Genomic DNA, 51742 nt, shown 5'->3' on the forward strand with positions numbered 1-51742 from the left:
GAGGAGAAATTCGAGGGCCCGCTGGTCGGTGGCGACGGGGACGCGGGTGAGGGCCGGGTGCTCGGGCGTGACCTCCAGGCTGTTGTGCAGCGCCGAAAGGGACGAAAAATCAAGATCGCGATTGCGCCACTGAAGCTGTTTGACGGGCGCGAAATCATGGGCTTCGAGGGCGGCAATGGTTTCCTCGTCAAAGGAATCGGTGCCGCCGGTCACACCAAACGTTCCGTCGCGCATGTGGCGTCCGGCGCGCCCGGCGATCTGGCCGATTTCGGCAGGAGTCAGGGGGCGGAACTGCCGGCCGTCATATTTGGAATCGGAGGCAAAGGCGACATGGGTGACGTCGAGATTGAGCCCCATGCCGATGGCGTCAGTAGCGACGAGAAATTCGACATCGCCGTTCTGGAACAAATCGACCTGGGCGTTGCGGGTGCGCGGGGAGAGCGAGCCCATGACAACGGCCGCTCCGCCACGCTCGCGGCGCAACAGTTCGGCAATCGCGTAAACTTCCGAGGCGGAAAAGGCGACGATGGCCGAGCGGCGCGGCAGGCGCGAGATCTTTCGCGAACCGGCCCAGCTCAGCTGGGAAAAGCGTGGGCGGAAGGTGATGTCGGCGTGGGGCAAAAGGCGTCGGATGACCGGCTCCATGGTCTGGGCGCCCAAGAGCAGGGTTTCGGCGCGACCGCGTGCATGCAGCAGGCGGTCGGTAAAGACGTGACCGCGATCGAAATCGGTGGCGGTCTGAATTTCGTCTATGGCCACAAAATCGGCCATCATGTCGGTGGGCATGGCCTCGACCGTGGCGACCCAGTAACGGGCGGCCTTGGGCACGATGCGCTCTTCACCAGTGACCAGCGCGACCGATGATTCCCCGGCCCGTTCGACGACCCGGTTATAGACCTCGCGCGCCAAAAGGCGCAGCGGCAGGCCGATAACGCCCGAGCGATAGGCCAGCATGCGCTCGATGGCATAGTGGGTTTTGCCCGTATTGGTTGGGCCGAGCACGGCCTTTACGGCCTGGGATACAATTGCGTTCATCGGCTCTGGGAAAGGGCAAGGGTAAAGTCTTTTGCCCCGCAAGGTGGTGTATCAAAGCGGGAAAGGCAATGGCCGGACGGCGGGCAAATTTAACAATTTGAACGAAAACGGAACAAACGCGAACCGAATCGGGGAGCGGGACTGAATCCCGATTTGTTCCCTACAGCATATGGTGGTGGGGTTGGGCCATGGGCACTAAAGCGGTGCCAATCGCGATCGTGGTCGCGAAAAAGGCGTCAAAACCGTTCATTCCGGTTACCAGTCGGTTAACAGAGCTGGAATCGAGGCAAGTGCTGACGAGGCGTTAAGCCAATTTTTTTATCCGGAAGGGGAGCGTAAAGACGCGATGACCCGGTTGCCGGGGCAAAAATTCTTTCATTTTGACGAAAAAGACTTTGACCGTCCCGAAATGGGACGCGGAGGGTGTTGCGGTGGGGAGGATATGAGCGAGAAATTTGTGGTGATTTCGGGCTGTTCGGGTGGGGGCAAGTCTACCCTGCTGACCGAACTAGGCGCGCGCGGCTTTGCGACGGTCGAGGAGCCCGGACGCCGGATTGTTGCCCAAGAGATGGCCGGTGCCGGGCTTGCTTTACCGTGGATCGACATGGCTGCGTTTGCGCGAAAGGCCATGGCGCTGGCGCTGGAGGATCGGGCGCGGGTCGAGGACCAGCAGAGTTGGGTGTTTTTCGACAGGGGGCTGGTCGATGCCGCCGCGGCGCTTGATGCGGCGGGCCCGGACGGCTTGGATCGCGCTCTAATAGAAGCGAATCGCTATCATCGGACGGTTTTTCTGACCCCGCCCTGGCGCGAGATTTATGTGACCGATTCCGAACGCCAGCATGGGTTTGCGGAGGCGGTTGCCGAGTATGAGCGGTTGGAGGGGGCTTATCCGGCGCTTGGTTATGATGTTGTCGTTCTTCCCAAGACCGGTGTTTCCGCGCGGGCCGACTTCATTCTGGACGCGCTTTGCGACTGATTGCAAATAAATGTTTGCAAAATAATCTTTGCGATTGTAGCCTGATGGCAAATGACGCCATCGAGGCTTTGCAATGCGTGAAATTTCCAGAATCGTACCCGATCCAAAAGCGCTCAAGGCGCTGACCCATCCCGACCGGCTCAAGATGCTCGGCATATTGCGCATGGAGGGTCCCCAGACCGCTACGACGCTGGCTGAACGGCTGGGGCTCAATTCGGGGGCGACGAGCTATCATCTGCGGCAGCTGGCCGAGCACGGGTTCATCGAAGCCGATGAGGCGCGTGGCAACAGGCGCGACCGGTGGTGGAAGGCGCGGCACGAAGCCACGATGATCGAACCCGCCGAGGCCGAGCCCGGCGAAGCCTACGACGCCAGCATGGCGATGATGCAATCGGTGGTCAGCCACCACGCGGCGGCGATGCAGCGGGCCCATGAAGGGTTTGCCGATCTGCCCCAGGACTGGAAGAAGGCGCAGACCTTTTCCGATTACACCATCGCGATGTCTGCCGAGGCGGCGCAGGCGTTGGTGAGCGAGATCCACGCGCTTTTGATGCAGCACAAGGCCGAGGCGCCCGCGCCGGGTGAGGAATTGCCCGAGGGCTGGCGGCCCTTCACGGTGCATCTGCATGGCTTCCCCTATCGGCCCTTCGGCAAGGGAGAGGACAAATGAGCGGACGGGGTGATTTTTTCGCGCTGGTCGTCGCGCAGACCTTTTCGATTTCGGGCACCCGGCTATCGGTGATCGCCATTCCCTGGCTGGTCCTGAGCATAACCGGCGATCCGGTTCTGACCGGGCTCGTGGTGTTCGCCGAAATGGCGCCCTATGTGCTGGCCAAGGCACTGGGCGGGCCATTGATCGACCGGGTCGGGCCGCGGCGGGTCTCGGTCCTGGGAGATTTTTTCGGACTGTTTGCGGTGGGGGCGATACCGCTTCTGGCTGCTTTCGATCTGCTTAGCGTACCGTTGCTGTTTCCGCTCGTGGCGCTGGTCGGGCTGTTGCAGGGGCCGGCCGACGCGGCAAAGCACGCGCTGGTGCCGCTGGTGGCGCGGCGCGGCAAGCTGCCACTCGAGCGGGTGACCGGCGTTGTGGGCACCATCGAGCGGCTGGCCTCGACAGTTGGAGCGGGCGCTGCGGGGGCCCTGGTGGCACTGGTCGGGCCGGCCATGGCGCTCAGTTTCAACGCCGTGACCCTTGGCTTTGCGGCGGCGATTCTGTTGCTCGGGGTCCGGCCGGGAACGCGGGAGATTCCCGAAGCGACAGAGCCCAAACCTGAGACCAGCTATGGCAGCGAACTTAAGGAAGGATTTGCCTTCTTGCGCGGCGATGTGGTGCTGGTGGGGATCGCTGTGATGGTGGCGGTCACCAATCTGCTCGATCAGGCATATGCTGCTGTTCTGGTGCCGGTCTGGGCGCAGAACAGCGGGCGCGGGGCCGAAACGCTGGGGCTCGTCTTTGCGGTCATGTCGGGGTTTTCCGTGCTGGGCGCCATGGTGGCCACAGCGCTGGGCGAAAAGATGCCGAGGCTGCCGGTTTATGTGGGAGCCTTCATGATCATTTCTTTGCCGCGCTTTGCGGTCTTCGCATTCGATGCGCCGCTCATGGGCATTCTTGCAACGCTTGCGTTGGCCGGTTTCGCCTCGGGGTTTTTGAACCCCATTATTTCGGCGGTGATCCTGGAACGGATACCGGAAAAGCTGATCGGGCGCGTCTCATCGCTGGTCACGGCCTCGGCCTGGGCGTTCATGCCGTTCGGGGGAATTTTCGGAGGAGCGCTGATCGCCGGGCTGGGGCTTTCGGCGGCGTTCTTTGTGGCGGGGGTTTGTTATCTGGCGATGACGTTGATGCCGCTGGTGTTCAAAGGGTTTCGTGGGTTTTCGGAGCGACCGCTGGAGGCTGGCCGAGCGCGCGCAATTTAAATGCGCGGTGGGCGGTTGCTGGCCAGCTCCAGGCGGCGTGCCATGCCTCTCGGCGTGAAACAGAAGACCGCGATTGTCGCCAGCCACGCCATGCTGAGGGGCGGAAACGGAAGGGGCGTGAAAAGCAGGAAGAGCGGCCCAGTCAGTAACAGTATTCCCTGCAAGGGCGTATACAGGGCGAATGGCAACAGCACGGGAAGAAGGCCGATCAACGGGTGCCAACCGGCATCCCGTGCGCGGCGGATCGAGATGCCGACAATGGAGAGAAGGAAGGTTGCCGAGGCAGTCAGTGTGGCCAAAAACACGAGGGCAAGTCCTGCTCCACATTGGCCGGCGTTTGCAGAGCAATCGCCCATGGACAACCCGAACAGCGTGAAGGCCACTGCGAAGACAGCAAGGATCACACCGGCCCTGATCAACAGGGCAACAGCGTAAGATTTTCCGCTCAGCGGTTTGGTGAACATCCCCATATGCCCCCGGGTTCAATTGCGCAGGCATTTGGTGCGGCCCGTCGCAATCAGGCAAGTTCAACCGGTGGGCTTGGTAAACACGCTACTTTAGCTGAGACCGACCAGAACCATCGAAATATCGCCAAAGCTTGAGCCCATCAGGACACGGTAGGGGATGAAAAAGCCCGAATCGCGCAAGGGCATGTACCAGACCAGCATGCGGTTGGAATCGCGCAGATAGGCGGTGATTTCGGAGGTTTCGAAATGGCCGGAAACGGGCACGTAGCGCATGGCGCAAAGGACCACAGGGCCCTGATAGGCGGTGCGGGTCGAGGTGGCGGTGGTGGTTTCGACAAAGCTTAAAGGCATATCGAAGCGCTCGATGCCGGTATAGATGCGCAGGGTGCGGTTGCAGAGCGTTCCGTCGAGGGCCTGGCCGCGCAGGATGAAGGCGGCGAGCGGGTCGTTGACACCGGAGCGGTGGGAGGCGTCGACCGGGACGCGGTCCGGGTTCTCGCTCAGGGGCGGGGTGACGTCGCCGACCGAGGCGTTGCCGCCCGAATAGGTGGTCTGGAGCGCGAAGCGCTCGTTGGCGGTGCGGGTTTCGAGATAGAAGCGGCTCGACTGCAGGCCGGTGGCGGTGATCGCACCGCCCGAATTGACGGCGCCTGAGCCTTGCGCCACAACCTGGGCAAGCCCGGTGACGTCGGCGACGACGTCAAGCTGATAGCTTGAGCCTTCGAGGCCGAACCTTATATCGACCGTGGAAACGTTGATGCCGCCGATCGAGACGATATAGGAGGCAATCGATCCCTGCTGCTGCGCGGCGGCGGGCGCTGCAAGGCCGAAAACGAGGAGGGCACCGAGGGCGAGAGAAGAAAGGGAAAGGCGTTTCACGCGTGTCTCGTTCATGTTCATACGGCCACAACTCGGATTCGCGCCCCACGAATCAAATGAAGGGTTACGTTGCCCGTTGGGATTCGGCCTGTCCAGCACTGCGGCGAGATAAAAGCCGGCTCAATGCGCGCTAGCGCTTGACGGATGGGGGGGCTTTCTCTATATCCCCGGCCAAAGTTTCTTCCACTTTGGAGCACTGCCAAGAAAAAGTGTTTGGCGCTTTTTCGGTTCGGCAGGGCGAACAGTTAAACAAACAAAACCCAATCGGTTGACTGGGAATTTCCCGGTCCCGATACGATTGACAGGAATTAAAACAATGGCACGGCGCTGTGAACTCACCGGCAAGGGCGTGTTGACCGGCAACAATGTGAGCCATGCGCTCAACCGGACCCGCCGCCGCTTTCTGCCCAATCTTTGCGATGTGACGCTGATCTCGGAATCGCTGGACCGTTCGGTCAAGCTGCGCATTTCCGCTTCCGCGCTGCGCACCGTCGAGCATCGCGGTGGTCTCGATGCTTTCCTTTTGAAGGCCAAGGACGAAGACCTTTCGGTTCGCGCCCTGGGCATCAAGAAGGAAGTTCGCGCCGCGATCGCCAGCTAAGGCGAACGACGCGCAAAAGTTTTCGCGCCGCGTGAGGGTAACCTGACGCGGCGTTCTTGTTTTCTTTCCGGTGGCGTTCTCTAAGAACGCTCCAAAGATGCACCGGCCACCTGCCGGGTCGCGTCGATGAAAAAGGGGCCGGAGACATTCCGGCTTCAAACATCAATCCGGCGGTCATCTTGCCGCTTATGGAAAAAGGACAACGACGCTATGGGCGTGCGTTTTTTCTGGGCCGTTCTGGCCATGGCGGTGGTGGTCACCGCATCGAACTATCTCGTTCAGTTTCCCGTTGAAGCCTCGCTCGGCGCGGTCAATCTCGCCGATATTTTGACCTGGGGCGCGTTCACCTATCCGGTGGCCTTTATGGTCAACGATCTGACCAACCGTCATTTCGGGCCCTCGGCGGCGCGGGTGGTGGTGCTTGTGGGCTTTGCCATCGCGGTTGTCTGGAGCATCTTTCTGGCTTCGCCGCGCATTGCGATCGCTTCGGGTTCAGCGTTCCTTATCGCCCAGTTTCTCGACGTTTCGATTTTCGACCGGCTGCGGGCCGGCAAATGGTGGCACGCGCCGCTGATCTCATCTGTCCTGGGTGCGGTGATCGACACGATCCTGTTCTTCGGCATCGCCTTTGCGGCAGCGTTCGCGTTTCTCGATACCGGACTGGGGCTGGACGATGGCTCGCTGCCCTTCCCGACGCCGTTCCTTTCGGTGGGGCCGGACGTGCCGCTCTGGGTGTCGCTGGCGGCCGGTGACTTCCTCGTCAAGATCCTCGTCACCCTTGTGCTGCTGGTACCCTACAAGGCGCTGCGACGGGCCATTCCCGACCGGGTCGTGTCAGTAGCGTAATGAAAAAAGGGGCCGTTTTGGCCCCTTTTTATTTGGCCTTGAGGTAGGCGACGATGATGTCGAGAGCGGCCTTGAGGTCGGATTTCTCGATCATTTCGGCAACCGTGTGGATGTAGCGGGTGCCCACGACGATGCCCACGGCGCGAGCCCCGGCTGCGGCTTGTTGGGCGGCGGCAGCATCCTGACCGCCTGAGGCGAGGATGGAGCGCTGGACGGGTATATCTTCCTTTTGCGCCAGTGCCTCGATTTCTTCTACCAGATCGAAATCGGCGATGAACGAACCGTCTTTTATGGTGAGGCCAACGCCCTTGCCCTGGGCGGTGACCATCTCGTTTTCGGGCACGCCGGGTGTGTCGCAGGCAAGCGTTGTATCGATGCCCAGTCCGATATCGGGCAGGACCGCAAAGGCGGCTGTGCGTGCGCCGCGCAGGCCGACTTCCTCCTGGGTGGTGAAGGCGACGTGGATTTCGCAATCGTGCTCGGCCCCGCTATCGGCCAACGCGCGGATGGCTTCGATGCCCAGCCAGCAGGCGACGCGGTTGTCGAGCGCCTTGGAGACGATCTTGTCGCCCATTTCGACGAGCGGCTCGTCCATGACGACAAAATCACCCACCCGGACTTTTGAGCGCGTCTCGGCGCCAAAACCGATATCGACGAAAAACTCCTTGATGGCGGGGATCTTTTTGCGGTCTTCGGGCGAGGAGATGTGCAGTGGACGCCCGCCTGCATTCATGACACCGGGATAGTCGCCTTCGGGGGTTACGACCTTGACGCGGCGCGCGAAGAGGGTGCGCGGATCGAAGCCGCCGACATTGTCGATGTGGATCCAGCCCTTTTCTGACACATGGGTGACGAGGAACCCGATCTCGTCCATGTGGCAGAGCAGCATGATCTTGAGCGGGTTTTTGGCCTCGGTGCGCGAGCGGCGAACGGCAATCAGCGATCCCATGGAATCGGTGCGGACCTCGTCGAACAATCCAACGATTTCGGTTTCGATGAGTTTGCGTACGCGGTGTTCGCGCCCCGGAACGCCGGGGGTTTCGCAAAGCGCGCGAAGCAGATCGATGTTCATGGGGAACTCCTAGTCGGGAAAGGAAAATTCGAGCAGCAGGGTGCGCTGAAAGGAATTGAAATTGTTGTCAGAGACGATGGTGACGCGGGTTTGGCCGTCGGGCAAGGTTCGCACGCCCAATCCCTCGAAATTGTCCACCGCGCTGCCCGAACCCGAAAGGATCACCTCGCCGACCATTGTGGCGCCGGGGCGGATCTCAGCGGCGGGGATGAGGCGGATTTGTATGGAAAAGGCGAGGAACGCCAGGCCGCGCTCGAGGACCAGCAGATCGCCATCGGGCAGGAAGGCGCAATCGGTGGGATTGACGCCGGGTGCTACTGCCAGGCCGAGATTGCCACGGTCACGATTGCCCAGCAATGTCGCGGCCCATTGGCCGGACACATGCTGGTGGCCCTCGGCTATGATCAGGGTCGAGCCGGCTATTGGAGAAGCGGGCGGGGCGATGCAGACCGATTCGATGGACTCGTTGGTGCGCAGATCGGTCAGCCATTGGGGAATGGCGATTTCGCGCGCCGGGCCCGAAGGGCGGCCATCTGAGAGGTTGAAATCGGCAATCCGCGACAGGTTCTCAAATCCGACGCGCACGGCTGCGGGCTGATTGTTGCGGATGACCACTTCGATGGCTTCGGAATCGGAAGAAAACTTGTTCGGAAGCGGATTGCCCGAGGAATTGCGGACAATATCGATCTCGACGTTGGACAGGCCGGCGGGGGCGCCATCGGCCAGCTCGAGCGCGCCCGAGAGGAAGCGCCCCTGATCGGTGACCATCACGAAGCGGGTGGCATCGATAAAGGCAAGGCCGGAAATGCCGCCGAAATCGGGGTGGGCGCTGGTCACCTCCAGCCCGCCCTCGAAAATCAGGCTGCCGACCGGCTCACCGATCGCAGCATTGCGAAAGCTGGCGATGGGTCGGGAGGAAACCTCGATCGCTTCGACGCTCGGGGACTGCGCGGACGCCGATGCTGCCGCCAGACCGAGCGTTATCGTGAGCAAGGAGGCGCTGGCGAAAAGTCTCAGCGCCGCCTCCGGGCTTCGCCGGGCAGTTCTTCATCGAACAGGGCGGCAAGATTGTCGGTCATGGCGCCGGCCAGTTCGTCCGCGTCGAGAATGGTGACGGCGCGACGGTAATAGCGCGTGACGTCATGGCCGATGCCGATGGCGACCAGTTGGACGGGCGAGCGGGTTTCGATCTCCTCGATCACGGCGCGCAGATGGGCCTCTAGATAATTGCCCGGATTGACCGACTGGGTGGAATCATCGACCGGTGCGCCATCGGAAATCACCATGAGGATACGGCGGTTTTCCGGGCGGTTGACGATGCGCTTGTGGGCCCATTGCAGGGCTTCGCCGTCGATGTTTTCCTTCAAGAGCCCTTCACGCATCATCAGGCCGAGATTGCGCTTGGCATGGCGCCAGGGTTCGTCCGCGCCCTTGTAGATGATGTGGCGGATGTCGTTGACGCGACCAGGATTGGGTGGGCGTCCCGCATCGAGCCAGGCTTCGCGCGATTTGCCGCCCTTCCAGGCGCGGGTGGTAAAACCGAGAATTTCCACTTTCACGCCGCAACGCTCCAGCGTGCGCGCGAGGATGTCGCCGCAGATGGCCGCAATGGTGATCGGTCGGCCGCGCATGGAGCCGGAATTGTCGATCAGGAGCGTCACGCAGGTGTCGCGGAACTCGGTGTCGCGTTCGGCCTTGAACGAAAGGGCCTGCAGGGGATCGGTCACGACACGGGTCAGGCGCGCGGTATCGAGCACGCCTTCCTCAAGGTCGAAATCCCATCCACGGTTCTGCTGAGCCATCAGGCGGCGTTGCAGCTTGTTGGCCAGTCGGGCGACGGCGCCGGCCAGATGCTCGAGCTGCTTGTCGAGCAATTGGCGGAGCTGATCGAGCTCTTCGGGCGGGCACAGATCGGCGGCCGAGATGATCTCGTCGAACTTGTCGGTGAAGATCTTGTAGGTTGGCTGGTTGGAGAGGCGCTGGCCGTCTTCACCCTGCGGAGGCGGGGCGGGGGCATCCTCGCCGGCTTCGGCCTGGGCGTCCTCGTCGGTGTCAGCACTGTCGGCTTCCATGCCTTCGACGTCGCCGGTTTCCTCGTGTTCGCCCGGCGCCTCGTCGGTGCCGTCCATATCCTGGTTGTCGGCGTCGCCGTCCTGCTCTTCGTCCTCGCCATTCATGGCCTGGTTGTTCTGGGCGTCCTGGTCGGAGCCCTCGGAATCATTCTGGTCGAACTGATCGGGATCGGCCTCGGCCAAAAGGTCGAGATCGCGCAGGATGGAGCGGGTCTTGCGTGAAAATTCGGTCTGGTTGTCGAGGAGGCTGGCCAATTCGTCCAGCGAAGCGCCGATGCGGCCCTCGAGCTTTTCGCGCCAGAGATCAACAATGGGGGCGCCTGAGGGTGGAATGGGGATGCCGGCGACCTTTTCGCGCATCATCAGCCCCAGCGCTTCGGCCAGCGGAGCATCAGCAATGTCTTTGACGTTGGCGTAATTTGCGCGGAACAGCCGGTCCTCGATCATTTCGGCGATGTTGCCGCTCATGCCCGCCATGCGCGAACAACCCAGCGATTCAACGCGCGCCTGTTCAAGCGCGTCGAAGGCGGCCTTGGCGTCGGGATCCTTTGGGGCGAGCCGGCGATGGGTGTCTGTGTCGTGGCTGGCCATGCGCATGGCCATGGCATCTCCCTGGCCGCGGGCGATGGCGATGTCGCGGGACGTCGGCAGGCGGGGCAGGGCAGCAAGGCGGGCCTTGTCGGCGGTCAGGATGGGCCGGTCTGCGGTAAAGCTCACTTCGAGGTCGTGCTTGCCTGCAATGGTGCGCACAGCCGCGCCGACAGCCGCCTTGAACGGGCCGGTGGGATCGGGCTTGTTGGCTTTGATGCGCGGAGGCTGGGCCATCTGTCTCTTCGTTCCGTGTCGCGCCGGGGAGGAAGGCCCCCTCACCCGGCTCTTCGAGCCGACCTCTCCCCAAGGGAGAGGTAGTGCACTTGGCGGCCCCCGGGATTACCTCTCCCTTTGGGGAGAGGCCACCGCGTCAGCGGCGGGTGAGGGGGCCTTTGCGGCGTTACGCCGAGATCGCCAGATTGGCGGCCGATTCGGGCAGATCGACCCCGAACACGCGCTGGTAGAATTCGGCGACCACGGGGCGCTCGAGTTCGTCGCACTTGTTCAAAAAGGTCAGCCGGAAGGCAAAGCCGATATCGCCGAAGATCTCGGCGTTTTCCGCCCAGGTGATCACGGCGCGCGGGCTCATCACTGTCGACAGATCGCCATTGATGAACGCCGAGCGCGTCAGATCGGCGACGCGGACCATGTTGGAGACCAGTTTGCGGCCCTCATCGTCCTTGTCGTAGCTCTTGGCCTTGGCCAGAACGATCCCGACTTCCTTTTCATGCGGCAGATAGTTGAGCGTCACAACGATCGACCAGCGGTCCATCTGGCCCTGGTTGATCTGCTGGGTGCCGTGATAGAGGCCCGAGGTGTCACCGAGACCGATGGTGTTGGTTGTGGCGAACAGCCGGAAGGCGGGGTGCGGGCGGATGACCCGGTTCTGGTCGAGGAGCGTCAGGCGGCCCGCCACTTCGAGCACGCGCTGGATCACAAACATCACGTCGGGACGTCCGGCATCGTATTCGTCGAACACCAGGGCAATATTGTTCTGGACGGCCCATGGCAGGATGCCGTCGCGGAACTCGGTGACCTGCTTGCCGTCGCGCAGGACGATGGCGTCTTTGCCCACAAGGTCGATACGGGAAACGTGGCTGTCGAGGTTGACGCGGACCAGCGGCCAGTTGAGCCGCGCTGCGACCTGTTCGATATGGGTCGATTTGCCCGTGCCATGATAGCCCTGCACCATGACGCGGCGGTTGAAGGCGAAACCGGCGAGAATGGCAAGGGTGGTGTTGCGATCGAACAGATAGTCCGGATCGATCTCGGGCACGTGGTCGGTGCGGTCTTTATAGCCCTTGACCACCATGTCGCTGTCGATCCCGAACAGATCGCGCACGGAATATTCGGTGTCGGGCAGGTTGGAAAACTCAGTCATAATTTGCCTCGTCTCGGGCGCACCGGATCGATGTTTTCCGATGCTAAGGCGCGTTCGGTCGCGTCTTTTAAGGAAAAATTCGGAGCGCTTATAGCAACACAACTGCCATAAACCTAGAGCGCGGGATGCCGCAAGCGTTCCGACCCTGTTTCATTCCGCTTTTCGCATTGCAGAAAAGGCGGGCGGGGTGGTCAGACAAAGCCGCGCTGCTTGAGATGGTTATAGGCCGAAATGATGTTGCGCAGCCGGTCTTCGGAGCCCTTGTCGCCACCATTGGCGTCGGGGTGGTGGAGTTTGACCAGGGCCTTGTAGGCTGACTTGATATCGTTCGAGGGTTTGCGGCCTTCAAGGCCCAGCACTTCAAAGGCGGCGCGGTCCTGGCCGGTAAGTGTGATGGTGCGCTCGGCGGCCTCGCCCTTGGCACCGGCATCCTGGCGGGCACGCGAGCGCAGGCGGGCGAAGACGCCATTGACGTCGCGGAACTGGCTGCCCGTATAATCGCGGGGCTTGTATTTTTTGGGTTGCGGGTCGGACTTGCCGAAGCGGTTGGAGCCATAGGCCCAGGTTTCGCGGCTGCCGGGCGCGTTCATCTTGGTTGCGTGGTCGGCGATTTCCTCGTCGTCCATGCCGGAGAAATAATTGTAGGCCTTGTTATAGTGGCGCACATGCTCGAGGCAGAAATTGTGGAACTGACCCTCCGAGCGCGCGCCCTTGGGCGCCTTGTGCATGCCGGGTTTTTCGCACCCTTCCCAATCGCACGCCGGATGCGCCGCGACCTGCTCCTCGACCTGGGTGCGCCGGGGCTTGATGCGAACGGAATCGAAGATCTTGGATTTGGAATTGATCGACATAAGAGCGGATAGGGACCTTGGTTTGGGGGCCGGCGTTTTTTCGTGAGATCGAACCGGAAAAGTCTGCAACTTTTCCTGATCTCGCTCTAGCGAAACGAAAGCCCGTAATCATATACCGTTTGGAACCGGCTTGCCCGGTTCAATTTGTCTTTTTTCAATCATAGGTGTGTTGACACATGAGCGTTCGCGATGAAATCGAAGCCAAACTCACCGAAACCTTCGCGCCGACCGCTCTTGAAGTGATCGACGATTCCGAGCGTCACCATGGCCACGCAGGATGGCGGGAAGGGGGCAATACCCATTTCCGCATCGCAATTGCCAGCGAAAAACTCGACGGGCTGAGCCGGGTCGAGCAGCACAGAGCCATAAACGCGGCGCTTGCCGATCAGTTCGATGCCGGGTTGCATGCCCTGGCCATCAAGGTCAAGCCTTCGCGCTGAGCGCTGCGTCCACTGGCGAGACGCGGAGCTGGGTGACCCTGTTGTGCTGGCGGCGCAACACCTTGAAGCGCAGATTGTGGAAGGTAAATTGCTGGCCCGGATCGGGGATCAGCTTGGCTTCGTGGATGACCAGACCAGCAACGGTGGTGGCCTCCTCATCGGGCAGATTCCAGTCCAGCGCGCGGTTGAGGTCGCGGATGGGCAATTGCCCGTCGATGATATAGGAGCCGTCGGCCTGCTTGCGCACGCCATCGATAACCGCGTCGTGCTCGTCGGCGATTTCGCCCACGATTTCCTCAAGAATATCTTCAAGGGTGACGAGCCCCTGAACCTCACCATATTCATCGACCACCAACGCGAAATGCAGCTTGCGCTTCAAAAACGCGTTGAGCTGGGCCTGGGCCGACGTTGTATCGGGCACAAACCAGGGCTTGAAGGCGATCTTAGCCGGGTTGACTCTTGTAAAGTCGCCGTCGGCTTTCTGGATGGCGCGCAGCAAATCCTTGGCGTGGACGACGCCGACGATATTGTCCTGCTTGTCCTTATAGAGCGGCACGCGGGTAAAGGGGCTGTCGAGAATGGCGCCGATCAATTCGTCGGTCGGCATGTCGGCATCGAGCGCCAGCATGCGGGTTCTGTGCACCATGACGTCGGATACTTCGAGTTCCCGCAGGTCCAGAATGCCGCCCAGCATATCGCGGTCGCCCTTGACCACTTCGCCTTCGTGATGAAGGAAATCAACCGTGCCGCGCAACTCTTCATGGCCGGAGATCTCGCTGGCCTTGTCCGGGTCCAGGCCGAACAGGCGCAGGATAAGATTGACCAGCGCCTGGACGGCCAGTGTGACCGGCGAAAAGACCAGAACAATGACCCTGATGATCGGGGCGACAACGAGCGCAAAGCTGTCGGGACGGATGAGGGCAAGGGTTTTGGGCAACACCTCGGAAAACACCACAACCGCTGCTGTCATGGCCAGAGTCGCATAAGCGATGCCGGCCTCACCGAAAACCTGGATCAGCACCGAAGCGGCAAGGGTCGAGGCGAGAATGTTGACGACGTTGTTGCCCAATAGGATGGCGCCGATCAGGCGTTCCTTTTCGGCCGTCAGCTTTTCGACAACCGAGGCGCGCTTGTTGCCCGACTTGGCCAATTGGTACATGCGGGCCCGCGATGCGGCGGTCAGCGCGGTTTCCGAGCCGGAAAAGAAAAAGCTCATGGCCAGCAGCGCGACAATGGCGAAAAATGATAGCCACAACGACATCAGCGTATGTCCTCAAGGAAGGTTGCGACCGCTTCGGGGTCGATTTTTTTCTCGATGAAGGCCTTGCCGATGCCGCGCGTCAGAATGAACGTCAGCTGCCCGCGCGAGACTTTCTTGTCCTGTGCGATGGCATCCATAAGCATTTGCGTTGGCGGCAGGTCTCCGGGAATATCGGCCAATGTAGTGGGCAGGCCGGCATTTTTCAAATGCGCTTCGACGCGTCCCGCATCCTGAGAGGGGGCAAGACCCAGCTTCGCGGAGAACCTGTAGGCCAGCACCATGCCGATGGCCACACCTTCGCCATGCAGCAGGCGGTCGGAATAGCCGGTGGCTTTTTCCAAGGCGTGGCCGAAGGTGTGACCGAGATTGAGCAGGGCGCGGTTACCGGCCTCTTTTTCGTCGGCAACCACGACACGAGCCTTGGCAGCGCAGGCGCGGGCAATGGCCTCGCCGCGGGCCGGGCCGCCGGCTTCGATTTGCGGATAATTGGCTTCGAGCCAGAAGAACAGCTCCTCGTCGTCGATAAGCCCGTATTTGGCCAGTTCGGCATAGCCGGCGGCGAAGTGACGGGGGGAGAGCGTTTCGAGCGCTGTCAGATCGGCCAGGACCAGCCGGGGCTGGTGGAAAGCGCCGACCAGGTTCTTGCCGTGGACCGAATTGATACCGGTCTTGCCGCCAACCGAGGAATCCACCTGGGCCAGCAGCGAAGTGGGGATCTGGACGAAATCCATGCCGCGCCGGGCGATCGAGGCGGCAAAGCCGGCCAGGTCGCCGATTACGCCGCCGCCCAGCGCAATGAGAATGTCGTTGCGCTCGAGCCGGGCGCCAAGAATCTGATCGACCACGCTTTGCAGTTGGGGCCACGACTTGGTGGCTTCGCCGGCCGGCAGGACGATTTCCGTGTGACCCAGCCCGGCAGCATCGAGGGAGGCGGCGAGGCGAGGGAGCTGGGCTTTCGCCACATTTTCATCGGTCACGATCCCATAGCGCGCGCCAGGGAAAAGGGCGGCGAGCCTGTCGCCGGCGCTCTCGATGGCGTCGGGAGCGATAACGATGTCATAGGCCCGCGCGCCCAGCGGCACGTGGACGGTGTGAAGGGGGGTGTGGTTGGCGCTCATTGGGCTTTCGGAATGTCGAAATGGCTTGAAATGGCGGCGAGGATGTCGTTGACGACAACGTCATGGGGTACATCGCGCGAAGCGACGGTGATGTCGGCTAGCGCATAGACGGGATAGCGCGCGTCGATCAGTCCCTTGAGCGTACCGCGCGGATCGGGGGTCTGGAGCAGGGGCCGGCCGGGGCGTTTGGAGACGCGGGCGAACAACAGGTCGAAATCGGCCTTGATCCAGATCGAAACCGCGTGCGTCTTGATGGCCTCGCGCGTTTCTGGATTGATGAAGGCGCCGCCGCCCGTGGCGATAACGCCCTGATGCTCACGCAGGAGCCGCGAGATGACACGGGCCTCGCCGGCGCGAAATTCGGGTTCGCCATGAGCGGCAAAAATGTCGGGGATCGACATGCCTGCGGCGGTTTCGATTTCGGCGTCGGAATCGGTAAAGGGCAGGCCGAGCCGGTTGGCAAGGCGGCGGCCGACGGTGGTCTTGCCGGCGCCCATCATGCCCACGAGCACGATCGGGCGACCGGCCAGGGCGTCGAGCACCTGGCTTTCGGTCTTCTGCCCGGCAATGCCTGTCGCGTTCTGCCCCATCATGGCGCCCTTATTGGTTGGTGTGGTTCAATCCTCTGACGGTCGGACTGTCAAGGTCGCTCGCTTGCCGGGCGGGCGCAAATCTGGAAAAATCACTTTCCGACACAGAGGATGCCATGCCCACATTGTTTCGCCTGCTTGTTGCCGTCGCCTTTATCGTGGGGCTTGCCTATGCGGGCATGTTCGCGCTGGCGGTGCTGGTCGAGCCCCATGAGCGCGAGGTGAGTGTGCGCGTGCCGACCCGCGACCTTCTGGCGGACGCGCCATAATGGGCGATAGCCATCTGATCGAGGCATTTCTGGAAATGATGAGCGCCGAACGGGGCGCGGCAGCCAACACCATCGAGGCCTACCGGCGCGATCTGCTCGATTATGCGGGGTTTCTTGGCGGCGCGGGCAAGGCGATTTCCGAAGCGGAGCGGGAAGACGTCGCCGATTATCTGAGCCATCTTTCGGGACAGGGTCTGGCGGCAAGTTCGAGCGCCCGGCGGTTGAGCGCGGTGCGGCAATTGCACAGGTTCCTGGTTTCGGAAGGCATCAAGGGGGACGATCCCACACGCATCGTTTCCGCGCCAAAGGCGGGGCGCGGGCTTCCCAAAGTGCTTTCGGTCGAGGAGGTCGATCGGCTTTTGAAGTGCGCCGAAGACGAGGCAGCAGGGGGCGAGGAAAACGAGGTGCGGCTCTATGTGCTGCTCGAATTGCTCTATGCCACGGGTTTGCGGGTTTCCGAGCTGGTGGCACTGGAGCGCAAGGCGGTGCGGCGCGAGGCCGATCATCTGACCATTGTCGGCAAGGGCGGCAAGGAGCGGCTGGTGCCGCTCAACGACAGGGCCAAGGACGCTTTGATTGGGTGGCTCGACAGTACGGAGAAGGAAAAATTCGTCTTTCCCGCCAAGGGTGCCGAGGGGCATCTGGCGCGGCAGGTGTTTGCGCGCGACCTCAAGGGGCTGGCGAGCCGGGCCGGGCTGCCAGTTGCGAAGGTTTCCCCGCACGTGCTGCGCCACGCCTTTGCGTCCCACCTGCTGCAAAACGGGGCGGATCTGCGGGTCGTCCAGATGCTTTTGGGCCATGCCGACATTTCAACGACCCAGATTTATACCCATGTTCTTGACGCTCATTTGCGCAAACTGCTCGAAGATCACCATCCGCTGTCGGGGGATGCTTGACATCGAAGGGTCTAATCGACACTTTCCCGCCACTTTGGAACCCTAGAGCCGGTGAGGTTTTGATGGTATCGCAACGACGGCTCTAAGATGTTGTTTTGTCGCGCGTCCGAACCGATAAAGTGGTGCCCACTTTATCTGGACGCGCTCCAGATGATCGCGCTCGCCGGCCCATCTGGCGCTGGCCGCTCAAAAATGAGAAGGTTGCCCGAAACGGGCGGATTGCATGCAGTCATATCTCGATTTCGAAAAACCCGTCGCTGAACTCGAAGGCAAGATCGCCGAGCTCAAGAACCTCGCCCAGACCGATGAAGCGGTCTCTATCGGGGACGAGGTCTCGCGCCTGCAACAACGTGCCGATGATGCGTTGCGCGACGTCTACAAAAAGCTCACCCCCTGGCAGAAGACGCAGGTGGCGCGTCATCCGCAGCGTCCGCACTTTTCCAATTACCTCAAGGCGCTGGTGACCGAGTGGACGCCTTTGGCCGGTGATCGCAAATATGCCGAAGATCCCGCCGTTCAGGCCGGGTTTGGGCGCATCGACGGGGTGCCGGTGGCCATTCTGGGCCAGGAAAAGGGCAACGACACCGAAAGCCGTTTGAAACACAATTTCGGCATGGCGCGGCCCGAGGGCTATCGCAAGGCTGTGCGCATCATGGAAATGGCCGACCGGTTCGGCCTGCCGGTGATTTCGTTCGTCGATACGGCAGGCGCCTATCCGGGCATCGGGGCAGAAGAGCGCGGGCAGGCCGAGGCCATCGCGCGCTCGACGGAAAAATGCCTCGAAATCGGAGTTCCCAACCTTTCCATCGTGATTGGCGAAGGCGGATCGGGCGGGGCGATCGCCATTGCGGCGACCAACAAGGTGCTCATGCTCGAGCACTCGGTCTATTCGGTGATTTCACCGGAAGCGGGCGCTTCGATCCTGTTCCGCGACGCGGGCAAGGCCCAGGACATGGCTGCGGCGCAAAAGATCACGGCGCAGGATCTGTTGGCGCTCAAAGTGATCGACGGCATCATCGAAGAGCCCATGGGCGGAGCACACCGCAACCCGGAAAAAATCTTCGCGGACGTCAAGGCCGAGATCGTCAAGTTTCTCGGCGAGTATGACGACGACCTCGGGCCGCTCGAAATCCGCGAGCTGCGGCGCGAGAAATTCCTGGCGATCGGAACCACGCTCACCTGAATTTGACCGCGTCATCTTGCAATTTGCATAAAATTTAGGTCGATTACCCAAGAACCTTACCGAGCGTTAACCCTGTAATGTCATAGAGGGGACCGGGGGCAAGGCGTACAGGAATTCGGGTCAGGGCATAGATGCTCCGTAAAATCGTCCTTTTGGCCGTATCGCTCGTTGTTGCGGGCGTTCTGGCATCGTGCTCGGCGCTTGAGGGCGACGGGCGTCATCTCACGCCGCTATCGGGCGCCGCCAAATCGCGGCTGGCTGCCATGGGCTCGAGCCCGCAGGCGGCGATGATGGTGCGCATCTTCAAGGAAGAATCAACGCTCGAGGTCTGGAAGCAGACCGCTGGCGGCTCCTTCAAGCTGTTCCAATCCTATGAAATCTGCACCTGGTCGGGCGATCTGGGCCCCAAATTCTATGAAGGCGACCGCCAGGCGCCCGAAGGGTTCTATACCATCACCCCGGGGCTGATGAATCCGAACTCGAATTATTACCTCGCCTTCAATCTGGGCTTTCCCAACAGGTATGACCGCACGCATGGGCGGACGGGCAGCCATCTGATGGTGCATGGCGCGTGTTCGTCCGCCGGGTGCTATGCCATGGAGGATGAGCAGATCGCCGAAATCTACGCGCTGGCCCGCGAGAGCTTTACCGGTGGCAACCGCTCCTTCGAAGTGCAGATTTTCCCCTTCCGCATGACGCCGGAAAACATGGCCAAGCATCAGTCCAGCGAGCACATCGATTTCTGGAACAATATCAAGCAGGGCTACGATTATTTCGAAGTCGCCAACACGCCACCCGCGTGGGACGTGTGCGAGGGGCGCTATGTGTTCCGTCAGCCTTCGGCTGTCAATGCAACGGCGGCCATGGCGGGCAGCTGTCAGGCGGTGGTGGCCGATGCGTCCATCGTTTCTGCCTTTCAGGCGCGCCAATCGGCCGATGCCGCCGCGATACAGAGCGCAATAATGCGGCTTGCCGATTCAGAAGCGGCCGCAGCAGAAGCCGAGCAGCGGCGCCTCAATGCCGAAGCTGAAATGGCGGCGCGGAGCGAGGCGATCAACAGCGCGGTTGGCGGGTTCTTCGATACCATATTCAGCCCGCTCAATGCTCTGGCGCCCAACCAGCCCGAGACAGTGGCCGAAAGCACGCCCCAGAGCTGAGCGGTGGCTTGAGCGCGTGTCGTGGCCGGAGAGGATACGATGAGCGCAAGTGAGGATATCGAACGCAAGCTGGCGCACGGGGCGGATCGGTATTTCGGCAAGGCGCCCGAAGATCTCTCCAGCGTTGAAGAGACCGTGCTCAAAAAGGCAGCTTCCCGGCGCACGCTGGCGCGCGATACCGAGGCGGCCTATCTCGAAAAGACCGGGTTCGGGGACCGGATGTCCGATCGGATCGCCAGTTTCGGCGGCTCGTGGGCGTTCATCCTGTCGTTTCTTGCCTTTCTGGCTATCTGGGTTTCCGCCAATGTCGCACTGGCCATGGGGGCATTCGACCCCTACCCCTTCATCTTTCTCAATCTGATGTTGTCGATGATCGCGGCCCTGCAAGCGCCGATCATCATGATGAGCCAGAACCGCCAGGCCGAAAAGGACCGGCTGGCCGCCGCCCATGATTACGAGGTCAATCTCAAGGCCGAGGTGGAAATCATGGCGTTGCACGACAAGCTCGACCAGATGCGCGAGCATGAGTTGCGCGCGCTCGTCGAGAAACAGCAGGAACAGCTCGATCTGCTCACAAAGGCGGTGTTGGGACGAAGCTCAGAGTAGATCGCAGAGCGGGGCGATCAGTGGAATGTCGGCGGGAGGCATGGGGTAGTCATGCAGCTTTTGCGGGCGCACCCATTTGAGCGCGGAATGCTCTTTGGCGACGGGCGTGCCCTGCCATTTCCGGCACACATAAAGCGGCATCATCAGGTGCCAGTCGTCATAGGTGTGGCTTGCGAATGTCAAAGGGGCGAGGCACGCTTCCTTCGTCTCGATTTCCAGCTCTTCAGACAGTTCGCGGATCAGCGCCGCTTCAGGGGTTTCGCCGGCTTCGAGCTTGCCGCCGGGAAATTCCCACAGGCCGGCCAGTTGCTTGCCTTGAGGCCGCTGGGCGATCAGCACGCGCCGGTCGGCATCGACAAGGGCGCAGGCAACGACGAGGGTGATTTTCATTGCGCATTGGCCTCGGGCTTGCGGCGGTAGTGGTAGGGGTAGCGGAAGGTGAACCCCATGGCGAGATAGAGCGCGATGGCCGGGGCGTTATCGCCCTGAACCTGGAGCGCGGCATGGCTGGCGCCGTTTTCGGCGCCCCAGCTCAGCGCGCTGGCCATCATGCGGCGGCCGAAGCCCTGACCGCGCAGCTTGCCGGAAGTGATGACGTCATAGACCATCACGATGCCATCGCTTTCCACGCACAGGAGCGACGCTCCGGGCGCCCCATCGTTATCGGCGATGACGATGCCGCAGGCGGGGCGTTTGAGCGCACCGAGGATGGCCGCGAAGGTTTGCTGCTGTTTGGTATCGAAGCCCTGAAGGGCCGTCTGCGCCGCGAGAAAGCGGGGGTCGGTCGCATCGTAAAGGCTGGCGGCGCCATCGAAGCCATCGGTCTGGGCGAGCGGCAGAGAAAGAACCAGGCTCGACTTGAAATGCTCCCAGCCTGCTTGATCGAGGGTATCGAGAATGCCCTCGCCGGTCAGCGGGGTCACCCTGAAAATCGTGGGCAGATCGTTTTCGGAATAGCGGGCCGAAAGGGCATCGATACGCCGGGCCGCATTGGTGTCGTCGGCAGGATCCAGCGACCATATGGCGTTGGAGCGGCCCGAAAACCCCGCGGCAAAGCGGGCCCGCCATTTCCCGTCCTCAACGGTTTCGAGTGCGGGCCAGGTAGCGAGCGAAACAGCTTCTATTTCTTCGACAGAGAGCAAAGAATCACACTTCTCTTTTGTTGCGTTGTCGAACCGCAAAACCGGTTCCCATTTTTGCTGACAACGCTCCTAACTCCGATAGCTGCCGTTGATATCGATATAGCCGTGGGTCAGATCGCATGTATAGACAGTGGCACTGCCCTCGCCGAGCCCGATATCGACGCTGATCGAAAGCTCTTCGCCTTTCATATAACCGGTTGCGGCCTCCTCGGAGTAATCGGGCGCGCGTTCTCCGTTGCGGGCAAGGACGTGCTCGCCGAAGGCAATCGTGAGCTTGTCGCGGTCGGCCGGTTGGCCGGCCTTGCCCACTGCCATGACAATGCGTCCCCAATTGGCGTCCTCGCCGGCAATCGCGGTTTTGACGAGGGGGCTGTCGGCAATGGCGCGGGCGATCTTTGCGGCGCTGTCATCGGTCGTGGCGCCGGTGACGTTGACGGCGACGAACTTGGTCGCCCCCTCGCCGTCGCGCACCACCTGCATGGCGAGTTCGAACAGCACGTCATTGAGCGCTTCACCGAACGCTTGCGCGCGTGGATCGTCGAGGGAGGCTATGGGATCAATGCAAGCCTTGCCCGTGGCGAAGGCCAGGAGCGTGTCCGACGTCGAGGTGTCGCTATCGACGGTGATGGCGTTGAAACTGGTCTTGTTGTGTTTGGCGACCAATGTTTGCAAGACGTCAGCGGCGATCGGCGCGTCGGTGAAGACGAAGCTGAGCATTGTCGCCATGTCGGGCGCGATCATGCCCGAGCCCTTGGCGATGCCGGCGATGGAAATCATCGTCCCGTCGATGTCCAGCGTCGCTTCGGCGAGCTTTGGGAAGGTGTCGGTGGTCATGATCGCCCTGGCCGGCTCCATCCAGGGTTCGGCGGTCAACTGGCCGGTCAGGGTTTGCAGCACGCCATCGAATTTGGAGGCATCGAGCGGTTCGCCAATGACGCCGGTCGAGGCGAGAAAGATTTCCGAAGGCTCGCATCCCACCGCCTTTGCGGCGATGTCGGCGGTCAGCTTGACCGATTCGATGCCTTTGAGGCCGGTAAAGGCGTTGGCGTTGCCTGAATTGACGACGAGGGCACGGGCCGTGCCGCCGCCAAGGTTCTGCCGGCACCAGTCAATCGCCGCCGAAGGGCACAATGAGCGCGTGAGGACGCCTGCAACCACGGTGCCCGGATCGAAGACGGCCAGAAGTACGTCGGTGCGGCCACTGTAGCGAATGCCAGCCTCGGCTGTTGCAAAGCGCACACCTGCAATGGCGGGCGGAGCGGCATAGGTTTTAGGGGCGAGGGGCGAGATGGGCAGGGCCATGGAGAAAAGACCTTGAAGGGGTACGCGTTGGCGGTTCTTCCGTGTGCCTCAAGCGGCATGCCATGGCAAGAGGCGCAATAGCTCAGCGGGCGGCTTGCCGTGCGATGCGCAGCGCAATCGTATCGCGGTTTTCGACGAGGTCGCGCAGCAGCGGCAAGGTGCTGCGCCAGTAAAACGCGACGTGGTTGTGGCCGGACTCCGGGCCGATCTCGAATCCCTTACCCTTACGGACCGGAGAGGCGGGCACCGCATGGCTAATTCCAGCGCGTGTCTGGCCGTTCAGTTCGGCGAGGCTGATGGTGACGTGCGAATAGTTATCGGGCAGGTCCGGCAAGCCCGAGACGCGAGGCAGGACGCGATAGGACAGGAGCGCGGGGGCGAGGACTTCGAGTACTTCGCCTTTGTCGGCTCCCTTTTTCCCGATGATCAATGGTTTGATGGCCAGCGGGGAGCCGGGTTGCCAGTCGGTTGTGAAATCAGCGCCGGCCCAGATTCGGCTTTGCTCGCGGTCAATGAGGGCGGCCCAGATTGCGGTGGCCGGGGCGGCGATGGTGATCTGGTCGGAGATCGTGGAGAATGGCATTGAAGATGGTGGGCTTGGGAATCGCGTTTGTTCACTATAGCGCTATTTACGCCGCCGATGTTTGGAGCTGTGTGGCCAACATGATTTTCACCGAACCTCGAGACCCTCGATTGATCACCGTTCGTCGCGGAGGCACGTTGAGCGATGGCGACCATCGCCCGCTCGCAGAGTGGGCCGGGACATGCGCTGCCCATGTTCTCCATATTTTTGAAGCCGCGGCGCCGGATGATGATCGGGTGCGCCATGCGCTTGAACAAAACCGAGCATGGGTGCGTGGTGAAGTGACCATGCGCGAAGCGCTAAGGGCCTCCAACGCCAGGGGTGCGGCAAAAGAGGTAACGGGCGCCGCAAAATTTGCAGCCTATGCTGCGGCGCAGGCCGTGGCGGTTGCGCATGTGGCGGCGCATGAACTGGGCGCAGCCGCCTATGCGATCCGGGCTGTCCGGGCTGTTCATGAGGGGCCAGGGCGCGAAGAGGCCGGACGGGTGGAATGCCACTGGCAGCGCGCGCAGCTTCCTGGCGCCATAAAGGAACTGGTGCTCGATGATCAGCGGCTGCGCAATCATGTCTGCTGGTTCGCATTCGATTACTGAGCGTTACGATAGTGCCGCCGGGCGGCGGGACCATATCTCCCGGCACAGGTCTATCGATCTCTTGGACGCGGTCTTACCGGTGCGCCGGGCGCATGATGAAGCGGCCGAAATATTTCTGGATCGCGGGGATCATCCAGAACACCATTATGGCGACCATGACCGGAGCGACGATCAGGGTGGTCTGCCAGATCTGCCAGCCGCTGGTGAGCGGCAGGACGAGGTAGAGAATGAGCGTGATGATCGGATAGACCCCGAGAAGGGTCACCAGAAACTGCCGCAACCTGTCGGGGCGGAACGAAGCGCCGGACGGCGTCTGGCCGGTGGCGGATGCGGAGGGCGAATGAACGGCGGAAGAAGTACGGGACATATAGAATGCCTTTCGAAACGGAACGTTCCGTTATATACCGAAACGGGCCGTTTCGTTCAAGTGGATATTTTCGGTATTTTTGCCTATATCTCGCGCTGGCCCGATTTGGGGTGAGGCCGAAGAGTCGGCATCGGGCGTGGCATCTGAGAACCGGGCGGCCCGATGGCCAGGGGCCGCCTTGCCGTCTTTTCGGTTTCGTCCGGCAGAGCAGGGCATTTGAATACCGGGGAGGCCAGGGGCGCAGAGCGCGAAGCCGGGTCGAGGGAAGGAAGACGAGACGATGACAAAGGAACACGGATCGGTCGCGGTCAGGCGCGGCTCCATCGGAGCCAAACGCAATCCGGCCAGCCAGCAGGCCATTCTCGACGCTGCCGAAGCGATACTGCGCGAAGAGGGGCTTTCGGGGTTTTCCATCGAGGCGGTGGCGCGGCGGGCCCGGGCCGGCAAGCCAACGATCTATCGCTGGTGGCCGTCCAAGGCGGCCCTGCTGCTCGACGTCTATCACGGGTTCAAGAATCTGCGGCAGTTTCCCGATACGGGCAATTTCGAGGATGATCTGCGGGGGTTCCTCAACAATCAGCTTATCGGGTTCTGGCATGGCGGGCTTTGCGGTACCGTGTTCCGCTCGATCATCGCCGAGGCCCAGAGCGACCCCGCGGCGGCCGAAGCGCTGTTTGCCTATGAGCGCGGGCGGCGCAAATTCGCCGAGCAACTGGTGGACAGGGCAAAGGCGCGTGGCGAAATCGATCCCGATAGCAACAGCGCCATAATCGTTGAACTGATTGCCGGCTTTGCCTGGCACCGGCTTTTAACAGGGCGGCTCGACGGATCGCAGGACGATATCGAGGCGGTCGTGGCGATTATCGGGGCGGCGACAAAAAAGAACCCCGGCGCCTAGGCCGGGGTTCGATGGATAGCCAGGTTTTCGGGAAGGCTTAGATGCCGCCCTGCGCTTCGACCTGCGCGGCGAGATCGGGATCGTCGATCTCGATTTCGACGCCGGATTTGATTTCATTGATGGCCGCTTCATAGCTCTCATAGAGAACCTGCTGCGCGACCTGCTGGCGAACTTCCTCGAGCGGGGGTGCTTCGGACAGGCGGCGGTCTTCGAGATAGATCAGGTGGAAGCCGAACTGGCTTTCGACAGGCTGGGACATCTCGCCGATTTCGAGTGCCATGGCGGCCTGCTCGAACTCGGGGACCATCATTCCGGTCGAGAAATAACCAAGATCGCCGCCATTGGCGCGGGTGCCGTCGGTGCCGTATTCGCTGGCGGCATCGGCAAAGTCACGGCCGGCCTCGATTTCGGCACGGATTTCGTTGGCTTCTTCCTCGGTCGGCACCAGGATGTGGCGAGCGCGGACTTCGGGCTCGGGGGAGAACTCGGCAACCGTCTCGTCATAGGCGGCCTGGATGGCCTCCTCTGTCACCTGGGTTTCAACGATCGAGTTGAAAAAGGCGCGGCGCAGGGCCTGATCTTCGAGGTAGGCCAGGCGGCGTGTAAAATCGTCGGTTTCGTCAAGGCCGTCTTCGCGGGCGGCGCTGGCCATCAGCTTCATGTCGATGATGACGGTCAAAAGAAAACCGCGCCGCTGGTCGGCGGGAATGGACTGGAGTTCCTGGGTGAGCTCTTCGGCCGCCAGAACCAGATCGCCTTCGGTAATCTCTTCGCCGCCGACAGTGGCCAGGACCGTATCGGGTGATACCGGTTCAGCGGGGGCGGCTGGCGCGGCCTGCTCGGTCGCTTCGGGGGCGGGGGCCGGAGCATCGTCCTGAGCCCAGGCCGGAGCGGCGCTCAGCGAGACGGCAAGAACCGCCGGGATGAATACGGCCCGAAAAAGGCCGGCCACCGGAGCGGCGAAATCGGATGACATGATGAGAACTCTCCTTGTTTTTCCGAAGCCCGGACCCCCCATTGTCCGAACCAAAGGTCCGGATATGCGTTTAACCCCGGACTTTGGCGGTGGTTTGTCCGATTTTGCCAACGTTGACAACCCATGGTGGCACTCTTACATCTCCTGCCGAAGTTTTCCGCGCTCCTTTCGGCAGCGCCCCGGCCTGCCGCCCTTCCATTTGTGCAAGGCAATTCCGGGACGTCGCAACCGCCGGTTAGGGGTGCATCCAACAAGGTTCTAAGGACAATTCTTCATGGCTCTAGCAGCGCTCGCCCGGAAGTTTTTCGGCTCGGCCAACGATCGGCGCGTCAAACGCTATCAATCCAATGTTGATGCCATAAACGCACTCGAGCCCGAATTCGAAAAGCTCACCGACGAGCAGCTGAGAGCCAAGACCGAAGAGTTCCGGCAGCAATTGCGCGACGGCGCCAAGCTGACCGATGTGCTGGTTCCCGCCTTTGCCACCGTACGCGAAGGCTCCAAGCGCGCGCTGGGCATGCGGCACTTCGACGTGCAGCTGATCGGCGGCATGGTGCTCAACGAGCGGGCCATCACCGAAATGCGCACCGGCGAAGGCAAGACGCTGGTGGCGACGCTTTCTGCCTATCTCAACGCGCTTGAAGACAAGGGCGTACACATCGTTACCGTCAACGATTATCTGGCCCGCCGCGACAGCGAGTGGATGGGCCGGCTTTACAGCTTTCTGGGGCTGACCACCGGTGTGATCGTCCACGGTCTCAACGATACCGAGCGCAAGGCGGCCTACGATGCCGACATCACTTACGGGACCAACAACGAGTTCGGTTTCGATTATCTGCGCGACAACATGAAATATTCGCGCGCCCAGATGGTGCAGCGCGGACACAATTACGCGATCGTCGACGAGGTGGATTCGATCCTGATCGACGAGGCGCGGACGCCGCTGATCATTTCGGGGCCGTCCCAGGACCGGTCCGAGCTCTACAAGACCATCGACAAGTACATTCCGCTGCTGGTCGAGGAAGACTACACCATCGATGAAAAGCACCGCGCGGCGAGCTTTACCGATGAGGGTATCGAAAAGCTCGAGGAAATCCTTACGCGCGACGGGCTGATCAAATCCGGTTCGCTCTATGACATCGACAACGTCTCGATCGTCCACCACCTCAATTCGGCGCTCAAGGCGCACAAGATCTTCAACCGCGACAAGGACTATATCGTCCGCGACGACAGCGTTGTGATCATCGACGAGTTTACCGGCCGCATGATGCCGGGCCGGCGGTTTTCCGAAGGCCTGCACCAGGCGCTCGAAGCCAAGGAAGGCACCAAGATCCAGCCGGAAAACCAGACCCTGGCCTCGATCACCTTCCAGAACTATTTCCGGCTCTACACAAAGCTGGCCGGCATGACTGGTACGGCGGACACCGAAGCATCCGAATTTGCCGATATTTACGGGCTGGACGTGGTGACCGTGCCCACAAACGTGCCGATCGCCCGTATTGACGAGAACGACGAGATCTACCGCTCGGTCGAGGAAAAATTCCAGGCCATTACCGACGAAGTGATCGCGTGCCGCTCGCGCAACCAGCCGGTCCTGGTGGGCACGACATCGATCGAACGCTCGGAAATGCTTGCCGACTTCCTCAAAAAGAAGGGCGTCAAGGACATCGCCGTACTCAATGCCCGTCATCACGAGCAGGAAGCCCAGATCATCGCGGCGGCCGGCGTGCCGGGGGCGATCACGATTGCCACCAACATGGCCGGTCGCGGCACCGACATTCAGCTCGGCGGCAATCTTGAAATGAGGCTTGCCAATGAGGCCGAGGGCCTCGAAGGCGAAGCGCTGGAGAAAAAGACCGCCGAGATCAAGGCCGATATCGCCCAGAAAAAGAAGGAAGCGCTGGCTGCGGGCGGGCTGATGGTGATCGGCACCGAGCGCCACGAAAGCCGCCGTATCGACAACCAGTTGCGCGGCCGTTCGGGCCGTCAGGGCGATCCGGGACGGTCGAAATTCTTCGTCTCGCTGCAGGACGATCTGATGCGCCGGTTCTTCCCCGAACGCATGGAAAAGGTTCTGACCTCGCTGGGTCTTAAGGATGGCGAGTCAATTTCGGACGCCATGGTCACCAAGGCCATCGAGCGCGCCCAGACCCGCGTCGAAGGGCACAATTTCGATATCCGCAAGAACATCCTCAAATATGACGACGTGATGAATGATCAGCGCAAGGTGATCTTCGAGCAGCGTATCGAATTGATGGATGCCGAAAACGTCGCCGAAACCATCGCCGACATGCGCCACGACGTGGTGGATTCCATCATCGCCAAATCGGCGCCCGAGCGCTCCTATCCCGAACAGTGGAACACCGAGCAGCTTGGCGCGGCATGCAAGACCTATCTCGGCATCGAGCCTCCGCTGGCCCAGTGGGCCGACGAGGAGGGCGTGGATGTGGAAGTGCTGCGCGAGCGCATCATAAAGATGGCTGACGATTATGCCGCGGCCAAAGCGGCGCGCATCGGGCCCGAGACGATGCGCCAGATCGAAAAGAGCTTCATTCTGCAGTCGATCGACGGGCTGTGGCGCGAGCATCTGGTGACGCTCGATCACCTCTCGAAAGTGGTCGGCTGGCGCGGGCTGGCCCAGCGCGATCCGCTCAACGAGTACAAGCAGGAAGCGTTCGAGCTGTTCTCGCTGCTTTTGACCAATCTGCGCGAACTGGTCACCACCCAGATGAGCCATTTCGAGATCAAGCCACCCGAACCGCAGGCGCCTGCCCAGCTTCGTGAAACCCATATCGATCCGGTGACCGGCGAGAACGAAGTGCGCGACGATGATGGACCCAAGGGCCAATTGAGCCCAGAAGTGATGGCCCGTACCCGGCGCAACGATCCGTGCCCGTGCGGATCGGGCAAGAAATTCAAACATTGTCACGGGGCGTTCTAGCCTGGATCGACAGTAAATTCGCGAAAATCCCCGGAGCTCTGCTTCGGGGATTTTTCGTTGCGGTCGCGCATGGAGGCGGAACCCTTTAGGGTGGGCCTGCATTTGTGTTCGCGCCTTGCGGGGGATTGAGTTGACCTACGAACAGATCGTGCTTTTCGTCCTTCTGGGGTTGGTGCTCGTGGGGCTTTTGTGGGGCAGGTGGCGGTATGACCTTGTTGCCTTTGCCGCTCTTATCGTGGGGGTGGTTCTGGGCGTGGTGCCGGCTCAGACAGCGTTTTCCGGCTTCGGCAACGACGCGACGATCATCATAGCCCTGGTGCTTGTGGTCACGGCGGGCCTGTCGCGTTCGGGCGCCGTTGATCTTATCACCCGGCATGCGGTGAGCCGGGATCGCTCACTGCCGCTCCATATCTCGATCATGGGCGGCATCGGGGCGGTGTTTTCGGGCTTCATGAACAATGTCGCCGCGCTGGCCATATTGATGCCCGTCGATGTGCAGGCCGCGCAAAAGGCCGGCCGCTCTCCCGCCTCGTCACTGATGCCTTTGGCCTTCGCCACCATCCTTGGCGGCATGCTGACCATGATCGGCACACCCCCCAACATCATCATCGCGGCCTATCGCGAGCGCGCGGTGGGCGACAGTTTCACGATGTTCGATTTTACACCGGTAGGGCTTGTGTGTGCGCTGGCAGGCGTTGCTTTTGTCGGGCTGGTGGGTTGGCGGCTGATACCGGTGCGCGACAAGGGGGCCAGCGCCGAATTGCGCGCCGCAGCCAGTTATACCACCGAACTTGTGGTTACCGAGAAATCCAAGGCCAAAGGCCAGCGGGTGCGTGATCTGGACGGCGCGGCCGAAGAACATGATTGCGCCATCGTGGGGCTGGTGCGCCGCAACAAGCGGCTGCCGGGCCGGGCGCGTTGGGAAAAGATCGGCAAGGGCGATCTGCTCGTCGTTCACGGCAGCGCCGAGGCGATTTCGGCCCTGGCCGGTGCCTTGCAGGTCGATCTGCAGGGCCGTTCGGGTGAAAGTGCGCAATTGTCGTCTGATCTGAAAATGGTTGAGGCGGTGGTGACCACCGACAGCCGTGTGGAGGGCCGGATCGCCAATGATGTGCGCGTCATGCAGCGCAATGGCGTGGTCATGCTGGGGCTGTCGCGGCGCGGCCGGGCCATCACCGAGCGCGTGCGGCGCACGCCGCTCGAAGTCGGCGACGTGCTTTTGCTGCTCGGTCATCAGGACGCGGTCGACGACGTTATCACCCGCATGGACTGCCTGCCCATCGCTTCGAGCGTTGCGGTGACGCGGCATGAAAAAGCGCTGGCGGCGATCGGGCTGTTTGGAGCTGCCGTGGGCGTTGGCGCGTTCGGCATCGTCCCGCTCACCGTGGCGCTGGCCGCAGTGTCCGTGCTTTACGTGCTTTTCGACATCCTGCCGGTGCGCGAGATCTACGAGTCGATCGAATGGCCGGTGGTGGTCCTGCTCGGCTCGCTCCTGCCGGTCGGCATGGCGCTGGAAACCTCGGGGGGCACCCAGCTCATGGCCGAGGGGCTGGCGACATTGGGCCAGTATGTCCCCGCCTGGGTGGCCCTTGCGGTGGTGCTGGTGTTCACAATGACGCTTTCGGACGTTCTCAACAATGCGGCGACGGCGGTGATCTTTGGCCCCGTGGCGTTCGAGCTGGCCCAGTTGCTCGGGGTCAATCCCGATGCGTTCCTGATGGCGGTGGCCATCGGGGCGAGCTGCGCCTTTCTTACCCCGATAGGGCACAACAACAATGCGTTGATCATGGGGCCGGGGGGGTACCGGTTTGGCGACTATTGGCGCATGGGACTGCCGCTCGAGGTGATCATCGTTGTGGTCGGTGTGCCCGCCATCATGGTGTTCTGGCCGCTATGACGTTCAGGTCTGCGACTTGTCCTTGAGCACGTCGCGCAGGCTGGTCTGGGCAGAGCCGGGCCGCAAAGGTTTCTGCTGGCTTTCATGGGGCACCCAGCCCGAGAGCCAGAGGATTTCCAGACTGGCGCGAACCCTGCCATCGGGATCGGAAAAGCGCTCGGCGTAGATTTCGGTGGCGCGCATCAGGTGGCGCGGGGTCAGCATGCGCGTGTCGCGACCGGCCAGGGGGTTGGTGACGCCTAATGCCCGCAATTCGTCGAACAGGGCAAGCGGGGTGCGATAGCGCACGGTATGGGTTTCCAGATCGGTGACGGGTAGGGCAAAGCCGGCCCGCTGGAGCAGGCTGCCGGCATCGCGCACGTCGATCATCGGCGCCACTCGGGGGGAAACACCGCCAAGGATTTCCACATCGGCGGCCAGGAACGCGTCGCGCAATTCGGTGAGTGTGCGCCCTCCAACGGCCGCGGCGATCAGCAGCCCATCAGGGGCGATGTGGCGGCGGAGATTGTCGAGAAAGCCCGGAACGTCGTTGACGGTCTGCAGGTCGAGAAGCGAGACGATCAGGTCATAATCGCGGGAAGGCAGGCTGAGATGTTCGGGATCGGCCAGAGCAAGGCCATCGATCTCGAGCAGGGACGAAATCTTTTCGAAGCGAATCGGGCCAGTGGCCGACTGCGCGGTATCGGGCAAAAGCCGTGGGTCGGGGCCCATGATCAGCGCCTTTGGAAACTCCCGTGAGATCGGCGCGAGCCGATCGGCAAGATCGGCCACCACCAGATCGGTTACGAAATCGGATTGCCCTTCGCGCTTGGCGAAATTGGCGGAAAGGCGTGAGCGGTCGAAAACGAGAGGGGGCTGGGTCATGGTCCCGACCATATGGCGCAGGAATGTCCGCCGTGCAATGATCGGATCATGGTTGGGGCAATCGAAAATCGGGGCAGACCCTTTGCGTTGCGGTTGCGCGCAATTGTTGCTGCGGCCGGTGCGCGGGCGCTGGACCTGGCTTTTCCGCCGGTGTGCCTGGCCTGCAACGAGGCGGTTTTGACACCGGATGGGCTGTGTCCGTCTTGCTGGCGCCAGCTTATCCCCATTTCGCGGCCGTTTTGCCCGGTTCTGGGACTGCCGTTTGCGTCCGACATGGGCGAAGGCGCGCTATCGGTTCAGGCCATTGCCAACCCGCCACCCTTTGAGCGCGCCCGTTCCGCCGTTGCCTATACCGATCTGGCCCGGAAGCTGGTCTCGAAGATGAAATATTCCGACCGGCCCGAGATCGCCCTGTTCTGTGCGCGGATGATGGTTTCGGCGGGTCATGAGCTTTTGGGTCCCGATGCTGTGCTGGTGCCGGTGCCGCTGCACCGGGCGCGCCAGCGCGAGCGGGGTTACAATCAATCGGCCGAACTGGCGCGCGCCATCGGCCGCCTTGCAAAATGCGGTCTGCATACCGACCTTATTGTCAGGCATCGGCGCACCATCCAGCAGGTCGGGCTCAACGCCTCCCAGCGCGCCCGCAATGTCGATGGAGCGTTTCGTGTCGATCCGGCGCGGCTGGAGCGGTTGGGCGCGCGGCGCGTCGTGCTTGTCGATGATGTGTTGACAACCGGGGCAACCGCCTCGGCTGCCGCCAGGGCGCTTAAACGGGCAGGCGTATCGCAAGTCGATGTGCTCAGCTTTGCCCGCGTTGTGTTCGATGCCGATATGACAGTATAACTGCCACGATTGATTGGAGTTTGGAATAAATGGCCAAGGTCGAAATCTATACGACCCCCACATGCCCCTACTGCCACGCCGCCAAGGCGCTGCTCGGTGACAAGGGCGTCACGTTCGAAGAAATCACGGTGCTCGATCCTGATCTGCGCGCCAGCATGACCCAGCGCGCCAACGGACGGCGCACGGTGCCGCAGATTTTTGTCGGGCAGACCCATGTGGGTGGCTATGACGACCTCGCGGCTCTTGAGCGGCAGGGCAAGCTCGATCCCCTGCTCGAGAGTGCCGCGTGAGTCAAACCACGACCGTTGCCCTTGTTCAGATGAACGCGGGGGTTGGGGCCGGGGACAATCTTGCCGAAATCGAAAAACGGGTCGCCGAGGCCCGGCGGGCCGGAGCCGTTTATGTCCTGACGCCGGAAATGAGCGTGGTCTTTGCCAAGGATCGCGCCGGGCTGCAGGCGGCGGCCGAGCCCTGGGAGGGCAATCGGGCCATGGCGCGGCTGGCCGGTATCGCGAGGGACAATGGCGTTTTCCTTCATATCGGCTCGCTTGCCATAGCGCTCGAGGACGGACGATTTGCCAACCGCTCGGTGCTGTTCGATCCTCAGGGCGGGATCGTTTCGCGCTATGACAAGATCCATCTTTTCGACGCCGAGATTGACGGCGCCAATGCCTATCGCGAAAGCGCGACCTATGCGGGCGGAGATACGGCTGTGACAGCCGATATCGAACCGTTCGTGCTTGGCATCTCGATATGCTATGATCTGCGCTTTCCGGCGCTCTATCGGACGCTGGCCGAGGCGGGTGCGCAGGTGATCGCGGTGCCCTCGGCCTTTACGGTGCCGACGGGCGAGGCTCATTGGCACGTCCTGTTGCGGGCGCGGGCCATTGAAACCGGGTGCTTTGTCCTTGCGGCAGCGCAGGGCGGAAGACACGAAAACGGGCGGGCGACCTATGGCCATTCGCTTATCGTTTCGCCCTGGGGTAAGGTGATTGCAGAGGCCGATGGGGCCGAGCCGGGCCTTGTGGTTGCCGCGCTGGACCTTGACGCGGTGGCCGAGGCGCGGCAAAGGGTGCCGGCACTTGCCAATGCGCGTTTTTTTCGCGCAGGAGCACCGCAGTCCGGAAGCACTCTGAAAACTCAAGCGGGGAATTGAAAGTGATCCAGTTCACGCTCGCCTGCGCAGCAGGCCACAAATTCGATGCCTGGTTCAGAAACGCCGCGGCCTATGACGAGCAGTCGGCGCGCGGGGATCTGGCCTGCCCGATCTGCAATTCTTCACAGGTGGAAAAGGCGTTGATGGCGCCTGCCGTTTCGCGTTCGAGCGAAAAGGTCGCGCTTTCGGCCGGCCATCCCGAGCACGGAGCGTTCCTCAAAGCCATGCGCGCCCTGCGCCAGAAAATGACGTCGGAAGCCGATTATGTCGGCGACAAATTTGCCGAGGAAGCGCGCAAGATCCATTACGAGGAAGCCGAAGCGCGCGGCATCTATGGCGAAGCGACCAAGGACGAGGTGGTTGGGCTGATCGATGAGGGAATCGAGTTCATGCCCCTGCCCAATGTGCCAGACGAGCACAATTAAAGCCTGCCCAATTCCACCGGCGTCATCCCCGACCGAGACCCGGAATCCAATAACCGGCAGAGCTTGCGGTTCCATCGCGGCGCCGAGTGTACTGGACCCGGGCTCAAGGCCGGGCCGAAAGCGTGGTGGGGCCGGCAACGGTGGGGCCGCTCCCGCAAATGTCGATTAGTCACTGGTTTTGGGCTTTTCCAGAAGTAGCATGTAGTTGACCGCCATGTCGCGGCTCTTGCCCCATTCGTTTTTCAGCGGATTGAAGGTCACGCCGGTCTTGTCGATCACATCCATGCCGTTGCGGGAGGTGATCGAGGTGATCTCTTCGGGGGTGACAAGCTTTTCGTAGCTGTGCGTGCCCTTGGGCAGCCAGCGCAAAATGCGTTCGGCGCCGACGATGGCAAGGGCGTAAGCCCGGGCGGTGCGGTTGATCGTGGCAACGAACATCAGGCCGCCGGGCTTGACCAGTTTGCAGCAGCTTTCAAGGTAGAGCTGCACGTCGGAAACGTGCTCGACCACTTCCATGTTGAGCACGACGTCGAACTGCTCTCCCGCTGCGGCGAGGTCTTCGGACGTCGTGGCGCGATAATCGATTTCGAGCCCGGACTGTTCGGCATGGAGCGCGGCGATCTTGACGTTCTTTTCGCCCGCATCGGCACCGACCACCGTGGCGCCCAGCCGTGCCATGGGTTCGCACAACAGGCCCCCGCCGCACCCGATATCGAGGATGCGCAGACCCGCGAAGGGGCGCATCGCCCTGTCATCGAGCCCGAAATGGGCGATGAGCTTTTCGCGGATATAGGCGAGCCGCACCGGATTGAACTTGTGCAGTGGTTTGAACTTGCCGTTCGGATCCCACCATTCCTCGGCCATCTTGTGGAATTTGCCGATTTCGTCGGGGCTGATGGTGGTGGTCATTGCATACCTCGTCCTGGCTCGCTGCAAGAGGTGACGGCGCGGCGCGCTCAAGTCAAGCGATCCATCGCCGCAGCCCCTATGCCATATTGCTAAATCGGCGGCTTTGTGGCACTCACCGCGCCACAACCGTACGGTGCGGTACGGCACAGATTTGCATCGAAGGCGGCGTCATGGCGCGTATAGTTATGAAGTTCGGCGGCACCTCGGTCGCCAATGTCGAGCGCATAAGGCAGGCGGCCCGGCACGTCAAACGTGAGGTCGAGGCCGGCCATGAAGTGGCGGTCGTCGTTTCGGCCATGTCTGGCAAGACTAATGAGCTGGTCGGCTGGTGCGCGGAAGCCGCGCCCATGCACGATGCGCGTGAGTATGATGCCGTCGTTGCCTCGGGCGAACAGGTGACGGCGGGGCTGATGGCCATCGTTTTATCGGAAATGGGCATCCAGTCGCGCTCCTATGCCGGCTGGCAGGTGCCCATTCACACCGACGATGCGCACGGCTCGGCCCGCATCACGGGAATAGATCCGGACAATCTTTTGGAGCGGATGACTTCGGGCTGGGTGCCGGTCGTTACCGGCTTTCAGGGTATTTCCGACAAGAACCGCGTCACGACACTGGGACGCGGCGGGTCGGACACCTCGGCGGTGGCCGTTGCCGCGGCGGTCAAAGCGGACCGGTGCGACATCTATACCGACGTCGACGGCGTCTACACCACCGATCCGCGTATTGCCCCCAAGGCGAAGCGCCTGGAGCGGGTCAGTTTTGAAGAAATGCTTGAAATGGCCTCGCTGGGGGCAAAGGTGCTCCAGACGCGGTCAGTGGAATTGGCCATGGCCCAGGGCGTGCGGCTTGTGGTGCGCTCAACGTTTGATGATCCCGACGCGGGCAATGCGCCGGGCAGCGAATGGGGCATGACGGGCACGCTTGTGTGCGATGAGGATGAGATCATGGAAAAGCAGATCGTTTCGGGTGTGACCCTTGCGCGGGCCGAAGCCAAGATCACCCTGCGCAAGGTCAAGGACAAGCCCGGCGTTGCCGCTGCGGTGTTCGGGCCGCTGGCCGATGCACGGATCGTTGTCGACATGATCGTGCAGAACATTTCCGATGACGGGCAGATCACCGACATCACCTTTACGGTGCCTGACAGTGAATTCGACAAGGCCATGAAGGTTTTGCGCAACGCGCCCGATCTCGAATACGAGTCGATTTCGGGCTCGAAGGGCGGTGCCAAGATTTCCGTGGTGGGGGTCGGAATGCGTTCGCATGCGGGCGTTGCGGCCTCGATGTTCCGGGCACTTTCGGACAAGGGAATCAACATCCAGCTCATCACGACCTCGGAAATCAAGACCTCGGTATTGATCGATGAGGAATATGCGGAGCTTGCAGTTCGGGCGCTGCATACCTATTACGGTCTGGACAAGGCCGAGGGGTAAGCTCGGCCGCGGCGAATCTCTGGTGCGTGATCCGATCCGATTGAAATCGGCCCGACGCTCCAGGGTCTTATTTGGTCGTGCGGTCGAACCGAAAAAGTCTGCAACTTTTTCTGACCGCACTCTAGGAGGCGGGGCGCACCCGCCGGGCGAGCGGACATGGTGACAGCGATTGGCGGACCGCGGGTGCTTTTGCGCCAGTTGCGCGAAACCATGGCCGAGCCGTTGGCCAGCCAGGAGCGGCTCGACAAGATCGTTGATCTGATTGCCGAGAACATGCGGGCCGATGTGTGCTCGTTTTATGTTCTGCGCGACGATGGTGCGCTGGAATTGTTTGCCACCCACGGGCTCAAGCGCGACGCCGTCCACATCACCACGCTGCGTCTGGGCGAGGGGCTTGTCGGCCTGATCGCCAACGAGGCCGAGCCGCTCAGCCTCCAGAACGCTCCCGAACACCCTTCCTTTGCCTATCGCCCGGAAACGGGTGAAGATCCGTTCTTTTCCTTTCTCGGCGTGCCGGTGCTCAGGGCCGGCCAGACGCTGGGCGTACTTGTCGTCCAGAACTCGGAGCGGCGGGTCTATGGCGAGGATGAAACCGAAGCGCTTCTGACCACGGCGACGATTCTGGCCGAAATGATCTCGACCGCGGATTTCGACGCCCTGGTCAAACCGGGCTCCGACATCGATCTGCGGCGTCCGCGCATGTTTCAGGGCATCGGGTTTTCCGAAGGCATCGCTTTGGGTCAGGTGGTGCTGCATGATCCGCGTGTCGTCGTCACCAATTTCGTTGCCGACGATACGGACGCCGAAAAGGCGCGGCTGGAAACGGCGCTCATGACCATGCGCGTTTCGATCGATGAATTGCTCAATTCGGGCGATATGCAGATTCCGTCCGACCATCGCGACATCCTCGAAACCTATCGCATGTTCGCCCACGATCGGGGTTGGGTGCGCAGGCTCGAAGAAGCGATCGATTCCGGTCTGACGGCAGAAGCCGCCGTCGAGCGGGTGCAGAATGACACCCGTGCGCGCATGCTGCGCCAGACCGATCCTTACATCCGTGAACGCCTGCACGATCTCGATGATCTGGCCAATCGCCTATTGCGCATTCTGACCGCTGATGGCTCGGTGGCCGGCAAGGAATTGCCCGACAACGCAATTTTGCTGGCGCGCAATATGGGCCCGGCCGAATTGCTCGAATATGACCGCACCAAGCTGCGGGCCGTGGTGCTCGAAGATGGCGCAGCGACAGCCCATGTGGCCATCGTCGCCCGCTCGGTGGGGCTGGTGGCGGTTGGGCAGGCCGAAAATATCGTTTCGATGGGTGAAGCGGGCGACGACATCATCGTCGATGGGTTCACCGGTGCCGTGCATCTGCGGCCCACGCCCGATATCGAGGCAACCTATATCGACAAGGTGCGGCTCTCGGCCAAGCGCCGGGCCCATTACGCGGCGCTCAAGGACACCCCGTCCGTTACCCGCGACGGTCAGCACATCACGCTGTTGCACAATTCGGGTCTGCTGGCCGATATGGCCATGCTGGAAGAAACGGGTGCCGAAGGGGTGGGGCTGTTCCGCACCGAACTGCAATTCATGATCGCCTCGAAAATGCCGCGGGTCAAAGAACAGGTCGAGCTCTATTCCGAAGCCATGCGGCTGATGGGAGACAAGCCGATCGTCTTTCGGCTGCTCGATATCGGGGGCGACAAGGTCGTGCCCTATATGCGTTCGACCGCCGAGGAGAACCCGGCCATGGGCTGGCGCAGCCTTCGGCTGGCGCTCGACCGGCCGGCCCTGCTTCGAACCCAGGTTCGTGCGCTGCTGCAAGCGGCCGGCGGCAGGCCGTTGCGCATTCTGGTGCCCATGGTCACCGAGGCGCGCGAATACATGAAGGTCAAGCGTTTCATCCTGCGCGAGAACGAGCGGCTGCCCCGGCTGGGCTTTGCCCAACCCGAAACGCTCGAGATCGGCTCGATGATCGAGGTGCCCTCGCTGCTGTTCGAACTGGACCGGCTGTTGCCCGAAACCGATTTCGTTTCCATCGGATCGAACGATCTCATCCAGTTCCTGACCGCTGCCGACCGCGCCAATCCGCGCGTTGCCAACAATTATGACCCGATTGCCCGCCCGCGCCTGCGGGCGCTCAAGCTGGTGGTCGATGCGGCGGCGAAATACGGAAAGCCCGTCACCATGTGCGGGGAATTGGCCGGGCGCCCCGTCGAGGCCATGGCACTGCTCTCGATCGGCATGACGCGGCTGTCCATGGGTGCCTCCTCGATCGGCCCGATCAAGGAAATGGTGCTTGGCCTTGACGTTGGCGCGCTCAAGGCCGAAATGAACGATTATCTTGAAAACGGTGAAACCGAGGGCTCGGCCCGCGAGTTTCTGGCCGAGTTTGCCGAGCGGCACTCTCTGCCCGTTTAGGTTGCCCTTTTCCGAACCGGATTGTTTTGCATGGCTTTTCTGCCCACCGACAAGCTCGACGCTCTTGAACGCCGTTTCGATTCCATCGAGGCCGCCATGTCGGGCAGTCCCGATCCGGAAGCCTATGTGCGGCTTTCCAAGGAATATTCCGAGCTTTCTCCCATGGTCGCCAAGGTGCGCGAATACCGCGCAGCGCTCGCCGATCTGGCAGGGGCCGAGGAACTTGCCAAATCGGGCGACAAGGAGATGGCCGAGCTTGCCTACGAAGAGGTGGTCGAGCTCAAGGACACGATCGAGGCGCTGAGCCAGGAAATCCGCATCCTGTTGCTGCCCAAGGATGCGGCGGACGAAAAAAGCGCCATTCTCGAGGTGCGGGCAGGAACGGGCGGCGATGAAGCCGCGCTTTTCGCAGGCGATCTGTTCCGCATGTATCAGCGTTACGCCGAGGCGCAGGGCTGGAAGGTTTCGGTGATGGAAGCCTCCGAGGGCGATGCGGGCGGTTACAAGGAAATTATCGCCAACGTGTCCGGCGCGGGCGTGTTCGCCAAGCTCAAATACGAATCGGGCGTCCATCGCGTGCAGCGGGTGCCCGATACCGAAGCCTCGGGACGCATTCACACCTCGGCAGCGACCGTGGCGGTCCTGCCTGAGGTTGAGGATATCGACATCGAAATTCGGCCCGAAGACATTCGCATCGATACGATGCGGGCATCAGGTGCAGGCGGACAGCACGTCAACACAACCGATTCGGCGGTGCGCATCACCCATATCCCGTCGGGGATCGTGGTCACCTCGGCGGAGAAGTCCCAGCACCAGAACCGGGCCAACGCCATGAAGGTTCTGCGGGCGCGGCTGTTTGACGAGCAGGAGCAGAAGGCTTCCTCCGAACGCGCCGAGAGCCGCAAATCGCAGGTGGGTTCGGGGGATCGCTCCGAACGCATAAGGACGTATAATTTCCCGCAAGGGCGTGTCACCGACCACCGCATCAACCTGACCCTCTACAAACTCCCCCAGATCATTACAGGGGAAGCACTGGGCGAAGTGATCGATGCGCTGATCACCGAAAATCAGGCGGCGCAACTGGCGGCGATGGAGCAGGGCGTCTAGAAGATTCCGACGGCGGCCTCGGCCCAGACAACCAGGACCAGGCCGACCACCAGACCCATGAGGGCCAGTTTCGCCGGGGGGCTGGAAGTCATCCGGGCGGAGATCTCAAAGGCGATGCCGATGGCTCCGAGCAGTAGCGCGGCGAAAACGAAATCGAACGCATCCCAATCGACTTCGCTGGTAAACTGCATGGCAATCAGCGGAGTGGCCAGAACGGCGATCAACCCCGTCCAAACAAAGGGCCGCCACCGGCCGGCCCGGGAGTTTGTGTCCGATTGGGTAGCCATGGGCAACTCGGCAAATTAATGCGGTGCGAGCATATTTGACCGGGAAGAGGGCGGAATAAAGGACAAATGATGGGGTCTTCAGTTCCGAGCATTGGCCAGACCTGGCGCGCCATCCGCGACCGTCTCGACACGGCCGGGATACCCATGGCGGCGCTCGATGCCCGGCTGCTGGTTCGCCATGTCCTCGGTCTCGATGCTACCGGACTTATCCTCTCGGAATCCGATCCGGTTCCCGGCGGAAAAGTCTCAGATCTCGAATCGCTCGTCGCCCGCCGCCTTGCCGGCGAGCCCGTTGCGCGCATACTCAGTGTGCAGGAATTTTATGGGCTCGATTTCAGGCTCAATCCCGCCACGCTGATCCCGCGCCCGGAAACCGAAATGCTCGTCGATTTTTCGATCGAGCACCTCAAATCCCATCCCGCGCCAAGCGTTGCCGATCTGGGGACGGGAACGGGCTGCATCCTTCTTGCGGTGCTGGCCAATCTGCCCAAGGCGAGCGGGGTGAGCGTCGATATTTCCGCCGATGCGCTCGATCAGGCCCAGGCCAATGCCGAAGCGTTAGGGCTTGCGGATCGGTTCGGGGCGCGACACGGGAGCTGGTTTGAGCCGCTGGGCGAGGAAAAGTTCGATCTGATCGTTTCCAACCCGCCCTATATCGCCAGCGCGACGATTGAAACGCTCGAGCCGGGGGTAAAGTCCTTCGATCCCATGGCGGCGCTCGATGGGGGACCCGATGGGTTGGCCCCGTATCGGATCATCTCTGCGCAGGCACGCGCCCATCTGGTGAGGGGCGGGGTGCTGGCCCTTGAAATCGGATTTGATCAGGGCCACATGGTTAATGAGCTTTTAAGCTCTGAAGGCTTTTGCGACATCGCCATTGCCAAAGACCTTGCCGGTCACGACCGGATGGTCACGGCGCGCGTACCCAAATGACACAGCGTCTCGGTGAATTTCTCCAAAAGCCAATATTTTTCTTGGAATGAGAAGGATATGCGGTTAGGTTGCCGGTGCTGACGCGGTGCTTGTTCATCGCGGTGGACCCCACCCTGACATCGGCGGCATAGAGTAAAGCCGTTCGCGGAACCCATCCTCCCAGAGGGTTGGCGCAGCATCAGACAGGGTCGGAGCTCACACAGCCTTTTTGGGGAAACCAGAGAGAGCGATCGGCACAGCGCGAACCGGATGTCGGTTCGTGTCAGCCGAGTTTTGTGCCCGTCGTCCTTTTTTTGGCGGCAAAGGCCCCTATTAAGCGCATACCTTCACGGAACGTGTTGAAGCGAGCACATGAGACCAAACCAGCAGAACAACAACAAGCAGCGTTCGCGCGGCCGGAACAACAACAATAACCAGCGGCGCGGCGGTGGTGGCGGCAATCCCTTGTCGCGAAGCTATGAGAGCAATGGCCCGGATGTGAAAATCCGCGGCAATGCTGCCCATATTGCAGAGAAATACACCCAGCTTTCCCGTGACGCGGCTTCGGTCGGTGACAACGTGATGGCCGAGAATTATCTCCAGCACGCCGAGCACTATCTTCGCATCATCCTTGCCGCGCAGGCCCAGTATCAGCCGCGCCAGGACAACAGCGTCGATACCACGCCCGACGATGATGACGACAACGAGAACGAAAACAATTCGGGCAATTCCGGTGGCAATGCCGACCAGAATTCCGAAGCTTCGGACGGTGGCGATGGCGGTTCGGAAGAACAGCGCGAGCCGCGTCCGCGGCGCCAGCGCCGTCCGCGCCGCGAGCGTACCGAAGAGACCGCGGACGCGTCCGCCGAAGGGGAAAAGCCTGCTGTAGGCGAAAAGCCAGCGGTTGCTGAAACGGCCAGTGGCCAGGACGCCGCTCCTGCTGCCGAAGAGGCTCCCAAAAAGCCCCGCCGTCCGCGTCGCAAGAAGTCGGACGATGATGGCAACGAGCCGGCGCCCGAATTGCCCGCGTTCCTTACCGCGGGGCGCGAAGCGGCTGCCGAATAGGCGCTTTGCCAAACCAGGAATAAAAAAGGACCGGGTCATCGCGCCCGGTCTTTTTCTTTGCGATTGTGCTCCCATATATCCTTTGACTTGAGTCAGTGCCGGCCAGACCGGGCTGAGCTAAATCCAAAGTCAACGCTTCGGGCGTTGTCTCATGTGCCGCGAAGCGGGCAGGGGCAGCGCGCCAGCAAAGGAGAGTTGAAGCATGAATATCGAAAAATACACTGAGCGGACGCGCGGATTCATCCAGAGCGCGCAGCAGATGGCGCTGTCGCGCGGCCATCAGCAGTTTAGCCCGCTCCATATCCTTAAAGTTCTGGTCGATGACCCCGAAGGTATGGCCACCGGGTTGATCGATCGCGCCGGCGGCAATGCGCAGGCGGTTCGGGCCGGAGTTGAAGACGGGCTCAAAAAGCTGCCCTCGGTTTCCGGCGATAGCGGCCAGATCTACCTCAGCCGCGAATTGGCCCGGGTTTTCGAGACCGCAGAAGCCGCGGCGCAAAAGGCCGGCGATTCGTTTGTCGCTGTCGAACGCATGCTGTTGGCCCTGACGATTGAAAAAGACACCGATGCGGGCAAGATTCTTGCCTCGGCTGGCGTCACCGCCAATGGGCTGAACGCCGCCATCGAAGCGATCCGCAAGGGCCGCACCGCCGATTCGGCGAGCGCGGAAAACACCTATGACGCGCTCAAGAAATACGCCCGTGACCTCACCGAGGACGCGCGCGAAGGCAAGCTCGACCCGGTGATCGGCCGCGACGAGGAAATCCGGCGCACCATTCAGGTGCTTTCCCGCCGCACCAAGAACAATCCGGTGCTGATCGGTGAGCCCGGCGTGGGCAAGACGGCGATTGCCGAGGGTCTCGCGCTGCGCATCGTCAATGGTGACGTCCCCGAATCGCTGAAAAAGAAGTCGCTGCTTGCGCTCGATATGGGCGCCTTGATCGCCGGTGCGAAATATCGCGGCGAATTCGAAGAGCGGCTGAAATCGGTTTTGAGCGAAGTTCAGTCCGCCGAAGGGCAGATCATCCTGTTCATCGACGAAATGCACACGCTGGTCGGCGCGGGCAAGGCCGATGGCGCCATGGATGCCTCGAACCTGTTGAAGCCCGCCTTGGCACGCGGCGAGTTGCACTGCGTGGGCGCCACGACGCTCGACGAGTACAAAAAGCACGTCGAAAAGGATGCGGCGCTGGCCCGCCGGTTCCAGCCGGTGTTCGTCAACGAGCCCAGTGTCGAGGACACGATTTCGATCCTGCGTGGATTGAAGGAAAAATATGAACTCCACCACGGCGTGCGGATTTCCGATTCGGCGCTGGTTTCGGCGGCAACGCTCAGTAACCGTTACATCACCGACCGCTTCCTGCCCGACAAGGCCATCGATCTGATGGACGAGTCCTCGGCGCGGCTTCGCATGGCTGTCGATTCCAAGCCCGAAGCGCTCGATGAGCTCGATCGGCGCATCATCCAGCTCAAGATCGAGCGCGAAGCGTTGAAAAAGGAAGAGGATGATGCCAGCAAAACCCGCCTTGGCCGGCTTGAAGCCGAACTGGCCGGGCTCGAGGAAGAATCGGACGCCATGACCCAGCGCTGGCTCTCGGAAAAAGAGAGGCTGGCCGGGGGCACCAAGCTCAAGGAGCAGCTCGATGCGGCCCGCACCGAGCTCGAACTGGCCCAGCGCAAGGGTGACCTCGCCCGCGCCGGCGAGTTGGCCTATGGGGTGATCCCCGATCTGGAACGACGCCTGAAAGACGCTGAGGCCCACGAAGCCCAGCCGGATTCGGATATGGTCGAAGAGGTCGTCACCCCCAATCATATCGCCCAGGTCGTGTCGCGCTGGACCGGGGTTCCGGTCGACAAGATGCTCGAGGGCGAGCGCGACAAGCTGTTGCGCATGGAAGACGAGCTTGCCAAACGCGTAATCGGCCAGTCCGAGGCGGTCGAGGCGGTATCGCGCGCCGTGCGCCGGGCTCGCGCCGGATTGCAGGATCCCAACCGGCCGATCGGCTCGTTCATGTTCTTAGGTCCCACGGGCGTGGGCAAGACCGAATTGACCAAGACGCTGGCCCAATTCCTGTTCGACGACGAAACGGCCATGGTGCGGCTCGATATGAGCGAGTTCATGGAGAAACACGCTGTTGCCCGTCTGATCGGTGCGCCTCCGGGCTATGTCGGTTATGACGAGGGCGGTGTGCTTACCGAAGCCGTGCGCCGGCGGCCCTATCAGGTGATCCTGTTCGACGAGATCGAAAAGGCGCACCCCGATGTCTTCAACGTGCTCCTGCAGGTGCTCGACGATGGGCGGCTGACCGACGGTCAGGGCCACACTGTCGATTTCCGCAACACGCTGATCATCATGACCTCGAACCTGGGGTCCGAATATCTGGCGGCCCAGCCCGATGGCGAATCGGTAGAGCTGGTGCGCGGCAAGGTGCTCGATACGGTCAAGGCCTCCTTCCGGCCCGAATTTTTGAACCGGGTGGACGAAATCTTGTTGTTCCACCGGCTCGAACGCAGCCAGATGGGTGCCATTGTCGATATTCAATTGAAGCGTCTGCAGAAGCTGCTCGACACCCGCGAGATCACCATTGAGGTGACCGAAGCGGCACGCGACTGGCTGGCCAACGAAGGCTATGACTCGGCCTATGGCGCAAGGCCCCTCAAGCGCGTTATCCAGCGTGCGGTGCAGGACGAGCTGGCCGAAAAGATGCTGGCCGGTGAGATCACCGACGGCAGCATGGTAAAGGTCGACGCCGGCGATGGCGGGCTGGTGATCCTGCCCGTGATCGAAGGTGAAGTGGTCGACACGGCGGCCGAATAGGCGCCCTGTACGAGCAAATGAGAAGGCCCCGGAGACGGGGCCTTTTTCGTTGGACCAGGGTGGGACTCACCCCTGTCGCAAAATCTTGTCCATCGCTTTCCCCCGCGCCAGCTCGTCAATCAGCTTGTCGAGGTAACGGATTTCGCGCTTGAGCGGGTCTTCGATCTCTTCCACTCGGATGCCGCAGATCAGGCCCTTGATGAGTGTCCGCGAGGGGTTGAGTTTCGGCGCCTCGGCAAAGAAGGTCTCGAAATCGGTTCCGCCTTCAAGCTGGTTGTCTAACTGGTTCCGGCCGTAGCCCGTCAGCCAGCAGATGATTTCATCGACCTCTTGCTTTGTGCGGCCCTTTTTCTCGGCCTTGGCGACGTAATGAGGGTAAACGGACGCAAAGCTCATCGTAAAAATTCGGTGCTTTTTCATCGCATCTCCAGTGCCCCGTCCAGGACGGTCGATCGCCAATACTGACCTTGCGCCCTTTTGCGGGCAATGGCTGTTCGGCCCGTGCATACGCAAATAGGGCCGCAGCTTTCGCGGCGGCCCTTCTATCAGTGCTCAAGCTGGCTTAGGAGCGCTGGTAGTCGATGCTCGAGCAGAAGATGGCGGCCTGACAGCCGGTGATCTTGAGCGTATCGGGGCCGGTCATCTCGACGATGGCCTTGGCGTTGCCGCCATTGAGCGCGATGGTGCCTTCCCATTTGTTGGGGCCGACCTGCGTGCCCTGAACCACTTCCTGGCCGACAAAGGCCAGATTTTCCTCGGTGCGCGAATCGCCCTGGATGTCGTTGAGAACCCCGCAAAGCTGGGTGCCGTCACCGCACATCTCGAAAGTGAAGCTGGTGCCCCACCGATCGACCCAGGTCCCATTGGGGTCGAGATCCTGTGCAAAGGCGGGGGCGACGAGAAAGGCTGCAAGAGCGGTGGCGGCTAGAATGGACTTGATCATAATCTGTTCTCCATGGCGGCGCCGTCGACATGAAGGCGCATTGTGTTCGAGTGTTAGTTCCCCGCACCTGAAAACGAGCTGAACGAAAAAAAGGTTGCCAGAAAGGACAAGATGAATGGTTGGCCCGGCTCCCGCAACCGGCCACGCGCCGCCGCTTGCCTCTTCTTACTCTGGGTCGTGAAGGGCGCCGGCCCTACGACCTTCCTTTTCCAACGTTCCCCACCACCCTCGCTGCCCCGGCGAACGCCGTGGCCCATGTGTCCTGCCGCTTGCTCCAGATCAGGGGTGGGGCTGCCGGGTCGCCGATCGGGTCCGGGACAGTTAAGCGCGGTGGCCCGCTCTCGTCTCGATCGCCACCGCCAACCATACCCCCCGTCATCCTCGGGCTTGACCCGGGGATCTGCAGAGCGTCCGCAGGCGCAGCAGAGGTGGTACGCGCCGCCCTCCCATCGCCCCCAACCCCTTCACCGGCTGCCCAATGCAGCGGATCCCCGGGTCAAGCCCGAGGATGACGCGGGGAGGAGTGTGGGATTCTGGAGAACATGCCACCCCTCCCTTGTCATTCCGGGGCTTGTTCCCGGAATCCATCATGATGAGCCCCCACACGCCCCAGCCGCAAAGAAACTTATCCCCGCACCCACAACCTCCCCCATACTCCCTCTCACGAACCCGCGCATATGGACGCAAGCGCAACGAACGTTTGGGCGGGGTCGGTCCGGGTTCCTTGCGGGTCGCCGCAGGGAAGGCCCAAACGTCACAAGCGCCGGACGGCGTGAACCGGCCGCCTGATCTCGGTTTTGAGGCTGGCGCGATTTTGCTAACGCCGTCGTACTCCCGAAAGGGAGAAGGGATTGACCCTAGCCTTCTGAAGGGCGACTAAGCCAAAAACCCCGGATGCGTGGGGCGATGATCGCTTCATATACTAAAAATACAGTGCGGAGCGTTCATCGCCCCATGCCGTCTACTTCGATCCGTCCTTCGGCCAATCGTGCCGGTGGCCGATTGGAGGTGAGAAGGCCATGAGAGCTAAGCTCGAATGGCGATCATAGCCCGAGGTCATTGGCCGTCGGAGGTTTTGGCGTGGGCAATAGATATCGCTGTGCGGATGGGACAATCGCCGCTTGCAAAGCGGCACGCCATGCCGCTTGTTTGGGGGAGACCGATACCCGCCTTGCTTGGGTGGAAAGGGGAGGGCTTTGATGTTTGCCAATGGTTTGATTGCGGTCGTTGCCGCGATCCATCTCTATATCGTTTTCATTGAGATGACGCAGTGGAACAAGCCGCTGGGCCTTAAGGCCTTCGGTCTTGGTCAGGAGCTCGCCGACAAGACCACTGTGCTGGCGGCCAATCAGGGGCTTTACAATGGATTTCTCGCCGCCGGGCTCGTTTATGGCCTCGTGACAGCAAACGCCGAATTCAAAGTGTTCTTTCTCGGTTGCGTTCTGGTGGCTGGCCTGTTCGGCGCGGCCACGGCGAGCCGGAAGATCCTGTTCATTCAGGCTCTGCCGGCTGCGTTGGCGCTTGGAGCCCTTTGGGTCGGGCTTTAGCTGAAAGGCGCTATTTGCGCCCCTTCTTGCCGAACCCTTTTGATCCGGTCTTGGCCGGGCGCGGCGCGTCGCCGGGGCCGGCTTCACGCTTGGGACGGGGCTTGAATTTGGCCTTCGGCTCGGATTTTGGCCTGGCATCGAATTTGGGTTTTGGCTCATACCCTTCCCTGGCGCGGGGCGGCTTTGAAGGACCGCGGCCGGCCGGGGCGATGGTAACGCCGCGTTCCAGGCTGCCGGTGCGCCGGATCTGCTGGGCAAAGTCATCGGCCTTTTCGGCGGCGATCTCGAAGCGCGTTTCGGTGTCGTCGATCTTGATCGAGCCCACTTCGCGCTTGGTTACCCCGCCCGCTTTGCAGATCATGGGCAAGAGCCATTTGGGATCGGCCCGGTGCTTGCGGCCCAGCGAAAGGGTGAACCAAACTCCGCCCACCATGTCGGGTCCGCGCGGTTCGCGCGGGGCCATGGGATCGTATGCCGGTCCACCTTCGGCCCGCTTGTCGCGCCGCTTGGATTTGGGGCCGTCGCCCGCCAGGGACACCGAAGAGGTCTCTTCGGGCACCGGCCGGCTGGCCAATTGCTGGCGCAGGAAGGCGACGGCCAGTTGCTCGGGCGAAACCTTGCCCAAGAGCTCGGCCACGAATTCGTTTTCATGCTCCTCGGGCATAGGGGCGGAGACCGCGGCGTCAAGGATCTGGCGGCGATAGCGTGCTTCGATATCGGCGATGGTCGGCGCGGAGACGGTGGTCGCTGAAAGCTTGGCCATGGCCAGGACGCGGGCTGCCGCCTTGCGCCGGTGTTCGGCGACGACAAGCACGCAAACGCCCTTGCGTCCAGCTCGTCCGGTGCGACCAGACCGGTGCAGCAACGTCGCGGGGTTTGAAGGGATATCGGCGTGAATCACGAGGTCGAGATTGGGCAGGTCGATGCCGCGCGCTGCAACATCGGTAGCGACGCAAACATGGGCGCGTCCGTCGCGCATGGCCTGCAGGGCGCTCGAGCGTTCGGACTGGGCCAACTCGCCCGACAGCGCCACGGCCGCAAAACCGCGATTGGTCAGTCGCGCCGCAAGATGGCGCACCGCCTCGCGGGTGTGGCAAAACACCAGGGCGCTGGTACTGTCGGACGTGAGCAGGGTATTGATGATGGCGTGTTCGCGCTCGTCGCGGTGGACCACCATGAGCTGGTAGTCGATATCGGCGTGCTGTTCGGTCGCTGCCGTTGTCGCCACCCGGACAGCGTCGCGCTGATAGGTCTTGGCCAGATCGGCGATGGCACGGGGCACAGTGGCCGAAAACAGCAGGGTGCGGCGTTCTTCTGGCGAGGCGGCCAGGATGAATTCGAGATCGTCGCGAAAGCCCAGATCGAGCATTTCGTCGGCCTCGTCGAGCACTACGGCGCGCACATCACTGAGGTCGAGGGAGCGCTTGGTGATGTGATCACGCAGTCGCCCCGGCGTGCCCACCACCAGATGGGCACCACGGTCGAGTGCACGGCGCTCGTCGCGCATGTCCATGCCGCCGACGCAGGTGGCGATGCGGATGCCGGCATCGGCATACAGCCAGGCGAGCTCGCGCTGCACCTGCAGTGCCAGCTCCCGGGTCGGTGCGATCACCAGCCCCAACGGGGTTTGCGCGGCGCCGAACCGCTCGGCATCGCCCAGAAGCGTGGAGGCAATCGCTATGCCGAATGCCACGGTCTTGCCCGAGCCGGTCTGGGCCGAAACCAGCAGGTCTGCTTCGTCATGAGCGGGATCGAGCATCGCCGTCTGCACGGGCGTGAGCTGGGTATAGCCATGGGCGGCAAGGGCGCTCGCCAGCGCAACGTGGATTGATGCCGGCAGGTCCGCCGGCGCGTGGTCAGTATCAGATGACATGATTGGGAGCCTTATGTTGAGGAGGCTATAGCAGAAGAGGAGCGGTTTGGGCCAGCGCTGATCTTAGTATCGCCGTTTCTCGCTTTTGGCGCCGCTGGATATTGACAGCAGTGAGCAAGAGTGAGAACGTAAAGAGAACATGCGGGAGTTCTTAATGCCTACGGCCATCGACTATATTGAATTTGATAGTGAGGATCTTTCGGCAAGCCGGGCTTTTTTCGCTTCGGCCTTCGGCTGGCGGTTCACCGACTATGGGCCCGACTATCTCGGGATCGAGGATGCAAAGCTCGATGGCGGGATTTCGCGGGCGGAAGGAGAACGCAAATTACCGCTCGTCATTCTCTATACGTCCGATCTGGATGCGGCCGAGACGGCGGTGCGAGCGGCAGGTGGAGAAATCACGCGCGAACAGTTCGATTTCCCCGGCGGCCGACGGTTCCATTTCCGCGAACCCGGCGGGAATGAACTCGCCGTATGGAGTGAGCAGAACCCCGCGGGTTAATTGGAGGCCGTCGTGACCGGCGCTGTCGCAACCGTTACCGGCGGGGTAACCGGTGTGCCCTCTTGTTCGACGAGAGCCCGAACCTGGGCGACCGTAGATGCGAATTCGCTCTGGTACTGCTGGGGCAGGGAGTTGGCCCGGGGCAGCTTGACGGCGAGCGGGTCGACGGTATTGCCGTTGATCTTGATTTCGTAATGGAGATGAGGGCCGGTCGACTGACCGGTCGAGCCGACGTAACCGATCACCTGACCCTGAGTAACGCGTGCGCCCGGCGTGATACCGTCGGCAATGGCGCTCATATGACCATAGGCGGTGTTGTAGCCGTTGGCGTGGCGCAGTTCCACATAGCGGCCATATCCCGAATACCATTGCGCCATCTCGACGATGCCGTCGCCACCTGCATAGATGGGAGTGCCGGTGCGAGCGGCGAGGTCGGTTCCGGTATGGAGGCGATAGTCGCCGAAAATCGGGTGGCGGCGATAGCCATAGCGCGAGCGTAGCGTGCCGCCGCCTTCGAGCGGCCGGCGCAGCAGGAACTGTTTTCCGGTTTCGCCGTCGGGATTGTAAAAATCGATCACCCCGTCTTCAGTCTGGAAGCGGAACAGCTCGCGCGTGGTGTTGGACAAGGTCAGCGCGACATAAAGAAGATCCTGGCTGTCTTCCTCGACGGTGCCCGAAAGCAGGATTTCAATCGAGTCACCGGGTGAAACGCGCCGGGTCAGATCAAGATCATAGGCAAACATGGCCGCGATACGGTCGATGGTTGCGTCATCGAGTCCGTGCTTGCGCCCCGTTTCCCAGATCGAGCGGTAGATGGAAGGCAGGTTGCCGACATTGACCTCTTCGGTATCTTCTTCGGTGAATTCGATCTTGGGGGGCTCGAGCGCGGTAACGTACCGGCCCTGGTCGGTCAGGGCCACGGTCACGCGGTGAACTGTGTCGTCATAGATGCTGACGCGATAGGGGATGAGCGTCTGGGATCCGCGCGAGGCGCCAAACAGGATCCGTAGGCGCGTGCCTTGAGGCAGATCGGTCTGAGGATAAACATTTTGCATGGCGCGCGTAACGGCGGTGACCATCTGGGTCGTGAACCCGTTGCGCATGAAGGCCTCGGCGAGCGGGGTCTCTTCGCGGATCGTAAGGACGCGCTCGGTGCGCAAATGCCCCATGTCTTCGGCCAGACGGGTCTTGGGCATTACAGTGACGTTCTCTGCAACACCTTCGATGGTTCCCGGCGCAATCTCGATACCCAGGTCGCGAAGACTGGCGGTCGGAGACGCGTAAGCCATGAGCGGCCCTTCGGCGTCCGTATAAGCCCCTTCGACGGAGAGGCGCACGAACTGGGCCGCACTCATGTCGCTGATCGCCCTGTGGGGCGCGTCGGTCAGCTCGAGCGCCGCGGTGCGCACGGTAACCTCACCTTCGACATCGGCTCCATATATGTCGGTGCTGACCAGTTCGGACGCTGGATTGGCGCGCAGAGGCTCGTTCCGCGCAAGCAGCGCCACCGGGTCGTAGGTGGGAATGTCCTCGGACAATACCGTTGCGGCGGTGGCGAGCGTCGCGTTGATGGTCGTGAAGGGCTGGTTGCGAATGCGGGCGACACCATCGACCACCTCGCGGATCGAGGTTTCTATGACTCTGAGGTCAGAATGGGTCTGAGTGACCGGCTTGGCGCGCCTTGTTTTGCCGACCAGCGAGGTGGGCTGGGGCGTCGCGCTTTGAGCCGACGA

The 51742-nt window shown here is 61.8% G+C and carries 51 protein-coding genes (2 of these 51 running past the window's edge); 27 read left to right on the forward strand and 24 right to left on the reverse strand.

Annotated elements, in window-relative coordinates; genetic code table 11:
- Nucleotides 1-1035, reverse strand: partial view of a helicase-related protein gene (locus OF122_RS03175; RefSeq protein ID WP_264226401.1) — the 5' portion only. Its footprint begins 1911 nt before the window's first position; 1035 of the gene's 2946 nt are visible here — the first part of the coding sequence; the start codon lies at nt 1033-1035; the stop codon falls past the left edge of the window.
- Nucleotides 1036-1477: 442 nt separating this feature from the next.
- On the opposite strand from OF122_RS03175, the gene OF122_RS03180 reads away from it, so the two are divergent.
- The 3 genes from OF122_RS03180 (at nt 1478) to OF122_RS03190 (ending at nt 3928) form a co-directional block, all read left to right on the forward strand.
- Nucleotides 1478-2011, forward strand: coding sequence for an AAA family ATPase (locus OF122_RS03180; protein WP_264226402.1), 534 nt, complete (start codon nt 1478-1480; stop codon nt 2009-2011).
- Nucleotides 2012-2084: 73 nt separating this feature from the next.
- Entirely contained in the window at nt 2085-2681 is a 597-nt protein-coding gene (locus OF122_RS03185) for an ArsR/SmtB family transcription factor (RefSeq protein WP_264226403.1), read from the forward strand.
- Nucleotides 2678-3928, forward strand: a complete 1251-nt coding sequence (locus tag OF122_RS03190) for an MFS transporter (protein WP_264226404.1) — start codon at nt 2678-2680, stop codon at nt 3926-3928. The genes OF122_RS03185 and OF122_RS03190 overlap by 4 nt, the downstream gene beginning before the upstream one ends.
- Here OF122_RS03190 and OF122_RS03195 read toward each other — a convergent pair.
- Complete coding sequence (locus OF122_RS03195; protein ID WP_264226405.1) at nt 3925-4392, reverse strand: hypothetical protein; 468 nt, start codon at nt 4390-4392, stop codon at nt 3925-3927. The genes OF122_RS03190 and OF122_RS03195 overlap by 4 nt on opposite strands.
- Nucleotides 4393-4485: 93 nt before the next feature.
- Entirely contained in the window at nt 4486-5274 is a 789-nt protein-coding gene (locus tag OF122_RS03200) for a DUF3108 domain-containing protein (protein WP_264226406.1), read from the reverse strand.
- Between the two features lie 316 nt (nt 5275-5590).
- Here OF122_RS03200 and rpmB point away from each other — a divergent pair, with 316 nt between their 5' ends.
- Both rpmB and OF122_RS03210 read left to right on the forward strand, forming a co-directional pair.
- A complete protein-coding gene (gene rpmB / locus OF122_RS03205; protein ID WP_264226407.1) occupies nt 5591-5875 on the forward strand; it encodes a 50S ribosomal protein L28 in 285 nt (94 codons plus the stop codon).
- Between the two features lie 210 nt (nt 5876-6085).
- Nucleotides 6086-6721: a VUT family protein gene (locus tag OF122_RS03210; RefSeq protein ID WP_264226408.1), complete on the forward strand. Its 636-nt coding sequence runs from the start codon at nt 6086-6088 to the stop codon at nt 6719-6721.
- Between the two features lie 28 nt (nt 6722-6749).
- Here the strand turns inward: OF122_RS03210 and OF122_RS03215 are convergent, their stop codons facing one another.
- The 5 genes from OF122_RS03215 to OF122_RS03235 all read right to left on the reverse strand — a co-directional run bounded on the left by OF122_RS03215 (nt 6750) and on the right by OF122_RS03235 (nt 12688).
- Entirely contained in the window at nt 6750-7793 is a 1044-nt protein-coding gene (locus OF122_RS03215; RefSeq protein ID WP_264226409.1) for a M42 family metallopeptidase, read from the reverse strand.
- Nucleotides 7794-7802: 9 nt separating this feature from the next.
- A complete protein-coding gene (locus OF122_RS03220; RefSeq protein WP_264226410.1) occupies nt 7803-8786 on the reverse strand; it encodes an esterase-like activity of phytase family protein in 984 nt (327 codons plus the stop codon).
- A 20-nt stretch (nt 8787-8806) separates the two neighbouring features.
- On the reverse strand, nt 8807-10690 hold the full coding sequence (gene cobT, locus OF122_RS03225; protein WP_264226411.1) for a cobaltochelatase subunit CobT: 1884 nt from the start codon (nt 10688-10690) through the stop codon (nt 8807-8809).
- 166 nt (nt 10691-10856) lie between these two features.
- Nucleotides 10857-11837 carry a cobaltochelatase subunit CobS gene (gene cobS, locus OF122_RS03230; protein WP_014132065.1) on the reverse strand — a complete coding sequence of 327 codons (981 nt, stop codon included), beginning with the start codon at nt 11835-11837 and terminating at the stop codon, nt 10857-10859.
- Between the two features lie 191 nt (nt 11838-12028).
- The gene (locus OF122_RS03235) at nt 12029-12688 is read right to left on the reverse strand and encodes a J domain-containing protein (protein ID WP_264226412.1); all 660 of its coding nucleotides are present in this window, start codon (nt 12686-12688) and stop codon (nt 12029-12031) included.
- 176 nt (nt 12689-12864) lie between these two features.
- On the opposite strand from OF122_RS03235, the gene OF122_RS03240 reads away from it, so the two are divergent.
- Nucleotides 12865-13128 (forward strand): BolA family protein, encoded by a 264-nt coding sequence (locus OF122_RS03240; protein WP_264226413.1) that lies wholly within the window; start codon nt 12865-12867, stop codon nt 13126-13128.
- Here OF122_RS03240 and OF122_RS03245 read toward each other — a convergent pair.
- From OF122_RS03245 to OF122_RS03255, 3 genes are read right to left on the reverse strand one after another with little or no spacing between them, the layout of a single operon-like run.
- Nucleotides 13112-14389 carry an HlyC/CorC family transporter gene (locus OF122_RS03245; protein WP_264226414.1) on the reverse strand — a complete coding sequence of 426 codons (1278 nt, stop codon included), beginning with the start codon at nt 14387-14389 and terminating at the stop codon, nt 13112-13114. The genes OF122_RS03240 and OF122_RS03245 overlap by 17 nt on opposite strands.
- Nucleotides 14389-15507, reverse strand: a complete 1119-nt coding sequence (gene aroB, locus OF122_RS03250) for a 3-dehydroquinate synthase (RefSeq protein ID WP_264226415.1) — start codon at nt 15505-15507, stop codon at nt 14389-14391. The genes OF122_RS03245 and aroB overlap by 1 nt, the downstream gene beginning before the upstream one ends.
- Nucleotides 15504-16097 (reverse strand): shikimate kinase, encoded by a 594-nt coding sequence (locus OF122_RS03255; protein ID WP_264227745.1) that lies wholly within the window; start codon nt 16095-16097, stop codon nt 15504-15506. Before OF122_RS03255 ends, aroB begins: the two co-directional genes overlap by 4 nt.
- 116 nt (nt 16098-16213) lie before the next feature.
- Here OF122_RS03255 and OF122_RS03260 point away from each other — a divergent pair, with 116 nt between their 5' ends.
- The 5 genes from OF122_RS03260 to OF122_RS03280 all read left to right on the forward strand — a co-directional run bounded on the left by OF122_RS03260 (nt 16214) and on the right by OF122_RS03280 (nt 20208).
- On the forward strand, nt 16214-16366 hold the full coding sequence (locus OF122_RS03260) for a histidine kinase (protein ID WP_264226416.1): 153 nt from the start codon (nt 16214-16216) through the stop codon (nt 16364-16366).
- Nucleotides 16366-17262 carry a site-specific tyrosine recombinase XerD gene (locus OF122_RS03265; RefSeq protein ID WP_264226417.1) on the forward strand — a complete coding sequence of 299 codons (897 nt, stop codon included), beginning with the start codon at nt 16366-16368 and terminating at the stop codon, nt 17260-17262. Before OF122_RS03260 ends, OF122_RS03265 begins: the two co-directional genes overlap by 1 nt.
- 223 nt (nt 17263-17485) lie before the next feature.
- Complete coding sequence (locus tag OF122_RS03270) at nt 17486-18445, forward strand: acetyl-CoA carboxylase carboxyltransferase subunit alpha (protein ID WP_264226418.1); 960 nt, start codon at nt 17486-17488, stop codon at nt 18443-18445.
- Nucleotides 18446-18576: 131 nt separating this feature from the next.
- Nucleotides 18577-19602 (forward strand): L,D-transpeptidase family protein, encoded by a 1026-nt coding sequence (locus OF122_RS03275; RefSeq protein ID WP_264226419.1) that lies wholly within the window; start codon nt 18577-18579, stop codon nt 19600-19602.
- A gap of 39 nt (nt 19603-19641) precedes the next feature.
- A complete protein-coding gene (locus tag OF122_RS03280; RefSeq protein WP_264226420.1) occupies nt 19642-20208 on the forward strand; it encodes a DUF1003 domain-containing protein in 567 nt (188 codons plus the stop codon).
- Here OF122_RS03280 and OF122_RS03285 read toward each other — a convergent pair.
- The 4 genes from OF122_RS03285 to OF122_RS03300 all read right to left on the reverse strand — a co-directional run bounded on the left by OF122_RS03285 (nt 20200) and on the right by OF122_RS03300 (nt 23235).
- A complete protein-coding gene (locus OF122_RS03285) occupies nt 20200-20598 on the reverse strand; it encodes a (deoxy)nucleoside triphosphate pyrophosphohydrolase (protein WP_264226421.1) in 399 nt (132 codons plus the stop codon). The genes OF122_RS03280 and OF122_RS03285 overlap by 9 nt on opposite strands.
- Nucleotides 20595-21350 carry a GNAT family N-acetyltransferase gene (locus OF122_RS03290; RefSeq protein WP_264226422.1) on the reverse strand — a complete coding sequence of 252 codons (756 nt, stop codon included), beginning with the start codon at nt 21348-21350 and terminating at the stop codon, nt 20595-20597. Before OF122_RS03290 ends, OF122_RS03285 begins: the two co-directional genes overlap by 4 nt.
- 69 nt (nt 21351-21419) lie before the next feature.
- Nucleotides 21420-22652, reverse strand: a complete 1233-nt coding sequence (gene argJ, locus OF122_RS03295) for a bifunctional glutamate N-acetyltransferase/amino-acid acetyltransferase ArgJ (RefSeq protein WP_264226423.1) — start codon at nt 22650-22652, stop codon at nt 21420-21422.
- Between the two features lie 82 nt (nt 22653-22734).
- Nucleotides 22735-23235, reverse strand: a complete 501-nt coding sequence (locus tag OF122_RS03300) for an SRPBCC domain-containing protein (protein ID WP_264226424.1) — start codon at nt 23233-23235, stop codon at nt 22735-22737.
- Here OF122_RS03300 and OF122_RS03305 point away from each other — a divergent pair.
- Nucleotides 23229-23828 carry a putative immunity protein gene (locus tag OF122_RS03305; RefSeq protein WP_264226425.1) on the forward strand — a complete coding sequence of 200 codons (600 nt, stop codon included), beginning with the start codon at nt 23229-23231 and terminating at the stop codon, nt 23826-23828. The two genes, OF122_RS03300 and OF122_RS03305, sit on opposite strands and share 7 nt — an antisense overlap.
- 73 nt (nt 23829-23901) lie before the next feature.
- Here the strand turns inward: OF122_RS03305 and OF122_RS03310 are convergent, their stop codons facing one another.
- Nucleotides 23902-24195, reverse strand: coding sequence for a hypothetical protein (locus OF122_RS03310; protein WP_264226426.1), 294 nt, complete (start codon nt 24193-24195; stop codon nt 23902-23904).
- Between the two features lie 280 nt (nt 24196-24475).
- Between OF122_RS03310 and OF122_RS03315 the strand changes: the two genes are divergently transcribed.
- Nucleotides 24476-25093 carry a TetR/AcrR family transcriptional regulator gene (locus OF122_RS03315; RefSeq protein WP_264226427.1) on the forward strand — a complete coding sequence of 206 codons (618 nt, stop codon included), beginning with the start codon at nt 24476-24478 and terminating at the stop codon, nt 25091-25093.
- A 37-nt stretch (nt 25094-25130) separates the two neighbouring features.
- Here OF122_RS03315 and OF122_RS03320 read toward each other — a convergent pair whose 3' ends face one another.
- The gene (locus tag OF122_RS03320) at nt 25131-26069 is read right to left on the reverse strand and encodes a peptidylprolyl isomerase (protein WP_264226428.1); all 939 of its coding nucleotides are present in this window, start codon (nt 26067-26069) and stop codon (nt 25131-25133) included.
- A gap of 274 nt (nt 26070-26343) precedes the next feature.
- Between OF122_RS03320 and secA the strand changes: the two genes are divergently transcribed.
- Both secA and OF122_RS03330 read left to right on the forward strand, forming a co-directional pair.
- Nucleotides 26344-29010, forward strand: coding sequence for a preprotein translocase subunit SecA (gene secA, locus OF122_RS03325; RefSeq protein WP_264226429.1), 2667 nt, complete (start codon nt 26344-26346; stop codon nt 29008-29010).
- Nucleotides 29011-29140: 130 nt separating this feature from the next.
- The gene (locus OF122_RS03330; protein WP_264226430.1) at nt 29141-30907 is read left to right on the forward strand and encodes an SLC13 family permease; all 1767 of its coding nucleotides are present in this window, start codon (nt 29141-29143) and stop codon (nt 30905-30907) included.
- A gap of 3 nt (nt 30908-30910) precedes the next feature.
- On the opposite strand, the gene OF122_RS03335 is transcribed toward OF122_RS03330, so the two are convergent.
- Nucleotides 30911-31771, reverse strand: a complete 861-nt coding sequence (locus OF122_RS03335) for a class I SAM-dependent methyltransferase (protein ID WP_264226431.1) — start codon at nt 31769-31771, stop codon at nt 30911-30913.
- Nucleotides 31772-31819: 48 nt separating this feature from the next.
- Between OF122_RS03335 and OF122_RS03340 the strand changes: the two genes are divergently transcribed.
- The 4 genes from OF122_RS03340 to OF122_RS03355 are packed head-to-tail and all read left to right on the forward strand — an operon-like array spanning nt 31820 to nt 34195.
- Nucleotides 31820-32614, forward strand: coding sequence for a ComF family protein (locus tag OF122_RS03340; protein ID WP_264226432.1), 795 nt, complete (start codon nt 31820-31822; stop codon nt 32612-32614).
- A gap of 29 nt (nt 32615-32643) precedes the next feature.
- A complete protein-coding gene (grxC, locus tag OF122_RS03345) occupies nt 32644-32904 on the forward strand; it encodes a glutaredoxin 3 (protein WP_264226433.1) in 261 nt (86 codons plus the stop codon).
- Complete coding sequence (locus OF122_RS03350) at nt 32901-33770, forward strand: carbon-nitrogen hydrolase family protein (protein ID WP_264226434.1); 870 nt, start codon at nt 32901-32903, stop codon at nt 33768-33770. Before grxC ends, OF122_RS03350 begins: the two co-directional genes overlap by 4 nt.
- Nucleotides 33771-33772: 2 nt before the next feature.
- Entirely contained in the window at nt 33773-34195 is a 423-nt protein-coding gene (locus tag OF122_RS03355; RefSeq protein ID WP_264226435.1) for a DUF1178 family protein, read from the forward strand.
- A gap of 165 nt (nt 34196-34360) precedes the next feature.
- Here the strand turns inward: OF122_RS03355 and ubiG are convergent, their stop codons facing one another.
- Nucleotides 34361-35104: a bifunctional 2-polyprenyl-6-hydroxyphenol methylase/3-demethylubiquinol 3-O-methyltransferase UbiG gene (ubiG, locus tag OF122_RS03360; RefSeq protein ID WP_264226436.1), complete on the reverse strand. Its 744-nt coding sequence runs from the start codon at nt 35102-35104 to the stop codon at nt 34361-34363.
- Nucleotides 35105-35274: 170 nt separating this feature from the next.
- Here ubiG and OF122_RS03365 point away from each other — a divergent pair, with 170 nt between their 5' ends.
- The 3 genes from OF122_RS03365 to prfA all read left to right on the forward strand — a co-directional run bounded on the left by OF122_RS03365 (nt 35275) and on the right by prfA (nt 40062).
- Nucleotides 35275-36534, forward strand: a complete 1260-nt coding sequence (locus tag OF122_RS03365; RefSeq protein ID WP_264226437.1) for an aspartate kinase — start codon at nt 35275-35277, stop codon at nt 36532-36534.
- A gap of 156 nt (nt 36535-36690) precedes the next feature.
- Nucleotides 36691-38955 carry a phosphoenolpyruvate--protein phosphotransferase gene (gene ptsP, locus OF122_RS03370; protein WP_264226438.1) on the forward strand — a complete coding sequence of 755 codons (2265 nt, stop codon included), beginning with the start codon at nt 36691-36693 and terminating at the stop codon, nt 38953-38955.
- Between the two features lie 30 nt (nt 38956-38985).
- On the forward strand, nt 38986-40062 hold the full coding sequence (prfA, locus tag OF122_RS03375) for a peptide chain release factor 1 (protein ID WP_264226439.1): 1077 nt from the start codon (nt 38986-38988) through the stop codon (nt 40060-40062).
- On the opposite strand, the gene OF122_RS03380 is transcribed toward prfA, so the two are convergent.
- A complete protein-coding gene (locus OF122_RS03380) occupies nt 40059-40349 on the reverse strand; it encodes a hypothetical protein (protein ID WP_264226440.1) in 291 nt (96 codons plus the stop codon). The two genes, prfA and OF122_RS03380, sit on opposite strands and share 4 nt — an antisense overlap.
- A 69-nt stretch (nt 40350-40418) precedes the next feature.
- On the opposite strand from OF122_RS03380, the gene prmC reads away from it, so the two are divergent.
- From prmC to clpB, 3 genes are all read left to right on the forward strand, one after another.
- Nucleotides 40419-41282: a peptide chain release factor N(5)-glutamine methyltransferase gene (gene prmC, locus OF122_RS03385; protein WP_264226441.1), complete on the forward strand. Its 864-nt coding sequence runs from the start codon at nt 40419-40421 to the stop codon at nt 41280-41282.
- A 351-nt stretch (nt 41283-41633) separates the two neighbouring features.
- Nucleotides 41634-42326, forward strand: a complete 693-nt coding sequence (locus tag OF122_RS03390) for a DUF4167 domain-containing protein (protein ID WP_264226442.1) — start codon at nt 41634-41636, stop codon at nt 42324-42326.
- Nucleotides 42327-42528: 202 nt separating this feature from the next.
- Nucleotides 42529-45144, forward strand: coding sequence for an ATP-dependent chaperone ClpB (gene clpB / locus OF122_RS03395; protein ID WP_264226443.1), 2616 nt, complete (start codon nt 42529-42531; stop codon nt 45142-45144).
- Between the two features lie 66 nt (nt 45145-45210).
- Here the strand turns inward: clpB and OF122_RS03400 are convergent, their stop codons facing one another.
- Together OF122_RS03400 and OF122_RS03405 are read right to left on the reverse strand one after the other, a co-directional pair.
- Complete coding sequence (locus OF122_RS03400; protein ID WP_264226444.1) at nt 45211-45564, reverse strand: DUF2200 domain-containing protein; 354 nt, start codon at nt 45562-45564, stop codon at nt 45211-45213.
- Between the two features lie 142 nt (nt 45565-45706).
- Nucleotides 45707-46087 (reverse strand): DUF2147 domain-containing protein, encoded by a 381-nt coding sequence (locus OF122_RS03405; RefSeq protein WP_264226445.1) that lies wholly within the window; start codon nt 46085-46087, stop codon nt 45707-45709.
- A 1199-nt stretch (nt 46088-47286) separates the two neighbouring features.
- Here OF122_RS03405 and OF122_RS03410 point away from each other — a divergent pair.
- A complete protein-coding gene (locus OF122_RS03410) occupies nt 47287-47634 on the forward strand; it encodes a DUF1304 domain-containing protein (protein ID WP_264226446.1) in 348 nt (115 codons plus the stop codon).
- A gap of 10 nt (nt 47635-47644) precedes the next feature.
- On the opposite strand, the gene OF122_RS03415 is transcribed toward OF122_RS03410, so the two are convergent.
- Nucleotides 47645-49507, reverse strand: coding sequence for a DEAD/DEAH box helicase (locus tag OF122_RS03415; RefSeq protein ID WP_264226447.1), 1863 nt, complete (start codon nt 49505-49507; stop codon nt 47645-47647).
- Nucleotides 49508-49661: 154 nt separating this feature from the next.
- On the opposite strand from OF122_RS03415, the gene OF122_RS03420 reads away from it, so the two are divergent.
- Nucleotides 49662-50009, forward strand: coding sequence for a VOC family protein (locus OF122_RS03420; protein ID WP_264226448.1), 348 nt, complete (start codon nt 49662-49664; stop codon nt 50007-50009).
- Here the strand turns inward: OF122_RS03420 and OF122_RS03425 are convergent.
- A protein-coding gene (locus OF122_RS03425) for a M23 family metallopeptidase (RefSeq protein ID WP_264226449.1) crosses the window boundary here: on the reverse strand, nt 50006-51742 show its 3' portion. The gene runs 243 nt beyond the window's last position; 1737 of the gene's 1980 nt are visible here — the last part of the coding sequence; its start codon lies beyond the right edge, outside the window; its stop codon occupies nt 50006-50008. The two genes, OF122_RS03420 and OF122_RS03425, sit on opposite strands and share 4 nt — an antisense overlap.

The organism is Pelagibacterium flavum, from assembly GCF_025854335.1.
GTDB lineage: Bacteria > Pseudomonadota > Alphaproteobacteria > Rhizobiales > Devosiaceae > Pelagibacterium > Pelagibacterium flavum.

Excerpts from the sequence above, each read along its gene's own strand:
- OF122_RS03180 (WP_264226402.1), top strand. The coding sequence starts at position 1,478 with ATGAGCGAGAAATTTGTGGTGATTTCGGGCTGTTCGGGTGGGGGCAAG.
- OF122_RS03185 (WP_264226403.1), top strand. The coding sequence starts at position 2,085 with ATGCGTGAAATTTCCAGAATCGTACCCGATCCAAAAGCGCTCAAGGCG.
- OF122_RS03190 (WP_264226404.1), top strand. The coding sequence starts at position 2,678 with ATGAGCGGACGGGGTGATTTTTTCGCGCTGGTCGTCGCGCAGACCTTT.
- OF122_RS03195 (WP_264226405.1), bottom strand. The coding sequence starts at position 4,392 with ATGTTCACCAAACCGCTGAGCGGAAAATCTTACGCTGTTGCCCTGTTG.
- rpmB (WP_264226407.1), top strand. The coding sequence starts at position 5,591 with ATGGCACGGCGCTGTGAACTCACCGGCAAGGGCGTGTTGACCGGCAAC.
- OF122_RS03210 (WP_264226408.1), top strand. The coding sequence starts at position 6,086 with ATGGGCGTGCGTTTTTTCTGGGCCGTTCTGGCCATGGCGGTGGTGGTC.
- OF122_RS03215 (WP_264226409.1), bottom strand. The coding sequence starts at position 7,793 with ATGAACATCGATCTGCTTCGCGCGCTTTGCGAAACCCCCGGCGTTCCG.
- cobT (WP_264226411.1), bottom strand. The coding sequence starts at position 10,690 with ATGGCCCAGCCTCCGCGCATCAAAGCCAACAAGCCCGATCCCACCGGC.
- cobS (WP_014132065.1), bottom strand. The coding sequence starts at position 11,837 with ATGACTGAGTTTTCCAACCTGCCCGACACCGAATATTCCGTGCGCGAT.
- OF122_RS03235 (WP_264226412.1), bottom strand. The coding sequence starts at position 12,688 with ATGTCGATCAATTCCAAATCCAAGATCTTCGATTCCGTTCGCATCAAG.
- OF122_RS03240 (WP_264226413.1), top strand. The coding sequence starts at position 12,865 with ATGAGCGTTCGCGATGAAATCGAAGCCAAACTCACCGAAACCTTCGCG.
- OF122_RS03245 (WP_264226414.1), bottom strand. The coding sequence starts at position 14,389 with ATGTCGTTGTGGCTATCATTTTTCGCCATTGTCGCGCTGCTGGCCATG.
- aroB (WP_264226415.1), bottom strand. The coding sequence starts at position 15,507 with ATGAGCGCCAACCACACCCCCCTTCACACCGTCCACGTGCCGCTGGGC.
- OF122_RS03255 (WP_264227745.1), bottom strand. The coding sequence starts at position 16,097 with ATGGGGCAGAACGCGACAGGCATTGCCGGGCAGAAGACCGAAAGCCAG.
- OF122_RS03260 (WP_264226416.1), top strand. The coding sequence starts at position 16,214 with ATGCCCACATTGTTTCGCCTGCTTGTTGCCGTCGCCTTTATCGTGGGG.
- OF122_RS03265 (WP_264226417.1), top strand. The coding sequence starts at position 16,366 with ATGGGCGATAGCCATCTGATCGAGGCATTTCTGGAAATGATGAGCGCC.
- OF122_RS03270 (WP_264226418.1), top strand. The coding sequence starts at position 17,486 with ATGCAGTCATATCTCGATTTCGAAAAACCCGTCGCTGAACTCGAAGGC.
- OF122_RS03275 (WP_264226419.1), top strand. The coding sequence starts at position 18,577 with ATGCTCCGTAAAATCGTCCTTTTGGCCGTATCGCTCGTTGTTGCGGGC.
- OF122_RS03280 (WP_264226420.1), top strand. The coding sequence starts at position 19,642 with ATGAGCGCAAGTGAGGATATCGAACGCAAGCTGGCGCACGGGGCGGAT.
- OF122_RS03285 (WP_264226421.1), bottom strand. The coding sequence starts at position 20,598 with ATGAAAATCACCCTCGTCGTTGCCTGCGCCCTTGTCGATGCCGACCGG.
- argJ (WP_264226423.1), bottom strand. The coding sequence starts at position 22,652 with ATGGCCCTGCCCATCTCGCCCCTCGCCCCTAAAACCTATGCCGCTCCG.
- OF122_RS03305 (WP_264226425.1), top strand. The coding sequence starts at position 23,229 with ATGGCATTGAAGATGGTGGGCTTGGGAATCGCGTTTGTTCACTATAGC.
- OF122_RS03300 (WP_264226424.1), bottom strand. The coding sequence starts at position 23,235 with ATGCCATTCTCCACGATCTCCGACCAGATCACCATCGCCGCCCCGGCC.
- OF122_RS03310 (WP_264226426.1), bottom strand. The coding sequence starts at position 24,195 with ATGTCCCGTACTTCTTCCGCCGTTCATTCGCCCTCCGCATCCGCCACC.
- OF122_RS03315 (WP_264226427.1), top strand. The coding sequence starts at position 24,476 with ATGACAAAGGAACACGGATCGGTCGCGGTCAGGCGCGGCTCCATCGGA.
- OF122_RS03320 (WP_264226428.1), bottom strand. The coding sequence starts at position 26,069 with ATGTCATCCGATTTCGCCGCTCCGGTGGCCGGCCTTTTTCGGGCCGTA.
- secA (WP_264226429.1), top strand. The coding sequence starts at position 26,344 with ATGGCTCTAGCAGCGCTCGCCCGGAAGTTTTTCGGCTCGGCCAACGAT.
- OF122_RS03335 (WP_264226431.1), bottom strand. The coding sequence starts at position 31,771 with ATGACCCAGCCCCCTCTCGTTTTCGACCGCTCACGCCTTTCCGCCAAT.
- OF122_RS03340 (WP_264226432.1), top strand. The coding sequence starts at position 31,820 with ATGGTTGGGGCAATCGAAAATCGGGGCAGACCCTTTGCGTTGCGGTTG.
- grxC (WP_264226433.1), top strand. The coding sequence starts at position 32,644 with ATGGCCAAGGTCGAAATCTATACGACCCCCACATGCCCCTACTGCCAC.
- ubiG (WP_264226436.1), bottom strand. The coding sequence starts at position 35,104 with ATGACCACCACCATCAGCCCCGACGAAATCGGCAAATTCCACAAGATG.
- OF122_RS03365 (WP_264226437.1), top strand. The coding sequence starts at position 35,275 with ATGGCGCGTATAGTTATGAAGTTCGGCGGCACCTCGGTCGCCAATGTC.
- ptsP (WP_264226438.1), top strand. The coding sequence starts at position 36,691 with ATGGTGACAGCGATTGGCGGACCGCGGGTGCTTTTGCGCCAGTTGCGC.
- prfA (WP_264226439.1), top strand. The coding sequence starts at position 38,986 with ATGGCTTTTCTGCCCACCGACAAGCTCGACGCTCTTGAACGCCGTTTC.
- OF122_RS03380 (WP_264226440.1), bottom strand. The coding sequence starts at position 40,349 with ATGGCTACCCAATCGGACACAAACTCCCGGGCCGGCCGGTGGCGGCCC.
- prmC (WP_264226441.1), top strand. The coding sequence starts at position 40,419 with ATGGGGTCTTCAGTTCCGAGCATTGGCCAGACCTGGCGCGCCATCCGC.
- OF122_RS03390 (WP_264226442.1), top strand. The coding sequence starts at position 41,634 with ATGAGACCAAACCAGCAGAACAACAACAAGCAGCGTTCGCGCGGCCGG.
- clpB (WP_264226443.1), top strand. The coding sequence starts at position 42,529 with ATGAATATCGAAAAATACACTGAGCGGACGCGCGGATTCATCCAGAGC.
- OF122_RS03400 (WP_264226444.1), bottom strand. The coding sequence starts at position 45,564 with ATGAAAAAGCACCGAATTTTTACGATGAGCTTTGCGTCCGTTTACCCT.
- OF122_RS03405 (WP_264226445.1), bottom strand. The coding sequence starts at position 46,087 with ATGATCAAGTCCATTCTAGCCGCCACCGCTCTTGCAGCCTTTCTCGTC.
- OF122_RS03410 (WP_264226446.1), top strand. The coding sequence starts at position 47,287 with ATGTTTGCCAATGGTTTGATTGCGGTCGTTGCCGCGATCCATCTCTAT.
- OF122_RS03415 (WP_264226447.1), bottom strand. The coding sequence starts at position 49,507 with ATGTCATCTGATACTGACCACGCGCCGGCGGACCTGCCGGCATCAATC.
- OF122_RS03420 (WP_264226448.1), top strand. The coding sequence starts at position 49,662 with ATGCCTACGGCCATCGACTATATTGAATTTGATAGTGAGGATCTTTCG.